Below are 51,496 nucleotides of genomic sequence, written 5' to 3' on the forward strand. Positions count from 1 at the left end.
ATGGTCAGCAACATGGTCTTTGAATTGCCGAAGGACGCCATTCTCCAGAAGGAGACGAATGCGAAAGAGAGCTACCATTTGATGTATTTAGGTTATGGGATTCATGATGTAACGCTGAGAGGCGGTATCTACAAGGGAGATAAAGCTACTCATGATTATTCCAAAAAAGAAAATAAGCATAGCTCAGGCACGCATGAAGGCGGTTATGGCATCATCACGCTGGGTGCTACGAACCTAACCATTGATGGCGTTCAAGCTACTAACTTTACAGGTGACGGCCTCATATTGGGCGGGCACGGAACGATGGTCAAGGACTTATACGAGAACCAATTTATTTCCGGGGCAATTGACGATAAAGGGAAAAATGTTTCCAATTCCAAAACGGTTAGAACGAAGGAACCGCTGAACTTTTCGCATGCGATCTTTAAGACGGAGCGCGAGTTCGAGTTCTCGAATGCGATCAAGCTGCCCGGCGTATTCGATATCTTCTTTTACAAGTCGAACGGCACGTTTATAAAGAAGCTGGCTAATGCTAGAGTGCGGGATATCATTCAAATTCCGGAGGGAGCGACGCAGTTTCATCTTGTATTTAATCAAGCGACGAAGAAGCAGGCTTATATTGAATTTTGGAACCGTAAAGTTACGACAAATGTGCTGGTCCAAAACTCGGAGTTTGCTTATAACCGCAGACAAGGCATCACCGTGGGCGGGGCGGACAATGTGCTCATCACGAATAATAAATTTCATCATATGAAGGGGGCTATGCCTCAGGCCGGCATCGATCTGGAAGGCGGATTCGGCGAAAATGGCAATCGCAATAGTAATATCACCATTAAGAGCAATGAGTTTTACAACAATGCCTCTTATGATGTGATTTTGTATGATGGCAAGGATGCTATCGTTGAGGATAACCATTTTGCTTCGAAAGGGGCCATTGGCCTTGCGATTTCCGAGCCGTTTAAAGGCGCATTGGTCAAAAATAATCATTTTGACGGCTCGCGAATCTTTGCGGCGCATGATGCAACCTTTATCGGGAACCGGATGAATGACTCGTATACGACCTTGGAGGGGCCGAATATTAAAATCGAGGACATGACGTTTACGGATTCCACGTTTGCCCTCAGCGCCAAAACGGCTTTTGGCATTAGCGCCTCCAATATTACGATCAACAACAATAAAAAGAGCGACTCCGGCCTTTCGATTTGGGGCAAGCCGATTCATTTGAAGGACATTACGATTAACGGTGAAGGCACGCTTCGAGTCGTGACGGGCGGTGCGGCTGAAGGCTCTACTTTTGACCGATTAAAGGTCATCGGCTACAGCACGACGTATGGCGTTACGCTGCCGCCTGGCACTTACAACAACTGCGAGTTTGTAGGAGCAGCGGGAACGGGGAAATTCGGCTCAATCAGCGTTGCATCGGCGGGAAAATACGTGTTTGACGGCTGTTCCTTTGAATCTCCGGAACCGCTCAGCACGCTGCTGCTCGGCGAACATCCGAAGCTGGATCTAACGATCAAAAACTCCATCTTCAAGCTGCTTGGCAATACACAGGCGATTAGCGTGCAAGCAGCCAAAAACCTGCTAGTGGAGAATAATACGATTACCGCAGACAAGCTAACATCCGATAAAACCGAATTGATCCGCATTAACGATAACTGGAAGCGGAATGAAGCGCATGATGTGCTGAAAGCCGTGATTAGAGGCAATACGATTACAACGAATATTGCCGCCATTGGAATCGCTACTTTATATGCGGGTACAGGAGCCCCAGCGTATACGATTGAGAACAATACACTTTATACGGCAAAGCTGCTGACCAAAAAAAATGACGTGCTCAAAAACAATTTGTTGAAAAGCTAGCCTTACCGCCTCAGTCAGCCCTGACCATCGCCGGTCAGGGCTTTTTTTATTGTGTACACCGCTGCTGTAAATGACTTACAGAGGAAATGTCTGCTTTTTAACCATTTCAGTCTACTTTTTGGATGGCTTGTTCCGTCTCGTTCCCTAATAATTGGTATGGTATCGCTTACAAGGGTGGGGAGGAGGTTTGTTGATCGAATTACAGATTTTATTGCAAGGCTAGTCTACAATCAGATTTTCCGGGAGGTAAATAACGAAATGCGAAGGTTAGAGAACAGGAAGAAGAAGTTTTATTCGAAGCTTCTAAGTATTGTACTGGTCATGTCACTTGTTTTGCCGTTGAACCTGCCTGCTGCTTATGCGGCGGACACGGTTCTCGTATCCGATGATTTTAGCAGTTACCCGGATGGCAAATTTGAAATTGGCGTTGGAAATAACTGGACGAAGGAAGGGACTGCTCCCACTGTAAACTTGGCTGAAGATACGGTGACGGGCTCAACATATTTAGCAATGAAACATGATGCGACAGGCTCTTCCTATTTCGGGCAACGGTTCGCCGCGCAAAATGGAGGTTTAATCATTGAGTTTGATGTAAATATTCCTTCGAACAAAGGCGGTACCTTATGGGTCATGGACGGAAAGATCAATGCGACGAGCTCGGCAGCTTTGCGCTACCAGTTGGATGCTGGCGTGATCAAGCGTCACAATGCTGCGGCGGGCAACCAAATCAATTACGATACGACGCATTGGTACCGTTTTAAAATGGTATTCAATACCCCGCAGCAAAAATACACGACAACGATCACGGATTTGACGACGGATGAAACGGTCGTTTGGCCGGACGCTTTCTATAGCACGCGCGAGAGAATCAGCAGCTTCGGTTTTTTTGTAAACGCGGGTGGCGGAGCTTTTAATCTGACAAATGTTCGTGTTACATCACTGGATTTGGCTTTAAGCAGCCTAGGCATCCATTCGAATGGCGCATCTCTTCCACTACTCCCTCCATTCGATCCTAAAGTGGACAACTATACGGTGGAAATCCCTTACTCGGTATCAGAGCTTTCGGTTTATTCTGCTGCCAGCAACCCGGACGGCGTAACGCTGAAAGTGGGGGATGCGGCTATTACAAGCGGAGATTCCTTGCCAGTAGCCATAATTGGAAACGAAACTAGCATCCGCGTATCGGCGACCTCCAAGGAATATACGGACATTGCCAAAGCCTATACAGTAAAGGTAAACAGGCTCGCGAAGTCGCCCAACGTGAATTACCCGGCAGCAGAGGGGAGAGACGGAAAGATATTGCTGGGGTGGGAGCAGCCTGCGGACCCCGCCTATCTGGAAACACGCATCTATTTGAAAAGTGAGGATGATTCACTTGTTCTCGTGGATACGGTACCGAAAGGGAAATACATTTCAACCGTTAATGGACTTGTGAATGGCTCTGATTATAGCTTTGTGATCAAAGGAGCCTTCGCATACGAAGGTGAAGAAATATCGGAATCTGAAGGCGTCACGATAAGCGCCTCTCCAATTAAGCTTGCCGCGCGCCAAATGGAAAATCTGGATCGCGGCTTGGTAGCCGTCAAAGAAGCGAATCATGTTTACGTGGGCTGGCGCTTGCTCGGTACCGATCCATCCACGATTGCGTTCAACCTTTACCGTGACGGGGTTAAAATCAATGCAAGTTCGATGACGGGCAGCACGAACTTTGAGGATACAGGAGGTACGACGGATTCCACTTATTTTGTCCGAGCTGTAATGGACGGCGTGGAGCAACGGCAATCGGAAACAGCAACCGTATGGGATATGAATTACTTGAATGTGCCGATTGAGAAACCAGCAGACGGGATAACGCCAAGCGGCGAGTCTTACAGCTATCGTGCCAATGATGCGACTGTTGCCGATTTGGATGGCGATGGGGAATATGAAATTGTATTGAAATGGGATCCGACCAACTCGAAGGATAACTCTCAAAGCGGGTATACGGGAAATGTGTATGTTGATGCTTATAAAATGGACGGCACGCAGCTGTGGCGGATCGATTTAGGCAAAAACATCCGCGCAGGTGCCCATTACCTGGATATTATGGTTTATGACCTAGATGGTGATGGCAAAGCGGAGGTTACCTTCCGCACGGCAGATGGCACCATTGATGGCGAAGGCACAGTCATTGGCGATGCCAATGCGGATTACCGCAATGCCAGCGGCTATATTTTGACCGGCCCAGAGTTTCACACCGTGTTTGAAGGCGCCACAGGCAAAGCACTAGCATCGGAGGCATATGAGCCGGAGCGTGGTAATGTTGGCGATTGGGGCGATACGTACGGCAACCGCGTAGACCGCTTTCTAGCCGCTATCGCTTACCTGGATGGCGAAAGGCCAAGCGTCATTATGCAGCGCGGCTATTATACTCGCATGGTGTTGGTCGCTTACAACTGGAGAGACGGCAAGCTGACGAAGCTGTGGACGTTCGATTCAAAGACCGCGGGCAATGAAAGCTATGCCGGACAAGGCAATCATCAGCTCAGCGTTGCGGATGTTGATGGTGATGGCCGAGATGAGATCATTACCGGCGCGACAGCGATTGACGACAATGGAACCGGACTGTGGAACTCGCGGTTAGGTCATGGCGACGCTATGCACTTAGGCAATTTGAATCCTAACCGTTTAGGATTGGAACTCTTTGCCGTTCAGGAGGATACGGGCGTCAAATATTCATCCAACGTAAAGGATGCCCGCACCGGCCGGGTGCTATGGGGCCAGCTGCAGACGGGAATTGATACAGGGAGAGGCTTGTCGGCCGATATTGATCCGCGTTACGAAGGTGCGGAAGCATGGTCCATCGATGGCGAATGGAACAGTGCAACTGGCAGCTTGTTCACCGCGACGGGAGAGAAAATTTCAAACCGCATCCCTTCCTCTAACTTTGCGATCTGGTGGGACGGGGATCTTAGCCGCGAGCTGCTTGATCATGAATGGCAAGGCGATCCATCACGTGTAGGCATACCGAAAATCGACAAATGGGATTATGAAAACAATCAACTGGTTCCGTTAGTGAAGTTTGAGGGAACGTATTCCAATAATGATACGAAAGGGAATCCGGTCTTGCAGGCGGATATTTTAGGCGACTGGCGTGAAGAGGTCATTTTGCGTACAGAGGATAGCAGCGCACTTCGCATCTATACGACAACAGATGTGACGGAGCACCGCATCCCTACGCTCATGCATGATCCTGTATACCGATTGGGAGTCGCTTGGCAAAATACGGGCTACAATCAACCGCCGCATACGAGCTTCTTCCTAGGAACGGGTATGGAAACGCCTGAGCAGCCGAATATTCGTACCAATACTATTCAAGCCACGGGCTTAAGCCTATTCGTAGATTCGAATGAGGTTGCGGTAGGCCAGCAGCTTCAGTTGATTCCAGCATTTACGCCAGCTGCGGCAACGGATCAGTCGGTGACTTGGTCGGTTTATCATGAAGATGGGACGGCTACGGCGTTAGCCTCGATAAATGCAAACGGATTATTAACGGCAAATGCCGCCGGTAAAGTGAAGGTGACCGCGGAAGCCATGGGTGGCTCTGGCGTCGTAGGTACAGTGATGGTTACGATTAATTCTGCTGGAACGGGGTCACCTAGCACTGGCGGCGGGGGAGCGTCGCAGCCGGATGTTAATGTAGGCAGCGGAAGCGTTAGCCTCGTTGCAGGGATAGATGCTGGCGGCAAGGCAAGTGCAGATTTCAAAGCAGCTGACGTAAAGAAAGCCGCAGAAACGGCAGCAGGATCTAAGCTTGTGCTGGAGGTAAAGCCAAAGAGCGCAGCGAATGCCGTTCAAGCTATACTGCCTGCTCAAGCTTTAAAATCAGCAGTTCATCAAAAGATTAGGCAAGTAGAAATTCGTTTAGGCTTGGCTGTGGTCACGCTTGATCAAGAGCTGATCGGAGCAAGCGTTAGCGATGCTGCTTCTAAGGTAGAGCTTGTCGTCACCCAAGTGGACGCAGCAGCCTTAACGAGCAGCGAAAAAGCAAAGGTTGGAGAAAACAAGGCATACAACTTTACGCTTACGGTAGATGGCAAGCCGGTAAGCAGCTTCGGCGGAGGCGTGAAGGTAGAGCTTGACTACACTCTTGCTGCGGGTGAAAACCCGAATCTAGTTGTCGTTTATTTCCTGGGCGATAATGATGAGCAGCATATCGTGAAGAATGGGGTGTATCAGGCTTCGAATGGCAAGGTTGTGTTCAAGCCGGCTCATTTTAGCAACTATGCAGCCGCTTCGGTGAAAGCCGGATTTACGGACATTGCCAGATTAAGCTGGGCTAAGGACCGGATTGAATCGCTGTCTGCCAGAGGTATTGTGAATGGGGTAGGCAACGACAATTTTAAACCGGATCAAAAGGTAACAAGGGCTGAGTTTCTGAAAATGCTGATATTTGCTTTCGACCTCGCCGATGCCGAGGCGAGCAGCGGACTAAGCGATGTGCAAGCAGGCAGCTGGTATTATGATTCGGTTGCTGCTGCGGAGAAGCTTGGCATTGTGCAAGGCAAAGCGGATGGCAGCTTTGGCGTAAATGATGAGATCACGAGACAGGACATGGCCGTAATGGCTTATCGAGTTGCGAAGCAGCTCGAGCTGAAGCTTGATGGCAAAGTATCAACAGCCGCGTTTACCGATCAAACAGCTATTAGCAGCTATGCCACCCAGGCAGTAGACGCCATGCAGGCAGCAAGCATTATTGAAGGGATCGGAAGCGGAGTGTTTAATCCGAAGGGAGCTGCGACGAGAGCTCAAGCAGCTGTCATCATTCATAAGCTTTTAACTCTATCTATGGACTAAAGAAAAACAGGAAGTTCGGTCTTCTTTTATAAGAAGGGAGTAGAATTAATTAGTTAGCTAAGTGAGCAGTATGTCGTTTATAAAATAAGCCGGAAATTCAACAAACAGCCGAGCAGGGCTTCTATGCCTGTCCGGCTGTTTGCTGCTTTTATGATGCTTTTGTGATCGGGTCGATTTCGGTCATTCATGCGTCACTGTCGTTTCTTTCTTAAAATATAAGGTTGGAAGATGGGCGATACCCATGTAGAATAAGTAGGCTCAGGCAACATGCTGTTTCACCTGAACGATCTATAGGCTACACTGTAACCGAACAAGTCAGTAAAGGGAGGTTAAGAGTTGGGGAAAGTGAAGTTTGCAGATGCAAGCGTGAGTAAATCCATAGCAGAGCTTGTTAGCAAGCAGAATCAGAAAAAGTTGGTACTTTGGGCAGCGGAGTGCGCAGAACATGTGCTACCGTATTTCGAGGAGGCTTGTCCAAATGATCATAGACCTCGAGAGGCAATCGAAGCGGGCCGTGCCTGGGTGCGTGGCGAAATCGTGATGAGCGAAGCTCGGACTGCTGCATTTGCCGCCCATGCCGCTGCCCGCGATGCCGATCAAACAGCTGTCAGCGCAGTCGTTAATCGCTTGCACTCATGCGCAGCAGCTCGCGCTGCTGGCCATGCAGCCGCAACCGCCCATGTCGCTGGTCATGCGGTTCACGCAGCTACCTATGCTGCAAAAGCTGCCGCCTATGCGGCTGAAGCGAAAGACGCCGATGCGAACACGACTAAGGAACGTGAGTGGCAATACCAGCGCTTGCTGGATATAGCCGTAACAACCTGAGAACATAGCTTACCATGAGCGGATATACAGAATCTTATGACTCATAATACTAGTTACAGGCCTCAACCTATTTTTATATAAAATAGGCTGAGGCCTAATTGTTGCGGCTGCTTCGTCCATACCGTCATTCAATCGAATCATATCATAGCTTATATCGATTAATGGGGGGTGAATTAGCTTGAGTAAAATAGCTGCTGTAAAAAAGAAAAAATGTGGAAGAAAACGACTACTTAGAAAGAATGGAGCTGCGGCTTCCGTACTCCAAATAAGATACTCCCATACACCTAGCAGAAAAGGTTGTATTAAAAAAACATATGGTAATGGTTCATTTAGTAGAAAAAAGCGAAATAAAAAGGTTATCTTTTTCAAAGAGCAGCCCAATGCTATGGAACAACATTCTGTACAAGGCTCATTAGGTCCACAAGGAGCCCGAGGAGAACAAGGTCCACAAGGACTCCCAGGGCTTGGACTTCAAGGACTTCAAGGACCTCAAGGCGAACAAGGACTTGAAGGGCTTCAAGGTCTACCTGGCATTCAGGGACCCCAAGGTGAACCAGGAACGGTTATTGTTCCTGACATTATTATTTTGCCGACGTGTAAAAGGTTTTTTTATACTGTCAGCTCGGATGCTCAATCTCTATTGATTATTCAGGCTGCTGAGTTTACAAACGATGAGGGAGACGTCATTACTTCATTTCCTGAAATTGTTCCCAATAGCTATAACAATGTTTACATCAATGGATTATTGCAAGAAAGTAGTTTATATGTTTTAAACGAAAATGACATAAGCTTTAATCTCGGAAATCAAACGATTTTTGCAGGCACACCGATCATTTTCGAAATAGTTACCTTCGCAGTTCAAATCATTCCACCATTTAACTAAATAAGTTCCACGAATGAGTACTTCCTCTTTTCTAACTCTAGCATAAGCTAGTTGAGAGAGTGAGGTGATATAAATGGCTATTTCAAAACCCTTTATGGCTGCTAGAAGGTTCAGTGCTACAGCAGGAGACGGGACAGGTGTAGGCGTCGCTTATAATATTCTTGCGACAGCGACTACAAATGACGCTGGTGTTGCTGCAACTGCTTTCCCAACGGAGCCTGCTTATTACAATCTGTATATTAATGGACTGATTCAAACAGCAGATACTTCAACCGTAACAACGACTGCAATCACGATCCCAGGCGGCGATGCACTTGATGATGGAACTCCAATCATCATTGAATTCGTAGTAAACTAACCGGATTGTCAACGTGATGCCGGCCATTCTTTTTATTGAATGGCCGGCATTGTCGTTTATTAAAATAGAATACCGATGGATGTACCTATCAAATAGGTAAAAATAACAATGAAAAAGTAAAAATAGTAACGTATAATTTCTATATTCATTCATCTAAGCTTAAAGGTGATGAATAAGCAGAATAAGGCAGGAGGAGTTTCATGCGCACCTACATTACGGCTTTGTTTAATAACATGAAGCTCAAAGAGAAGTTTTTGTTTTCTTATTTGATTATTATTGTTTCGATCACGCTGCTTATTAGCTTGGCAAATTATTATATTTCCGAAACATCCCTCAAGCAAATCAGCTACAATTATTCGGAATATTTAATGAGTCAAATTGGGAATAATATGGAAACGCTTACAAGTGATCTGGATCAAACGCTGCTGATGTACGTGAATGCAGAGGATGTGTTTCCGTATTTGCGCGGGGAGGCAGAATCCAACTATTTTTTACAATACAAGGCGATTAATCGGAAAATGATTAAAAACCTAGAAGCTAAGCCCTATTTGATGGGCGCATTCGTTCAGGACAAGCAGGAGCAATGGTATCATTATAATTTTGTGAAAAATACAGTTTCTGAATATAGGCATCAGCTGAATATTGATTTACAGGAGGTCAAGGACTATAAAGGCTCAGCGAAATGGACGCCTGGCGAGGGAGACGAGGAGGGAGCGATTATTGTCAGCCGTGCGCTGTACGATCCCGGCACCTACGAGTATCTTGGCATTATAGGAGCCATAGTTGAGGATGATTATATCCGAAGCATCTACCATAACGTAGATCGGGTCGACGGCGGCGAGTTTTTTATATTTAACGAGAACGGCCAGCTGCTCATTTACGATACGCCAGATAGAAAGCGCTATATTAACCAGGTGCTCGCGAGTCATGACCTGTCGCTGGCGGATGGTCAGACGAGCTTTCGGAACGAAGGCAAGGATTATATTGCAACGACAAAGACGATTACGGATAAAAAATGGAAGCTCGTCAATATTATTTCAGTGAATGAGCTTAGGAAGCATACGGATGCGCTAAAATATTGGATATTTTATACCTGTTTGATCGCCATGATAGGCGCATTGATTTTGGCTTATTTATTTTCACATCAAATTACGGCGAATGTAAGAAAACTGCTGAACAGCATAAAGCATATTTCTCAGGGGAATTTCAAAGTACAAGCGACAATTCCGAAAGGTCGGGATGAAATAGCTATACTAGGCACCAAGTTTAATCAGATGTCTGAGCAAATCGAACAATTAATTGACACGGTAACGAGCGAAAAGCTGCTTAAGCAGGAGGCGGAATATAAATCATTGGCGTTTGAATACAAAGCGCTGCAAGCTCAGATCAACCCTCATTTTTTGTACAATACGCTAGAGTTTATTAATTGCAATGCACTGATGCTGGAAACCGACAAGGTCAGCCAAATGGTATGCTTGCTCGGGGATCTGCTTCGCGATACGTTCCGCAACAAGAAGCATATCATTACATTAGAGGAAGAACTGCACTATATAAAAAAATATTTGGATATCCATCAGACCATTTATACGGACAAAATATTTGCAACGTATGAAATCGATTCAGCCCTCCTTCAAACCAGCGTGCCTAACTTTATTTTGCAGCCTATTGTTGAGAATGCGATTGTGCACGGCATGGAGGGAATCAGCGGTATGGGGCTTATCCAAATCGTCTGCCGTCGTGAGAATGACTTATGCATAATCGAGATTAAGGATAATGGAATTGGCATTGCTCCCGATATACAGGAATCGCTGCTGCGTGTAGAGGATACGGAACGTCGGGAGGACGAGCATTACAAAGAGAGCGAGCCGGCCAAAATTGGCATTCGAAGCGTGAATAAACGCGTAAAACTTATGTTTGGGGCGGCGTATGGACTAAGTATCGTAAGCATGCCGGGGACGGAAACCGTGGTGTCCATTTCAATCCCACTGCAAACGGCGTCTGCACTCTATGACAAAACAGAAGGAGAATGAACATCATGATGCTAAAAGCGGTTGTCATTGACGATCAGCCATCGGTTCGCCAAGCGCTGATTAAGCTGATTCCGTGGGATAGCTATCCTTGCGAGGTCATGGGCGAGGCGGGGGACGGAGAGCAGGCGAAAGCCATTCTCGTCAGCGTTCGGCCAGACATTGTCATTGCGGATATCCGGATGCCAAAAATCGATGGCCTTGCCTTAACCGAGTGGATTAATGCCAACGTCGAGGATTGCTGTGTCATCCTTATTACGGGCTACCAGGAGTTTAAATATGCACAGAAGGCGCTGGAATTAGGCGTTTACGCCATTATTTCCAAGCCGATTCGCTATAACGAGCTTGGCGAGACGATTCGCCTAGCCGCGCAGGAATTACTGGCGAAGCGAGTCAAGCGGAGCGAATGGGACCGCGTGATGAAGGAAAAGCATTTCAGCGCATTGCTGGATGGAAGGATAGATACCGCAGCGGAGCAAGCGGTAAACCTGTCAGCCAAAGCTCCGAGATTTATGCTTGCGCTGGTTAAACCTGTGCAAAGACAGGCTGTGCGAGAGGTGACTTTGGAAAAGGGGCAGCGGAAGCAGGATGTGGAATTGGAAGGCATGCTATCGGATCAGACTCATCCTACCTTCTACCAATGGTACAAGCTGCAAAAAAACGACGATACGCTGTATCTTTTTCTATACGATAATGACGTTCAATCCCGCGAGCATAAAAGCGAAATCTTGAAAGTACTCGCCGCGTGGCAGGAAATTTATAAGCGTGACGGGCAGTCGAGTGCCTCAGTCGTCGTCAGCTCCTTCTACAAATCATTCGAACGGCTCGGCGATGCTTACACCGAATTAATGGAGCTCAAGAACAAAATTTTTTTTCAAACGGACAACGGACAAGCCCATCCGCCGGCACGCAAGCGCGATCAGCCGATTACAGAGCATGGAAAATTGATGATTATAAACGTGCTCGAAACGTTTCAAGATGGCTTTGAAACCAAATCAGAGGAGGAGCTTGCTGACGGAATCAGCCATATGCTTGCGGAAATAACCGCGTTCAGCAAGGACAATGTTCCTTTAGCCAAAAGTCTGATCTCTGAGCTGTGCTTCATGGCGGTGCGCAAATATTATCGGACGACGGGAAATGAGCTAGGCTTGCCCGTCAGCGTGGAGGATATGCTGCGGGCGGTGGAGCGGCTGGATAACATGAACCAGGCAATGGAGTATGTGAGCCGTCTCTTTATAGCTGTCAGGGAAGAACTAACTCGAGATACTAATGACTACGGCTCACTCGTTCGCAGCGTGATGAAGCATATTCATGAGCATTATGCCAAGGAGCTGTCGCTCCAAGGCGTAGCCGAGCAATATTCCGTGAATCCAAGCTACCTCAGCCGTCTGCTCAAGAAGGAAACGGGCAAAAACTTCGTAGATATTATCGCCGGAACACGGATACATGCAGCGAAAAAGCTGCTACGTGATCCGAGCAGTCGGGTCAATGAGGTTGGTGAAAAGGTTGGCTATCAGAATTACACATATTTTTATCAAATATTCAAAAAGTATGAAGGCATCTCACCAAAAGAGTTCAAAAATAACAGTTAGATATATTGATTTTGCTTTAAGTAGAGGGGGATACGGCCAGTGGGCAGTGTCCTTTTTTTATAAATGGAAAAGGTCATAATAACGAATAAAAAGTAAAAATGGGGTCATTTTTTTAGTATCGGACGCAGGTTAGTATTAAAGAGCAAAGAAGAAAGCACTTACATGACAACGATCGATACGGGGGGATTTTGATGAAAACAAGGTCAAAAATGATTATGCTTGTATGTTTGCTAATGGTTATGTCCACCTCGCTGCTTGGCTGCGGGAAAAATGACAACAAGCCAGAAAACGCGAACCCGGATGCAACGAATGCGGGAGGCACGGGTGGGGAGAAGCTGCCGCCGATGGACATATCCTTTCTCACCTATGCAAATTCGCCATTCTCGCAAACGGACAGCGCGGATGCGATTAAGCAGATCGAGGAGTATACAAATACGAAGCTGAATCTCCAAATCGTGCCTTCGACCGGAGGTGAGGAGAAGCTGAATGTAACGATTGCTTCGGGGGATATGCCGACGCTGCTTGCTACCGTCGTGAAAAACTCAACGATCATCAACGCTGCCCGTGCAGGCGCTTTCTGGGAAATTGGCGATTTGATCAAGGACTATCCTTATTTCTCTGAAATCAACAGCGTCGTTTATGACAATATTTCGATTGATGGCAAAGTATACGGACTTCCGCGTACGCGCCCGCTCATTCGGCCGGTGCTTGCTTACCGCACTGATATTTTGAAAGAGCTTGGCATGAAGGAGCCGGAAACGCCGGACGAGCTGTTCGAGGTGCTGACAGCCGTGAAACAGAAATATCCTGACATGACGCCGCTGATGGACATTGACGGCAATGCGGATTGGACGCTGTACCCGTTTCTGTTCCAATCGTTCGGAACGCCTAACAAGTGGGAAGTGAACGCAGCAGGAGAGTTCATTCCTTACTTCGAAAGCCCAGGCTATACGGAAGCAATGAAGTATCATAAGAAGCTGTATGACGCAGGTTTGCTAAACGAGGATTTTGCAGTAGCCAAGCAAAGTGACAAGGACCAGCGTGTTCGCAGCGGCAATGCCTTCGCTTTCATTCAGGCGGCGGACAGCGTAAATGATGAACGGGCTTCGATCCGGAGCGGCTCAAAAAACGAAAATGCCGATCTTGATTTCATCGTCAGCCTCAAGGATGCCAGCGGTAAAATGACAGTGCGTGCTTTACCAGGGCACAATGGCATGTTGTTGTTCCCGAAGAGCAAAATCAAGGACGAGGCGCAGTTGAAGCGAGTGCTGGATTTCGTAAGCGCGCTGCATGATCCGGAAATGGCCAATTTGCTGGAGTACGGCATCGAAGGCAAAAACTATGAGCTGAAAGACGGAGCACCTGTGCTTCTGGACCGCCAAGATTATTTGGACCGTATCACGAATTTGAAAACATTACTCTCCCGGCTGAACTTTAATACAACGGTGGCAGAGAAGACGGAGCTTCAGAAGAAGGGGGACAGCGTAAGCGCAGATTATATTGACTTTGCGATTTCCAATCCCGCAGACCCGTTATACTCCGATACTTTTGCTCAGAAGGGTTCGCAGCTTGAACGCGATCTTATCGATACGATGATCCGGTATTCGATGGGCGTTACGGATGAAGCGGGCCTGAAGAAAGCGCTGCAGGATTGGTACAGCAAGGGCGGCACGCAAATTGCCAAGGAATTTGCTGAGCAGTTGGCTAAGCAGAAGCAATAAATAGCACACAAACCGGTTAGTGAAGGAGAGGGCAACCTCTCTTTCTTCTTTTAACCCCTTATATCAGCAGCTAGAGGACATTATTGCAACGTACAAGGAGGAAGATTATGAAGAAAGCTCCAGCCATGTTAGGCCCGCTGACAGCCGCAATCCATAAATCAGAGCGAGCACGCAAAATAGTGAAGCGGCCGATGCTCTATTTGATGCTGCTGCCCGGCATTGCTTATTTTATTGTGTTTAAATATTTTCCGATGTGGGGCTTATTGATGGCTTTCAAAAACTATCAGCCTTATCTAGGCGTATGGAAAAGTGAATGGGCAGGATTTACCCATTTCCACCGTTTTTTTACCGAGGATACGTTTTGGGTGCTGTTTAAAAACACGTTTCTGCTCGCGGTGTATGACATCATTATCTTCTTCCCGCTAACGATTGTCCTGTCTTTGCTGCTCAATGAAGTAGTGAAGCAGCGAGTGAAAAATACGATTCAGTCGATCATTTATATTCCGCATTTCTTATCCTGGGTCGTCATCGTCGGTGTTTTCCATATTTTCTTTGCCAGCGATGGTTTGGTGACTGATATGATTACGCAGGCAAGCGGCACGAAAATTCCGTTTCTGACTAGTCCCGATTGGTTCAGGCCGCTTATCGTCATTCAAGTCATCTGGAAGGAAATCGGTTGGGGGACGATTATTTTCTTGGCTGCACTCTCCGGCGTTAACCCGCAGCTGTACGAGGCGGGAAGGATGGATGGCGCGAACCGCTGGAAGCTGCTTTGGCATATCACACTCCCATCCATTCGCAGTGTCATCGTCATTTTGTTTATTTTGCGGCTGGGTAATTTTCTGGATACCGGCTTTGAGCAAATTTTCCTCATGGCGAATGCTCTGAATCGCGAGGTAGCGGATGTATTCGATACGTATGTCTACCGGACTGGCTTGACGCAAGGGCAATTCAGCTATAGCGCCGCGGTCGGATTGTTCAAGTCGGCGGTCGGACTCATATTGGTGCTGGGCGCTAACTGGACCGCCAAAAAATTAGGTGAAGAAGGCTTATACTAACGATGTCATTCATCAGGAGGCACTATTATGCAGGATAAAACAATGGCAAGCCGCATCTTCGACATTAGCAATTATACGTTTCTACTTTTGTTTGCGACGGCCACGATTATGCCTTTCTTCTATATAATATCGTCGTCCATTTCCAGCACGGCAGGGTTTATACCGAGGGACCTGACGTTTGAATGGTATGGATTCGTCTTTAGTAATTCGGCTTTTCTTAGAAGCTTATCCGTCTCGGTTCTCGTTACGGTAGCTGGCACGCTTGTTAATCTGGTTCTGACATGCCTGATGGCGTTTCCGCTTGCGAAGAAGGAGCTTGTGTTCCGCAAAACGATTATGATGGGTGTTATCTTTACGATGCTCTTTAACGGCGGCATGATCCCTCTTTATTTTGTCGTGCGAGGAGCGGGGATGCTGGATTCGATATGGTCTCTTATTCTGCCTACAGCAATCAGTGCATTCAACTTGATTATCGTGAAAAACTTTTTCCAGAACCTTCCGGAGGAGCTGGAGGAATCGGCGATGATCGACGGATGCAAGGATCTTGGGATTTTATGGAGGATTATTATTCCGCTCTCCAAGCCGGTACTTGCAACGTTTGGGTTATTTTATGCGGTAACGCACTGGAACCGTTATTTTGACGCGATCTTGTATATCAATAACAGCGCAAAATGGCCCATTCAGGTCATGCTTCGGCAAATCATTATTTTGTCCGAGGGCGGCGATGGCAGCGACCCGGAGCTCGCAAGCCTCATTTTGCATGCACAGAACATTAAGATGGCGGTCATTATTGTAGCGACGATTCCGATTTTGCTGATTTACCCGTTTTTGCAAAAACATTTTGCGAAGGGCGTATTGTTAGGCTCCGTAAAAGGGTAGGGGGAGGAGAAGCGCATGACTACGAAAGCAAGCTTGCCAACGACACTTCAGCCTCTGTTTGATTATCCGATACGGGATATTTCGATTTGCCTTGGTGCAGACGGCTTCTATTATATGACAGGCACGACAGGAGACCCGGATTGGTGGGCGGTCACGGGGGACATTAAGCTTTGGAAATCTGCCGATTTGCAAAGCTGGACGACTGTCATTAGTGAGCCTCGGCGGCAAAGCACCGTGTGGAACATCGACCGGGATGGGACATGGCAGAAGGAGATCCAACTGCGTGACGGCTACCCGTTCCGACCACTGTGGGCGCCGGAAATCCACTTTATTAGGGATAATTTCTGGATCACATACAGCATTCCACGGCTGGGAAACGGTGTGCTGCGGAGTACCAGTGGGCGTGCGGAGGGGCCTTATGTTGACCATATTAGGGCGGGCACGCCGATTAGCGGGCATATCGACGCCTCCCTGTTTCAGGACGATGATGGCGAAGTCTACTTCTTATGCGACAATGGGAAGATTGCGCGTATGAATGAGGATATGAGCGGCCTCGCGGAAGAGCTTCGGCTGCTCTCGCCCTCCAACGCGGAGCATGTCGGGTTTGAAGGTACCTTCCTGTTTAAGGCGGGGGGACGCTATCATCTGGTAGGAGCAGAATTTATGGATGGGGATTACCACTGCTATGCTGCAAGTGCCGAGCATATCTATGGTCCTTATGGTGATCGTTATTTGGCAATTCCCCATGGCGGGCATAATACGCTATTTCAAGACAAATTGGGGCAATGGTGGAGCACGTTTTTTGGCAATGACGAAAACGCTCCTTTTCGAGAAAGACCTGCGGTTGTCAAAGTGGCCTTTAATGAGGAGAACCGGTTTTATCCAGTTGACTGAGCAATTAGTTGAGTCACATGCTGAAGGGGAACATGCAAAGGGGGAAGAACGGATTGGACAGCGGCTTTTATTTGAACAACATACGGTCTCCCATTTTGCTGCAGGGCAGCGAAACGACGGGATACCGCGATCCGACAGCCGTGTATGAAGCTGGCTTGTTCAGGCTCTATTTTACGCTGGTACAAACGGAGCCGGATGGACAAGTTTATATGTATACGGCGATGAGCGAGAGCAAAGATCTGCTCTATTGGAGCAAGCCAGAGCGGCTGACGGCTCGTGATCAGCAATTGAATTTCTCAAGTCCTGGAAATATTATCAAGAATCATGATCGCTGGGTGATGTGCTTGCAAACCTATCCGAGGCCAAAGGGAGAAAAATATGGAAACGATACCTCCCGCTTGTGGACAATGGAGAGTGATGACCTCGTTCACTGGGAGTCTCCCCAGCTATTAAAGGTGAAAGGCGAGCAGGTCGACACTGGGCAGATGGGCCGGATGATTGACCCGTATTTGGTAGAAAGCGCAGAGGAGCCTGGACTTTGGTGGTGCTTCTACAAACAAAACGGAGTCAGCTCCTCCTATTCTCGCGATCTGGTGCACTGGAAGTATGCGGGCAGGGCGAATGCGGGTGAGAATGTCTGTATCATACGCGAGGAACACGAATATGTTATGTTTCACTCGCCCGAGAACGGGATCGGTATGATGCGATCAACGGATCTGCAGATGTGGCGAGAGGAAGAGAAGCTTCTCACACTGGGACAAGAGCATTGGCGCTGGGCGCAGGGGAGATTAACGGCTGGCTTCGTGCTGGATTGCAGAGAGGTAGAGGGCGTTCGCAAGTATCTCCTGTTCTTTCATGGAACGGGCCCCGAGAGCGAAGAGACGATTTTTGATACACATGCATGTATCGGAATGGCGTGGAGTGATGATTTGGTTAACTGGGAATGGCCGCGTATTTAGATGATGAGGAAGAGGCGAGAAGGATGGACAAGCAGCAGTTTTGTTACCAAAATCCACATGAGGGCGGACAGCCGGGCAACATTCGTGATCCATTTATTATAAAAACAGGCGGGCGCTATTATTTAACCGCATCCTCGGCGCCGTTCTGGAACGGGCCATGCCTTGGCATTCGGCTGTGGTCCTCGGATAATCTCATAGACTGGACAGAAGAGGCTATGCTGCTGAGCAGATCGGAGATCCCGGCCGATGCTTGGTATGTGGATCGCCTCTGGGCACCCGAAATCCATGAGACAGGCGGGTTGTTTTATTTGACGTTCAACGCTCGAAATGAGGAAACGGGCCATAAGCATTCCTGCGGCATAGCCGTTGCGGAGCAGGTGACGGGACCTTATCGCTTGTTGACGCCAGAGCGCCCGGTTATTGTGCATGAAGAGCTTTACATGGACGAGCAGTCAACGGCAGATGACCGTTATATCGCCAATGATGCCTCATTGTATACGGATGAGGACGGACGCCACTTCTTGCTTTATAGCAATGCTATGGGCATATTTGGCTGGGAAATAGCGCTGCCAGTCTGCGAGCTGATCGGTGAAAGATTCAATATTGCCTTGCCAAGCACGGATGATTGGGATACAAAAATCGAAGGTCCGGCGATGCTGAGACGCGGCGGCGTCTATTATTGTTTCTATTCGAGCTTTACGCGTTCCTATGAGATCGGTATACTAACGGCAAGCAGCATTAAGGGACCGTGGACGAAGGATGAGAGAAATCCGATTATCGTTCCGACAGGGGACATCTCCCACGCAGGCCACAACTGCGTGTTCACCGGACCGGATGACCGGTATTGGATCGCCTATCATATCCAGCGACTTGAGGACCCTGTGGAGCGTCTTGCCTATGATCCTGTCGATTTCAATAGGGAAGGCCAGATTCTGTCAAACGCTCCGACGACATTGCCGCAGCACATCGTTTGAACTCAAAGCAAGTAATCCGCTGAAATATAATCAGCCGAAAGGATGGTTGGCATGTATCTCTTCAGTTATTTCACAACAGAGGAAGAAAAGCTTTTTTTGGCCGAGAGTCAGAATGGGCTGGATTGGGAATTGTCTAATGAAGGTCAACCCGTGTTTGCTTCGAGCGTAGGCACAGGGCAACTGCGTGATCCACATCTGATTCAGGATCATGAAAGCGCATTCCATCTGGTATGGACAGACGGCTGGTCAAGCCGGAGCATCGGTTATGCAAGGTCTAAGGATTTGCTGACTTGGGAGGATGAGAAGCTCATTCCGGTCATGGAGCATCTGGAGCATACGCAAAACAGTTGGGCGCCGGAGGTGTTTTTTGATTCCACGGTGAGCGCGTATCGCATCATCTGGTCCTCCACCGTTGGCGGAGCAGAACGCAACCATCGGATATGGTCAACGACGACCAAAGATTTTCAAACGTTTACCGAAAGCAAGCTCTTCTTTGATCCAGGATATAATGTCATCGATGCGACGGTTACGGATATGGGTGATTCCTTCTTTATGCTGTTTAAAGATGAACGGGGATCGAACGAGCAGGGGACAGCCCATAAGGCGATGCGCTCCTGCTGGATTTCGAAGGCAGGCGCAGACCGGGATTTACCGGAGGTTGGCGAAATATCGGGGCTGCTGACGCCGCCGCTAACAGAGGGCCCTTCGCTTTATGCGATTGATGCAGGCGGCTCGAAGCAGTGGCAGATGATTTTTGACGGGTTTCATGAGCATTTTTACAGTGCGGTCTCCTCTAGGGATCTGAAGACGTGGACGCAGGCTGATCAGCAGCTTAAGCTGCCTGAAGGTGCACGACACGGTTCGGTTCTCAAGGTGAAATAGAAAATGAAGCACGCGTTTTCTCCTAAAAGGAGAACGTGTGCTTTTTTGTTTTGGATACCGATTAGACGTAGGGGTGGGGTCATACGTTATAATAGAAAGAGGAGCATGGGAGGATATGGCTTGCTTCGTAATTTCTTCATTACATAAGGAACAGGATGAATAACCATGCTTCAACTATTTGGAAGAAGTATCCGTGATTTTCGCGATACCTATAAGAAACATTTGCTGTTTGAATATTTGTTTATGCTCCTGACAAGCTTCGTTATTGTTCCGATTATTTCGTTTATTTTCAACAGGATCCTTAGGGTGGTTGGCTCTGGATCGGTATTAAATGGCGATGTATTCAAAATCGGGCTTAGCTATACCGGAGTAGCTGGCTTGCTTGCCATTTGCCTGGTCGCCATGTTTGTTTTATTTATTGAATTCGGCGTCGTCATTACGATTGCGCAGCAGCATTATTTTGGCAAGGATATATTGATTGCTGATGCGCTTGTGACGACGCTCCGCCATACGCCGAAGCTGTTCGGATTCGGTATTATCCAGCTGTTGTTCTTCCTGCTATTTCTGGTGCCGTTTATCGATTCGCCGTTGTCGACCTCGTTATATGCTCAGTTTAATGCGCCGATTTTCTTCAATAGCCGAGTACTCAGCTCTTCTTACACGATGCTGGCCTTGTATGCGCTGCTGTTTCTGCTTGGCGTGTATCTGTTCCTGCGCTGGATATTCGTCTTGCATTTCATTATGATCGAGGGCAAGTCGATCCGGATGGCGATTCGAAGCAGCCTTGTGCTGACGAAGGGCAAGCGCTTGTCGATTCTAATTAACTTGTTTTTGGTAAACGCAGTCATCTTCTCGCTTGGTTTCATGGTTATTTCCTCGGTTGCCTATTTGCCGTCATGGTTGAATATCAATGTGCTAAAAGCGATAACTGACCATTATTCTTTAACCTTGTCTACGGTGCTAACCTACATGTTCACCTTGATGCTCGTCCCTGTGAACATTATTTTTCTGACGCGCCAATTTTATCATTACAGACGCCGTAAAGGGGAAAAGCCACAAAATCAATTGCGTATTTATAAGAGCTGGATTCTGGGAGCGATGGAGAGCCGGTTTTACGCTTTTATTGGGCGAAGAACCCGGAAGCGGGTCTTGTACGTATCCATTATTGCGGCATATTTGGCGCTGGCGCTGACGGTCAGCTATGCAGCGAACGATAACCTTGTGTATGCCAAATGGAGCGTTCTGATTGCTGCACACCGTGGTGATACGCAGGATGCTCCGGAAAACTCGATGCGTGCGGTCCGCAGTTCTATGGAGCAAGGAGCCAATGCCGTAGAAATCGATGTCCAGTTGACGAAAGACGGCGTTGTTGTGCTGCATCATGATTATAATTTGAAGCGATTGACCGGTAATGCCAAGCGGGTAAACGAGTTGAATTATGCCGAGGTTGCAAGGCTTAGCATAGGCAGATACGTGAACGAAGAGGATGAAACGGAACAATTCGACCGTATTCCAATGCTGGCCGAGGTTCTGGCAGAAGCTCAGGGGAAGACGAAGCTGATTATTGATCTGAAGCCGTATGGTCCCGGCGAGGACCTAGCCAAAGCGGTCGTGGCGCTTATCGAGCAGTTCGATATGGTCAAGGATTGTTATATTCAGTCGTTTGACCGCGAGACGCTTCAACAAATTAGGCTGCTTAACCCGGATATTCAGATCGGGCAAATTCTTTATTTTGCAGTAGGCGACCTTTCGCTCCTTGACGTTGATTTCTATACGATCGAGCAGGTGATGCTGACGAAGCAGCTGGTTGACCGCGCGCATAAGCTGGGCCGTGAGGTATGGGTGTGGACGGTCAATAGTGACCGTAATTTGAAAGAGGTGCTGAAATTCGAGATCGATGGCATCATTACCGATTACCCTTCACGGGTGCACAACATGGTTGAACTAAATGTGTAGCGGCCAAATGGAAGGGGCAAGCAGCGTGACGCAAATTGAAAAATACGAACCCTTTATCCGGTCGCTTCCTTCTGGGCGCTTGTCCAAGGAACAGTTGTTTGTAAAGGAGCTGCTTCTTGAAGAGGCCGGAGCGATGTCCATTTATTATGTACCGTATGAATATGTGAATGTGAAGGCGAAACTGATGATTATCGGCATTACGCCGGGTTTTACGCAAATGGAAGTCGCTATTCGGAGCGCACGGGACGATCTGCGGGAGGACGTGCCAGCGGAGCAGATTGACCAGCGCGCCAAAGCGCTTGCCAGCTTCGCAGGCTCGATGAGAACCCATTTAATCGAAATGCTGAATCAGTTGGAGCTGCCTTTATGGCTTGGACTTGGCAGCAGCCAGTCGCTATTCGAGGAGCGCCGGGATTTGCTGCACACGACCTCTGCGATCAGGTACCCGGTGTTTATCCATGGCAAAAACTATACCGGCCACAGCCCGCCCATTTTAAAGTCGGAGATATTATACAGCTACGCGGAAAGCATTTTCCTGCCGGAGCTGTTTGCTGTTGAGGATGCGCTGGTTATCCCCCTTGGCAAGTCGGTAGCTGAGGTGGTGCAGCGTTTTGCAGATGAAGGTTGGATAGATTCGCAGAGATGCTTGTTCCAAATGCCTCATCCTTCAGGAGCAAATGGTCACCGGCAAAAGCAATTTGAGCAGCACAAAGCGGACATGAAGCAGCAAATCAGGGATTGGTTCCAGAAGTAACAGCAGCATGAGAACAGGGAGTGAGATGGGATGCATAGTAAAAAGGTTCGTTGGATCACCAGTTTTGCCGCATTTACCTGTCTTCTATGGGTATTCGGTCTTGGCTGGGCGGTGAAGGATTATTTGATCGGAACGACGAGTACAGCCACCGCTCCGTCCGCATCAGAGCAGCCAATTGCTTCTGAAGAGCAGCTGAGAATCGTTGCTTTGGGAGATTCCTTAACCAGAGGCACGGGGGATATTGAAGGCAAGGGTTACGTAGGTTATATCGGCGATATGCTTAAGCAAAAAGGTACGGATATTTCCTTAATTAATTTGGGCATTAAAGGATTAACCTCCCCAGAGCTTGCCGAGCAGCTGAAAGAAAAGGAAATCGGACGTCAAATCGGACAAGCCAATGTCATTCTGATGACAATTGGAGGCAATGATCTTTTCCTCGGCGGACAGACCTTGTCGGATGTATCGGAAGCGAGCATTACAGGGCTTGAGGATGCTTTTCTGATTAACCTCAAAGCCATCATGACAAGCATACGCTCGGTAAATAAAGAGGCCACTGTCTATTTGTTAGGCTTGTACAATCCATTTAGCGAGTTTGAGAATGGGGCGCTCTTGTCTGAAGTGGTTAGAGGCTGGAACTATAAAGCAGCTGAGCAGCTTGCGGAGGACCCGGGGACGGTGTTCGTGCCGACCTATGATCTATTCCAGAAAAATGTGAACGACTACTTGTTTACGGACCATTTTCACCCGAATGAAAAAGGATACCAGTTAATGGCGGAGCGGGTAGCGGCGCTTATTACCGGAGTGGGAGGGCAATCATGAGCGACATCACCTTATCGGTTCAAGGGCTCCGCAAGGTCATCGGCAAGCGGACCATTATAAAGGATTTGAGCTTTGAGCTGAAACGCGGCGAGGTATTTGGCTTTCTCGGTCCTAACGGTGCAGGCAAGACGACTACCATTCGGATGCTGGTGGGCTTGATTAAGCCTACCTCAGGAACGATTCAAATTTGCGGGCTGGATATAGCGAAAAACTTCACGCGTGCGATGCGGCATTTGGGGTGTATCGTCGAAAATCCGGAGCTCTATCCATTCTTGACCGGCATGGAAAATTTGCGCCATTTTGCCGTCATGATCAGCGGCATTACGCAGGCGCGCATAGATGAAGTCGTCCAGCTGGTTGGGATGCAGGAGCGGATGAATGATAAGGTTAGCACGTATTCGCTTGGCATGCGGCAGCGGCTGGGAATTGCACAAGCGCTGCTCGGCAAGCCGGATGTGCTGATCTTGGACGAGCCTACGAATGGACTTGACCCGTCAGGCATTCGGGAGATGCGTGCGTTTATTCGGTTTTTGGCAGAGGAAGAAGGGCTCACTGTGCTCGTATCCAGCCATTTGCTGCATGAGATTCAATTGATGTGCGATCGTGTAGCCATCATTTCGAAGGGTGAAATTATTAGGGTGGACTCGGTGCAGCAGCTGTTATCGAGCGAAGAGCGGCTGGTATGGCGCTTGCTGCCGCATGAGCTGGGCAGGGCTGTGCTTTGCGAGCTGACGACCTTGCTGGATGAGACCGAGGAAACGGTCACGACAACGTATACAGAGCGGCTGGTTGGGGAATGGAACCGGAAGCTGGTAGATGCGGGAGTCAGCGTGCTGGAGATGAACCGCAAGCTTCCAGCGCTTGAAGACTTGTTCCTTGAGCTGACAGGAGGCGAATCGATTGGTTAATCTCGTTCAGAATGAAATGACGAAGCTGGTAGGCAAACGCCGGTTTGTCATTATTTCGATCATTATTATTGCTTTGCTCTCGATGTTCTCCTATGCGCAGGTGAAGCAGGCCGAATCCATTAAGGAACGCCTTGGCACCGTCGATTGGCGTACCGAGCTGCAGCAGCAAATCGTCGATATGCAGAATAGGCTGAGCAGTGCCGGGCAATGGCGCGAGCAAATTCAGATCCAAATCAAGCAATCGCAATATTATTTGGATCATGACGTCAATCCTGCGGAGCCGGGCGCTCCTACCTTTATGAGAGGGTTTGTGCAAAATTCGGCGGAGCTGTTCCTGCCGCTGCTCATTATGATCATCGCGGTGGATCTGGTCTCCTCGGAGCGGAGCATGGGGACGATCAAGCTGCTGCTGACCCGGCCGGTAAGCCGATTCCGGATTTTGCTGAGCAAATATATCGCTTTGATTTTGTCCGTTTCCTTGGTCATTTTCCTGTTCGGGATCTTGTCCTATATCATCTCGGTCATTATGTTTGGGAATCAAGGCTGGTCGGCGCCGGTACTAACCGGCTTCTCCACGCAAGGGGATACGCTGGACATCTCGGCGGTTCGCCTCGTTTCGCAGTGGCAGTATATTATTCAGCAGTTCGGTCTTGCCTGGTTTATCTCTATCGTGGTTGGAACGCTGTCGTTTATGCTGTCTATTCTCATGCGGAGCAGCGCAGCGGGCATGGGCACCATGCTGGCCTGCTTGATCGCGGGTGCGATCCTTAGCAACATGGTCTCTTCATGGGACTCCGCCAAATATTTGTTCATGGTTAATCTTGGCCTTATGGACTATGTCAGCGGCTCTGCGCCACCGATCGAAGGCATGACGCTGGGCTTCTCGCTTGCCGTGCTTGCAGCGTGGATGCTGGCTTCCCTTATGGTTTCCTTTACCGTGTTCACGCGAAAGGATGTATATTAGTCGCATCATCCATGTGGACATGTCCTAAAACCAGGCTCCTTCTCATATGTATGTAGTAGAAGAGGAGCGTGATGAGGATGGACAAAACGGTGCGAAGATATTATCAGCAAAAACAAAAGCAAAAAGAAATAGAGCAGGAGCTGTCAGAGCTGAGGAGCGACATTTTGGCTTATCTAGCTGCGCAGGAAGCGAGCGAGCTTGAAATCGGCAGCCACAAGGTAAAGATCGTCTTGCAGGAGCGCAAGGAATATGACGATAACAAGCTGTTCGAGGCGCTCCCTGATCCAGAGCTGTGGCGGCTGCTTTCCAAGCCCGACACGTCCAAAATCGCAAGCCTGCTTAAGCTGAACGTCATCACGGAGGACAGGCTGAAGGATACTTTTGCTACGAAAACAGTGCGGCTGCTTCAAGTAGATAAGAAATAGCGGAACCATTTCCGCTTACAGGCGTAAAGGAAACAAGGTGCTTTTGCCATCGGATGGCGAAGGTAGCTTGTTTTTTTTGAATAAAGGAAAGCATTCCTTAGGGTATACATTCTCTGCATTTATTAGAATGAAAAGCGCTGCGCCGCCAAAGGACGGCGACAGCCGTATCGCCTTGAAATATAAGACTTTATCTTTTCTACACGATAAAAATGTTCACAAGAGGGGGGACGGGATGGATCAGAAATTACACCCAAACGTGATCAAGTATTGGCAGTTTTACCAAATGCTCTTTATGGCCCGGAAAATAGGGATAAGCGCGATACCGCTAGTCGCTTATCTTCTCTGGCTAAAGACATGGGATGTACTGCTATTTTGCTCTATTGCTGCTATTGCCTATTATTTTGTTCGTGGCATGCTGTTTATTCTTATCGGCGTCAATTACAAATATGAGAGGCGAAGCTACCGGTTAACGGAGGATGAGCTCGTCATTAACTGGGGAAATTTTTGGCGGGAGAGCTCCACCGTTATTCCGATCAGCCGGGTGCAATATGTGGACAAGGAGCAGGATCGAATCGGTAAAAGACTGGGCATTTCAGAGCTATGTATAACGACAGCTGGAGATGACAGCATTATTGTGGGTCTGCCTGAGGAGGATGCAGAAAAGCTAAGAAGGCAAATTATTCAGTTAGCGAAACGAGAGGACACGCATGTCTACTATGATTAATCGCCATCATCCGATTACGATTCTGAATCAGATGTACACCAGAATTCGCTATACGATTATTCCTTTGGCTATTTTTGCATATCGGGAGATTAAAGCCGAAAGTGGAGGACAACCCTATTGGGTTTACTTGCTGGCTGTGCTGATTGCAGCACTGTTTTGCGGTTGGGCGGTTATGGGGTGGTACAAGAATACATATCGCATGGGTCATGAAACGCTGCACTTGAAGGATGGCGTGTTAACGGAAGTGCAGAGGACGATCCCTTTGGCCAATATCAATAATGTAACGTTGGAGCAAAATGGGCTGTATCGCTTATTGGGCATTGTGAAAATGAAGCTATTTACGGCAGACAGCAATGCAAGCGCGGACGCTGAGCTTGTGTTGGCGATGAAGAAGGCTAATGCAATGGCTTCGCGTTTAAACAGAGATAGCCTTGTAAAGAAGCGTACGAATAAACTTAGCCGGAAAATATCGTCCATGGAGATCTGGATGTTATCCATTAGCACGAACACCTTTTGGCTCGGGATTCCATTCGTTTCGACGATTATGCAATATGTATGGGCAAAGCTGTATCCTGATTCCAGTGAGCCGCAAGCGGGCTTAATGGATCTGTTCGAGCGAAGCTTATGGAGTGAGCTGAATTATGGCAAATTGCCTTTTGTTCTCCTGTACGTCCTCGGATTTTTGGTTGGAAGCGCCGTTTTGTCGTGGTTAATTTCATTGTTCCTTATGCAAATCCGTTACTATGGCTGGGAAATTTCTCGAGCGGACTCTTTCCTTCATATTCATTACGGCTGGTTTAATAAAAACGCAGCGCATATTAAAGTAGATAAAATCCAAGCCATTCGGGTTAAAAAGCTGATGCTTGGGCGGTTGTTTGGTTATTCATCCGTTTGGCTCGACTGTATCGGCTATGAAAGCGGACAAAGGCAGAAAATGTTGCTTCCAGCGATCAAGGAAAGTGAATTAACGGAAGCTGTTGGCGAGCTGCTGCCTGAATTCAACCTAACGAGCCCAGAGCAGCCGTTGCGTAAGGGAGCTATGCTTCATGGCATGATTACTCCTGCATTATTACTTTTTATTGCGGTATTGATCGGAAGTTATTTTTCATTGTGGATGATTGCTGCTATGCCGCTCTTCTTGATGATTTACCGCTACCAAAGATATGCTCATCTCCACACGAAATGGAGCTTAAAGGGGAATTTATTTATTTTACGGCGCGCAGGGTTTAATGAAACGACGGTTTATCTAAAACGGCAGGCGACGGAGTCCATTCATTTATCCCATACGAGGCTGCAAGGCCGGCTTGGCATCAAAAGGCTGCGGATGGTCATCGATTCCCCAGCTCGCTCGAAGGAGTATCGAATTATCGGTATTTCGCAATCCGACTTTAATGAGATTCTGCGCTGGTACAAGAACGAGAAATGACTCGGTTATTTTACAAGGATTCTTAGACGCAAAACTTTTCACTGTTTAGGATATAGATAAACGTAAAAAGGCGAGGATTGCTCCTCGCCTTTCATAAACCTTGAGTATACCGCAGTTTATTTCGTTTTTGTTAAGCTGTCTACGACAAATGTAAGCTGGGCTTCCAACGAAATCGGGTCACTAAACACGAAGCCACGGCTGTCCTCGCGATAAACGTGATTATTTTGGACAGCGGGGAGCTTGTCCCAGATACTGCCTTCAAAAACCGGGGCCGCATTCTCATCGCCTGTCCAACCGCTAATAAAGATATAATCTCCTGCGTATTCCGGCAGCAGCTCAAGCGATAGCTTGGCCCAGCCCTGGCCGCTGTCGATGGCTTCCTTCTGAATAATCGGCGGTGCTTTCAGCCCGAACTCCTCATAAATAATGTCTCCACCCCTGCCAAAGCTGCCGTAGGCATAAAATTCCTTGGCACTTCCCGAATCGAAGATCGAAACGGTGCGATCACCTACCGCGCGCTTCACGATCGGTTTGTATTCGGCGATTTTAGCGTCCCACTCTGCAATCCAGGCTTTCGCCTGCTCTTCTCTGCCTGTCATCTTGCCAAAATCCATTAATTGCTCCCGTAGAGGTATTCCGTATTCAACAGCGACGGTCGGCGCGATTTTGGACAGCTTCTCGATCGTTTCAGCGTCGTTCCAGACTACAATTAAATCCGGCTGCAGCTCCATTATTTTCTCGTAGGGTACATCGTTTCCGATGTTGGCAACATCGTCCAGCTTTCCTTCTGTATAACTAGTAAAGGACTCATCACCGGTTCCGACAGGCTTAAGGCCAAGTGCTAGCAGATGTCCCGTGAAGGCTCCAGCCACCATAACGATTCTTTGTGGGTTTTTGGGGATTTGCACGTCGCCGTTAACAGCGGAATAGGTTACCATCTCCGAGCTGCCGGTTGTATTTCCAATTGCTGCGTTGCTGGAATTATTCTCTGCGCCTACACTTGGACTTTGCGTAGTGCTGGTGCCAGTCCCACCTTTCGTGTTCGCTGGTCCGGAGCATGCGCTAAGCAATAGGGTTAGGCACAGCAGCAACGTAATTCCTACAGGCAATTTGCTTCTATACATCAGTAAATCTCCTTTGTCGCTATATTGATAATGGTTATCATCTCTGATAACACTATAGCGACGAATTCTGCGCGGAACAATAGATGATCCAAGCCTAATGATAGGACGATAAGATCCTTTTGCTACTTGTACGGACTCATCCTTGAATTGCTTTGGCGTTACTCCGGTATGCTTTTTGAACATTCTGATGAAATAGGATACATCTGCATAGCCTACGCTTGCTGAGATCTCTTGCAGAGATAAATCGGTTTGTTGCAGCAGCGCCCCTGCTTTGTTCATCCTGATGCGGATTAAGTAATCGATGATACTTGCGCCGGTTTCGCGTCGGAAATGCTTGGACAGATAAGGGACGCTATAGTGGAAGGTGTGCGCGAGTGTTTCCCGTGTCAGCGGCTCGGCATAGTGCTCCTGCATATACCGAATAAGCTGAGAGGTAAGGTTTGGCCTTAATACGCTGACCTGCTGCTGATCCATCTGTCGAAGCAGCTCATATACAAATTGATAAAATAGGGTTTTGACATGGAACCGCTCCAAACGTCCCTGTTCAAGCCATTCACCCAGCATGCGCTCAGCCAGTTCGTAGAGGATGGCAGGGTGGAGCGGAATAAAACCATACTGGAGGCGGAATGGCAATTGTCTGTCCGTATGTCCAAGTGTATGCTGCACGCCAGATAGCGGTAAGGAGGCTTTATAGAAAATCAGGTAATAATGAAAGGATTCATCCGTAAGGATGATGTCTAGGCGGGTACCCTTGCCCCCATGAAGCATATAGAAACGCTTAGCAGCATGCTCATTTCCGTCCAAAATCAGGGTTGCACTGCCATGCGTTACGTACAGAAAGGCGCTGGCAGGGAAGAGGTAAGGGCGCACGCCTTCGCCGGCCTGCATGACGATATGCCGTACATCCATGATTTTGAGCGCTGCATCATTCCAGACCAGTATGTGCTCTTGTACATTCACCGTTGCTTTCAATGGAGAGTTGTCTTCCTTTCGGGGGCGCGAAGCCAGCCTTTGATGTGGTGAGGTAATTATAATCTCTCGCGAAAAAATATGCGACGGAGAACCATGGGTTAAGTTTATTTTGTCGCTTTGTTTAGAGTTTAACAAGCCTCAGATTCGTTTCTTATCTCGAAGCAACAAGTAAATAATATAGCTTTCAACGTACATGCACATCTGGGCATCTACCCACATACATTAAAGAACAGACTTCAATGTTCGCCACAAACGGAGGGCCTACCCAGGCATCCGGGCAGTGGTAATACAACGTGGGGGTGTACGGTTCAATGCCTGGATTGTTCTCAGCGATAGCGCTATTCATTAAACAGCTTACCCTGCTCGTCTCTTATGTCAAAAACAATGCGTTTCCCCAGCCTCTTCAAGAGGAGGAAGAAGCCAAGCATCTGCAGCTCATGGCCGAAGGCAATCAGCGTTCCCGTAACTTGCTCATTGAGCATAATCTCCGCTTAGTCGCTCACATAGTGAAAAAATTCGACAATACCGGTGAGGATCTCGAGGATCTAATCTCCATCGGTACGATTGGATTGATCAAAGCGATCGAGAGCTTCCAGACCGGGAAAGGCACGAAGCTCGCGACGTTCGCGGCTCGCTGTATTGAGAACGAAATACTTATGCATCTGCGGTCGCTTAAGAAAACCCGGAAGGACGTTTCTTTGCATGACCCGATTGGCACGGATAAGGAAGGTAATGAGATTACACTGATTGATATCCTCGGTACTGAGGCTGATGATATCGTGGATAAGGTGCAGCTGAAGATTGAGAAGAGCAAGATTTATAAAAATCTTGATATATTGGATGACCGGGAGAAGGAAGTTGTTATTGGTCGGTTTGGTTTGGAGCATGGCGGGGATGAACGGACGCAGCGGGAGATTGCGAAGGAATTGGGGATCTCACGGAGTTATGTGTCGCGAATTGAGAAGAGGGCGCTTATGAAGCTTTATCATGAGTTTTATAAGGCGAAGCGTTAGATTGTAATGTAGTTAAATTTAACAGTCACAAGGGTCTGATTTTTGGAGATAGTATATGGAAACTAAGAAGTCGAATGGGTCTAGTTCACCTATTCGGCTTTTTAATTTGTAAAGTTCCTGTAAATCTTGTTTGAGTTTGTAGGTTCACATTGAACTTCTATAAGCAGTATTCTATAAATGACTTTAATAGCTTTTTTATTATAGGAATGATTGCAATGCAAAATTCCTGGAAAATCATTTAAAAACGACATATTACGACAGTTTTTTTGGATGAAAAACATTAGAATATGAAGAACATCTAAAAGGGGATAGGTAAATTGAATCAAATTGAAGAGATTGTAACTTCTTTCTTAAAAGGAAGCACTGTGATTGCTGGTGTGGTTTCCTTATTGTTTATGTTATTTAGAAGTCAACCAATTACATTATTTACAGCAACAAGTGTAGAAAAAATCTTTTTTTCTAAAGAGAAGAAGTTATCTATTTTAACCATAAGATATTTATTTCAAGTGTTTATAGTTTCTATTTTAATGTTCTCTATATTTGTTTATTCATATGAGAATGTTATTCCTTATCATGAAGTAATGCTTTGGACGATGGTGATTTATCTCGTGATTGGTATTATATTTTTCATGTGGAAACTCTTTAGTTTTAAGAGTTTTAAGAACTATATTAAATCTAAAGGTTTTAAAACAAAGCTCACTATTTTGCTATCTGCTTTATTATATTGTTGTGTTCTTATAATTCTTCCTGCTTTTTCTTTAGGGCATACCTTAGACAAGCAAACATTTGATTTTGAATTAACCAATGATAATTTTTTTGTGGAAGTTATTATCGTCTATGTTTCGTTCTTGTTAATATCTTGTGTTGTATTATTTTACATTAAATTAGTTTTTAAGATCTGCATCGAGTACGATTTGTTTTCTGATAAATCAATCTATATATTGTTAAACGAGGACGGAGTTGAAGAGAAATGGTTTGTATTTCATCCAGTCGATAAAGATACATTTTTACTAGGTAATGAACCTCATCATGATGAGTCTTTAGAGTTCAGGTATATGGAACGTACAGAGTTATTGAAAAATAAAATGTATGTTTCTAAAAGGGAAGAGACTTATTAATATAAAAGATTCTCTCAATGAAAAGGCAGCAAGAGTTCTAACTATATAAAAAAACTCCTTATTGGTGAATACAGCGAATCCTTTGCATTGATGTATGCTTGATTTGTGACTATCAGGCGGTAGTATAATTGGATTTCCAAAGGGAAGCAGATAATCGTCCCAAGCTAACGGCTGGCACCTCGGAGCCAAGTGCTAGGCTTGCAGGGTTATAAGACAGGGGATGTAAATTGAAAGGAGACAAAAAATATGAAAAATAGAGAAGCTGTCGATACAATAAAAGGATATTTTTATCAATTTGATTATGCAATTACTAAGTTGTTAGAACTGAGCGATGATAAAGATAAAATTGTAGTTGAAGGAATTGAAGATGTGGATGTGAAAACTACAACAGACGAGGACGCTGTTCAATGTAAGTATTATGCTAAAACAGAATATAATCATTCGGTGATTGCAAAACCACTTAGATTAATGTTAAGTCATTTTAAAGAAGTAAAAACTGGTCTTAAACCAAAAGTGAATTATACCTTGTATGGTCATTTCAAAGAGGGACAAGAGAAATTAACACATCCAATTGACAAGACTTTTTTAAAAGATAATTTTCTAACTTATACCAAAGATAATATAAAGCATTTTCATCACACGTACCTCGGTCTTACAGATATTGATTTAGAAGAATTTTTAACGAGACTTACAATAAACAATAATGCCATTAATTATGAATCTCAAATGACTAATATTATTAGTCAACTGTGCGAACAGTTTAACTGTTCACCTTTTGAATCAGAATACTATTATTACAATAATGCACTGAAAGTAATCAAAGATATTGCAGTTAAAGCTAGTATTGCAGAAAGGGAAATATCTAGAGGGGACTTTTTAAAAAAGATTGATAATCAAACAATACTTTTTAATGAATGGTTCATTAGATTAAAAGGCAAAAAACAGTTATTAGCAGAATTAAGGAATACATATTTTACAAATCTAAACACATCGCCTTTTGAAAGATTCTTTTTTGTGGAAGTATCAAGTTCTAATTATGTTCGCTCAGAACTAAAAGAATTGCTTTTTATAATTTCAAAAAAGTGGTCAAAAATATCTAAAAGAGAAAGCGAACCATTCTGTCCATATGTATATATTCACAATATCCCTGAGCAAGAATTAATTGAATTGAAAAGCGAATTATATAGTGAAGGTTTTATTGTAATTGATGGATTTGATTTCAAAGGTGCTACTTTTAATTCACATTCCATTTCTAGAGTGCCTAATTTTGAAAATCAAATAAAACTAAAAATAATTAACGAAATTGAATACGTCACAATAATTTTAAAAGAACTTAGACGAACAAAAGAAATCTATCAATTTTATAAAACAGCTCCGTTTTTTGAATATGATCAACCTAATTTTAAAGATGTTAGGATTCAATTTGAAGAATTAAGAGACATTAAGGAGGTAATCTAATTTGAATGAAATTGATAAGATAAACGCTGAGGTAATCTCTGTGTTTCCAAACAAAATTAAAATATCAGTTGATAATTTAGAAGATTTCAAAATTGCAGATGAGTCGTTAAAAGTAGGTTCATATTTGAGAATATTAGATAATGAAAATGCGATTTTAATCGCAATTATTGAGAATTTTTCAATTGAGGTAACTGAAAAAGGTGGGAAAAAGTATATTATTGAAGCCAATCCTTTGGGGATTATTAGAAATAATGAATTTATCAGAGGCGGCGACTCGTTAACAATTCCACCGAAAAAAGTAGAACCTGCTACAGAAGAAGACATTAAGAAGATATATGAACAATCAATTTCGGAAGATGAAAAGTTTACTTTTTCATCTTTATCATCGAATAATAATGTTAAAGTTCCGGTTAATGGTAATAAATTTTTTAATAAGCATATTGCTGTGGTAGGCTCCACTGGTTCAGGGAAATCTCATACAGTTTCTACATTGATTCAAAAAGCTGTTTCTGAAAAGAGTGGAGATTTCACTTTAAATAATTCACATGTAATAGTATTTGATATTCATTCTGAATACGATTCTGCATTTCCTGATGCTAATTTTATTAACATTAATAATCTAATCTTGCCTTATTGGTTACTTAATAGTGAAGAACTTGAAGAAATACTTCTTGATACAGGTGAAAGAGATAATTATAATCAATCTTCAGTTTTTAGAACGTTAGTTACTGAAAATAAGAAAAAGTACAATTCAGAAAACACAAAAATATTCTATGACACTCCAGTATTCTTTGATATACACGAAATAATGTATGCGTTAAATAATTTAAAAAATGAGACAAAAAACTCAAAAAATTCAGATCGTTACATGATTGTTGATAGTTCCTATGACATAGTGGATAGTAGTACAAAACCGGAGTCAGGAATTTTATTAAGTGAGGCAGAACGTTTAAGTAAATATTTTGAACAGGAATATAAATTTTATCCTACTAAAGCTTCTAATATTACTAAAGGTGATTATGCAGACGGGAAAACTCTTGATAAATTTGTCGTAAGGTTTCAGGCGAAAATATTGGAAAATAGATTAGACTTTCTGTTTGGTAAAAAATCTAAAATAACTACTTTTGAAGAGACATTGCAACAATTACTTGGGTATTCAAAGGATAACGAAACTAATGTTACTGTTATTGATCTTAGTGGTATCCCTTTTGAGGTGTTAAGTATTACTGTTTCTTTAATTTCAAGAATGATATTTGAATATGGCTACTTTTACAAAAGATTGAGAAATAAGAAAGATCCAAACGAAAAAATTAATAATGATATTCCAATTCTATTAGTGTATGAAGAAGCACATAAGTATGTACCTAATAGCGAATTAGCAAAATATCGCTCCTCAAAAAAATCTATAGAAAGAATAGCAAAAGAAGGCAGAAAGTATGGAATAACTTTACTTCTTGCAAGTCAAAGACCTTCTGAAATTTCCGAAACAATTTTTTCTCAGTGTAATAATTTCATTGCTATGAGGTTGACAAACCCGAATGATCAAAATTATGTAAAAAAACTTCTACCTGATACACTAGGTACTCTTATTGATAAGATGCCATCGTTAAAGGCGGGCGAGGCATTGTTATTAGGGGAATCTATCATTCTACCTTCTATCGTCCAAATAGATCCTTGTGCTATGCCCCCTTCTTCAAACGACATTCCTTATTGGGAACTATGGAAAAGTGAATGGAAAGAAATGAATATCGATGATATTAAAGAAGAATGGTACAAATAGTTTATTTAGAAAATTTGACCAAATATTCATTTAAAGGTTTGATTGCTTTGGCTAGAGTATGTCGAGGATGAGGAACTCGTGGTATTATCTGAGTCACATCGAGACTAGGGTGCTTATGAGGTTGTAACATTTGTTTTATAAAGTGAAAAATCTTTAAGAAGCCTACGATGCTCCTTTTTAGTCTGCATACATAAATTTTGCTGTTGTATACTGCTAGTATATGATTTGTATTATCACAGGCGATGCTTTTTGGTTGAAGAAGTTAGGTTGATATCTGGACGTAGCGTGCCGAGGGCAACTTAAACAGTTGCCGATGTAATTGGTTCCATTCAAGGTAAGGATAGTTTTCACGGTGGTTTTATATAGACTTTTTCTAAGATTATTTTATTCCTACTAATATAATGCATTTCGTATCAGCAAATTTCCCATATTTATATTATAACTTATTTGTAATACTAGAAAATTATATGTTTAATAATGCTAATTACGATGGCATATGTTTAAGAAGGTATCTGGTTTTCGTATTTCTAAATAAAGGAGACCTAATGGAGGGGAATTGTTGAGAGAAGATCAGTTTAAAGAAAAAATACTGAATACAATAATTAGCTGGGAAAAACATGTGACTAGTGGGAAAGATATACTAAGAAACTATGATCAGATGAACCCAAACCAGATTTTAACCGAACTCAATCAGCTGTTTATTAAAGAAGAAGCTGCTATTGAAAGAGAGAAGAGAAAAAGTTTCGTGACGGATACTTATGAAGATAACGTTAGGTTCTTTGCACGACAACTTATTGTTTCAATAATTCCAAGTCATAACGACCTAAAAGATAATAAGGAATATAGAAAACTGCTCAAGAAAAGACATATTGCCTATGGTTTTTATAGTGCATTCGATCGAATATTGGATTACAGTCCAAAAGTACTTGAAGACTCGGAGTTGAAAAAAGCCCTTTACTTAGGATTGGTTGATTTCTATGAGAAGTTTTTTGGAAAGTTCTCAGATAATGAGGAAGCAATCAAGCTACTTTGTGGTTATTATCCAAAAGATATCGATCTAACAGAACAGTATGATTCAATCGTTAAAGCACTTTATAAACATATATTTTATGCGGGATCAACAAGCGATTCTGGGTTTGCATACAACGGAATTGACCAAATTAGAAAACATATAGGTAATTTACCCCTTGAGATTATAGACAAATTGCTTAGAAAGTATGAATTATTTAGAATTATTAACGAAAAAGTTTATAGGCATCAAATATTTGCAATCATTGACAATATTAACATAACTAAGAGTGAGAAATTCAAGTATAAATTTAGTTACATAGATAGCTTGGTTATAGCTAATGAGATGAATCGCAACCTTTATGATAAATATAGTAAAAATGACTCAGGATCTTATACTAGGTATTATACGCAACCACATAGCAATTTATCCGAAAAAAAATTGGGACTTATTATTGATACTAGAACAGATAATATTTCTGGTTACTGGACAAATGAATGTTCAGCAGAACGTCAATTTATTTTAAATGAAAAAGTTCTTTTAGACATGAAACTTGATATGGATAAAGAACTGATCCATATTAAGTATATAGATAAGCCAACGATTAACACAGAATTTAGTTTTGATTACACAGATTGGATGTTAGATGTTTATCATTCAAAAGAAACTTATCAAGTTCTTCATGATTTTGTATTTGAATTGAAGAATGGCGAAGTAGACATTGTTTATCGTCATTTAACTTTTTCTTTACTTTATCTAAATGAGTTTAGAGGATTAAGTGAGCAATTAATTAATTTTGATCATAAATTCACTTTTGATTCAAGTTCAAAAGAACTAGGGGCATCAGCACAATCATCAGTTGTACTACATTTCTATGGGAGTAAAGTATATTCACTATCATGTATAGTGGGTAAAAATGGTACTGGTAAAACAAGTACGGTGGACTTTTTAAGAGATACTTTTTTTAGACTCCTTCGTCTAATTGGTGAAAATCAAATTTCAAGTGAAGATGGTTACGTAAACGAAATAAATTATAAAGAGTATCGGTTATTAGATGAAAGTTGTAAATTTTTTGTGGCGTTCCATCTAGATAATGAGCCGTATTATTTAACGAATATAGCAGATGTAACTGTCACATCAGCAAAACCTTTTGATCATAGTACCTATAAAACTGTGAATGAACTTAGCAAAATCGTCTATTTTTCTAATAAGTTAAGCATTATTCAAGATACGCTTTATATTGATGAAATATCATCCAGGCAGGTGAAAAAAGAAAAAGAGGATCTAGCCAATTCTCTAAAGAGCTTTAGGCAGGCAGACTATTCAGAAGAAGCAAGCTTTATACAAAAACGGAAAGCATTAGATTTAGCGAAAAATCATGATATGAAAACTATGGTTGTGAATAGGGACTTGTGTTACCAATTATCCTTTTTACATAACTTCAATAAGGAAGAACTGGAAAGTTTTTTTGATATGCCACAAGATAAAGTGTTCGTTGTTAATAGTATATCAATCGGCTATGAAGAAGTTACTACTTTAGATCTTAGAGATATGTTTAACGGGAAGCATACAAGATATAATCAGTTTCTCACAGTACCAGATGCCAAGCTAGACTATTTTTCATCTGGACAATATGCCAAATTTTCATTTCTTGCAAAACTCTACTGGTTTTTAGAAGGTTATCAAAAGTACAATCAAGTTTTTGAATTTTTGGTTGGAAAAAATGAATTTAGTCATGAAGAGGCTCTATTGGAGGGAGGAACTGCTCTTTTATTTATTGATGAAGGCGAACTTTATTACCATCCTGAGTGGCAACGAAGATATATAAAAACGCTCATTGATATTATTGAAAATGCTGCTAGTAAAGACTCGAAACTCCAAGTGGTTATTACTACCAATTCACCATTTATTATTTCTGATATCTTGAAGGAAGATATCACTTACCTTTCCGCAGAGAAAAAAGAATTTGATCGCACCTTTGGTCAAAATATTCATAAACTTCTTAAGGACAATTTCTTTATGGAATATACCATAGGTGAGTATAGTCGAAAAGTGATAGAAGAGATAATGAAATGGCTCTACAGTGATGAAATAGAGGCTGATATCAGTAAAGAACTAAGTCGTTACTTCGGAAATTCTGTTGACTCGAAGGAATATTATGAGAGAATCCGTTACCTTATTGATAAGATTGGTGAACCCGTATATAGAGAGAAATTATTTGACATACTCAGTAACTCCAAATTTGGTATTCCATCTAAAAGAGAGGAATTATTGCGACAAAAGGCTGAAATAGAACGAACCCTGCAGGAGTTAGGAGAAAGTTAGATGATTCCACTTGAATTGTATTCCGACAATTTCGAAAAAGAATATTTGAAAACAGTTAGTAAAATAATTGACATTCCAACTCAGAAAAAAATTGTAAATAGCTGCAAGAAATTTTTTCCGAACGATTTTTTTACAGGGAGTGATGATGAATTCTTTAAATTATTAATTACTGCTTCGTTTGAAAAGCTTAAAGAAGCTGAACAGTATATTAATACTTATTCCTTTATTGAAATGAAAAAAGAATGCTTTTACAAAACGAGTAAAAAGAAAAGATCCAATATTAGAAGCTTGTTCAAGATAATTCATGACTCCTATGCAACACTTGCAAATTCAATGGAAAAAGGCATGTCCATGAGAGTCAGAATTGTAAACAGCGCAGGTCTTACCGTGTGTCCATACTGTAATAGAGACTACATTAACAACAGAGGAGGGAGCGTTTCAGGTGCGCAGTTAGATCATTTTTTTAGTAAATCAGAGTTTCCAGTATTTTCAGTCTGTTTGTATAATTTAGTCCCTGTTTGTGGTAATTGCAACAGGATTAAAAGTGCAAAAAAACTAGCTTTCGCATCACCTTTTGATAATAGTATTAATTGGGATGAAGATGTTAGATTCTCATACACAGGCAACTCCTTAAAGGACGTACAGATTGTTTTGAACTCTAAGCGGAACTGTGATAATAATATTAAGGCAATGAGAATTAATAATGCATATCAGATGCATAGTATCGAGGTGCTAGAATTAATCGAAAAGAAAAAAATGTATAATAGCTCGCAAAATGAAGAATTTAAAAAGGTGCTAAAACAAACTAATTTGACTGATCTCGAAATAAAAGGGATTATTTTCGGTCCAGAGATTACGAATAAGTCTATGAAAACTAGACCTCTAAGTAAGATGATGAAAGATTTGCACAAAGAATTAAAAATTTATTGAATAAGATGGTTACACTTTTCCTGGGTGGAAAGAACATATAAGCTCAAATCCGACATTTCTCGAAGTCCTCAAAAAAAATTCTGAGTGTCCAACTCGTGTTTCTTAATAATGGTAAAAAATGATAATATAGGTTAAATTGTTGTTACTCTAATTATATAAGAATAAACCATCGGTTACATCAGATTATGTACACATAGTCAAAAAATTCGATAATACAGGTGAAGATTTAGAGGATTTAATCTCCATCGGCACGATTGGATTGATTAAAGCCATCGAGAGCTTCCAGACTGGAAAAGGCACAAAGCTTGCGACGTTCGCGGCTCGTTGTATTGAGAATGAAATACTTATGCATCTGCGGTCATTGAAGAAGACACGCAAGGACGTATCGCTGCACGATCCGATTGGCACGGATAAGGAAGGCAATGAGATAACATTGATCGATATCCTCGGCACGGAGGCTGATGATATTGTGGATAAGGTGCAGCTCAAGATTGAGAAGAGCAAGATATATAAGAATTTGGATATACTGGATGATCGGGAGAAGGAAGTTGTCATTGGACGGTTTGGGCTGGAGCATGGCGGGGATGAGCGGACGCAGCGGGAGATTGCTAAGGAGCTGGGGATCTCGCGGAGCTATGTTTCAAGGATAGAGAAAGGGCGTTGATGAAGCTTTATCATGAGTTTTATAAGGCGAAGCGTTAGAGTAGTTAATTTAGAATCATTTTATGAAGGTTTATATTAAATTAATTGCCACGGGTATGAGACGTGGCTTTTTTTGTATTGACGCTTTGTCAAGCTAAGTGCGGCATCTCATCCATGAAAGCTTTGTGAGCCGACCTCCACCCGAGATGTTGTCGCTGTATAACAGGTATTCTGTGGGTATTGGCTGACCATGACACCGAAGGCGACCTCCATCGAGTGAGCTGTTCGATCTGGCATCTTTATCTCAATGTATAAACGCGTCTTCCGTTCAATGAAGGTAGCGGCAAAGGTCTTGCTTTTGCTACGACTGGAGACCACTGCATCAGGCTCCCAATGTCTGAACGTCTTATGCTTTTGGACTTTTTTTGAGCGCTTGTTAATCGGCGTACCCACGAGGAAGCGATCACGTGTTTCGATCGGTTTCTGACGTTTCCCTTTAAGTCAAAGTACCTTGACTTCTCCCGCTGCGATGCGTCCTGCATACAGCCATCTATAGATGGTATTGAAACATAGAAAGGGTTTTCCTTCGGTCAGGTGCCTCTCAGCAATTTGCTCAGGCGACCAGTTTCTTTGTATTTAGCTGTGCACTAAAGAGGCTTTGGTGAATATACTCGTGAAACTTTTGATACATCACGAAGTTTGCATGGAGCTCTTAATGTCGGGAACCCTTAATACGTTGCAGAATAAATAATATTATAATTGAAAAACCTTGGATTAACGAGATTTTTGTATCACGTTTATAATATCAGTACATTGCCTCAAAGCTATCTTCTGCGGACAATCGAGTTATTCAGCACAAAAGTAGTTCCAATTGTAAAAAAGGAGCTTCGGACATACAAGTATATTTGGACAATGCTGAAGGAGTGAATGCGACCATCGTTTTTCTCTATCTTAGAAATTCAAAGATAAAAGTAAGTTTGTCAGGTACTCCATATACGGCCTTCTTAATTATAATAAGTGCAAGAGTGCATACATAGGGGGAAGGAGATGTTCATTTGAGTTATCATCCGATGAGAAAATCCCGATTGCCAGGTGAAAGGAAAGCGAGCTTTTGAAGCAAGAAAAAGCGAATTTTCGCTCCGAAATTGAAAGCGCTTGCCGAACTGAGTAACTTCAGTGCGCACTAAAATCATGCACTCAATGAGTCTGACCGCATTATTCCAGTTTCATCGCTAAAGCATAACTAAAGAGAGGGGCACGATCATGAAAAGGAATAAAAGAGTACTGTCCATTGTTATTATTATGGCAATGCTCGTGCAGGGACTGGCCCTGATGCCTGTCCAAGCCTTAGGAAACGCAAACGTGAACGGAAATAATCTCGATTTTGAGTCGGGCTTGACGGGATGGACCCCATCAGGAAACGTTCAATTGGCTACGGAGGGGTCAAAGCAAGGAACTGGCAGTGTTTTATTGCCGGCAGGCAGCTCTATAAGCAGAACGATTACCGATATCCCACAGGGTAGCTACACCTTGAAATTATGGGCAAAAGGAACGGCGGGCAATAACTCTGCTGCATTCACCATTAAGGATACCGGCGGTCCGGACTCTGTAGCCTTAGTAGACCCGCATTTGGTTACCCCAAATACGTGGGTTCAGATCGGACATCGCAACGTGCTCGTCTATAACGGGCAAATGACTCTTCAAATCAACGCGGGCAACCAGAGCTTGTATATCGACCATATTGAAATCCAACTGGATGCCGAGGATGACAACACGATTTTGAACTGGGGTTTTGAGGATGATTTGAATGAATGGACCAGTCAGGGTACCGTAGATGTGATTACTGAGGGCATCGACACGGGAGCTAAGGCGGTCAGACTATCGGCGGGCAGTGAAATTGTCCAGAAGGTAGCGGTTCAGCCCAACACCAAGTATGGACTGACTGTGCGCGCTAAGGTGGACAAGGAGGACAAGTTCCGCACCGAATCCGTCTATAGCGCAAGCGGCAAGATGGGAGAGCTAGTCCATCGCACCGAGCTAGGGAACAGGGTTAACCTTGGTGCCAGAACGGCAGCGGGGCAAGATATTAAGGTCCTGCGCCAGGCACCTTCAGGTACGGAGGATTACTCACTAGTAACCATTACATTTATTACGGGTGAAAACGATACAGAGATCGAGGTCTATGCCAATACGGTCTTTGATCAGGCATATAGGGATTCCATTACGGTTTACAAGAACGATGACGAAACCTCTCTTGCCGATAATTGGAACGGCAACGGGGCGGACAAAGCGTATGTCGACAATTTCAACTTGTTTGCGATTCAGGATGAAAACCAGATCAAGGGAGCGGACGTGTCCTTTCTCCCGGCAATCGAAGATAACGACGGCAAATATTTCGCCAATGGCGTGCAGCAGGATTCGTTGCGGATCTTCTCCAATCATGGGGTAAACTCGATTACTAGCATGATCATGGTTCATGCGGGTAATGTAATGCACGGTTGGGAAACCGCGCCGCTGCCAATCGTGACGGGCAAGAACGAAGACGGCAGCGACTTCTATTATCGCATGATCGATGGCTATTTCAGCAAAGAGGATTCTCTTATATTGGCTCGTCGGGCAACGGCCCTGAATATGAGCTTTTCGCCCAGCTTCCATTTCAGCGACGGGTGGATGAGCCAGGCCAAAGCGCATATGCCGCTCGAATGGATTGAGTCCAGCTATGATGGCAAATTAAGCAATCCGGATCTGGAGCATATGAAGACGGTAGTCTACAACTATGTTTATGATTTTTTAAAGCCGTTTGCCGATGAAGGCTTGGATGTCGTTTCGGTTAAACAGGGCAATGAGCAAAACAGCGGTATTTTGTGGCCTGTCGGGCGGGGAGGAAGCGCAGCCGGGCACAAAGAGCTGGTTACCGCCGCCATTGAGGCGACTAACGATGTCATGTCTGGGGTTCCGTCCTCTATTCACTCCAATAAAGGGAGCGACACTGGCATTGCAAATTCGCTCTTTGGTCCAATGGTAAATGACGGCATACCTCTTCAAGGAACGTCACATTCGTTATATGGGGGTCATTCCAGTGCCAGAACATTGATTATGGCGGATTTTTTGCGGAATGACAGCCGGTACAGGTACCTGGACTTTATTAATGTAGAAACCGGTTTTTCATTTACGAATTATTTGGCCACCTTTGAAACCGAATCATCTGGTATGGGACAGGTTTATTATAAAAGAAGCCCTAATGGACAATATAACTGGCTGCTTGACTATATGCAGGCGCCGCTTGACGCCACCAATCCGCACGGACAGACCAGAGGTTTCTATTACTGGGCAGCGGAATGGATTCCAACGCCGGGCGCCGGAGGTGCACAAGGGGGAACGGGCGGGGTAAACGTCCGAATTATGTTTAACAACGGCGATGTCAACATTAAAGAGATGGGCAGCAGCAAACCGGGCAAGGCAGGCGACATGATGGACAGCATGTACGCATACCTCATGCGCAGCGTGCCGAAAGCCAAAAATGCCGAGCTGCAGACGCCTATTCGCGATTATGGCGCTTCCTTTGCCATTACGCCGGCAGAGCCTACGGGCATCACGTTGCTTGAAAGCACGATGAATCTGACGGTCGGCGCGACTCCGAAACGCGTAAAGCCGACGGTTCAGCCTTACGATAGCGTATTGACGGACAGCGTGGTGACCTATGCTTCCAGCAATCCGCAAGTAGCTGTAGTATCTCATAATGGCATCGTGACGGCAAAAAGCGCGGGCACGGCAACCGTTACGGCAACGGTAAAAGGTGGACATTCCGCTTCGGTAGCCGTAACCGTAAGCAATCCTATTTTGCCGAGTAGTTTAAATGTGACCGATATAACGGGCGGAAACAGAGCGATTAACGAGGGAGATATCGTAACGTTAAAAATATTCGATAATAAGTCGGTTGCTGCAAGCCTGGGAGGACTTCCAACGGATCCTTCCGTCACTTTCCGCTCCGATAATCCCGATATCGTTTCCTTCTTCGGGGATACGTGGGAAACCGAAGACGGCGTAATGAGGCAGATGACCGGAACGAATAGCCGGGTGAAGCTGATTGCAAACAAAGGCGGCACGGCAAACATTACGGCAACTTCTTCCGCGAATCCTAGCCAAGAGCTGCGTTTTGCCGTTAACGTTACTAGCGTGCCAGTAACGGGCTTGACGCTGGACAAGCAGGAATTGGCGCTTAGCTACGGGCGTACGGCAAAGCTCACGGCAACGGTGGCGCCAAGCAATTCCAGCAGATACAAAGTGCTGTGGACGTCCAGCGACGAAACGGTTGCCAAGGTGGATGAAACGGGTCGCGTCACGGCAATTGGAGTGGGCGAAGCGCAAATCCGGGCAACCTCGGATGACAGCAGCGCTATTTTTGCCGAAATAACGGCGACTGTTCTGCCCGTCCAGGTAGAAGGAATACGCATGCTTTATGACGAAGTGGTTGTACAACGAGGCTCTACCAAAAAAGTGCTGGCCGAAGTATTGCCTGCCGACGCAAACAACAAGACGGTAACCTGGACCTCCGGCGACGAAACTATCGTTACGGTGGATCAGGACGGCAATGTAATGGGAATAAACGATGGAACAGCCGTCATTACGGCAACGACGGTTCCTGGCATCAACGGCATTCCGTATACGGCTAGCACGACGGTCATCGTGCAGCAGGAGCCTATACCCGTTACCGGCGTTGAATTAGGCATAAAGGAATATTACTTTAAGTCTGATTATTTCTCTGAAGCGGCTTCGGAGGATTTGGCACCCGCAGTCAGGCTGACGGCAAAGCCGGTTCCCGCATTGGCGACGAATGATCGACTGATCTGGACATCCGATACGCCGGAGGTCGCCACTGTCGACCAATTCGGCAATGTGGCTGCAGTAAGCAGCGGCACCGCAAAAATAAGCGTTAGGACGGATGACGGCGGTTATACGGATACGGCGGTTATCTATGTTCCTTCGGTCAGCGAAAGCTTTGAAAACAGAGCGGCCGGCCTCGCTTGGGGGACAGTCAATGGCGCAAGTACGGCCATGGGTGCAACCATAGCAGGGACGGAGAACGATCAATATGTGGCTCTGGGCGCCAGCGGCACAGGCGGGCGGGGAACTCGTAAACTCCTTGCGAAGCCTCTTGTGAATGATGAGATAGTCGTTGATGTTGATTTTAATTTCGGCGCGCCGACCAATTCAAACGGTGTTTATTTTACGCTGATGGACAGCTCGCTCAATCGATATCTGAGCGTGCAAAAGGCGAGTGGCGGCGAAATCGTGTTTAACACGGGCGGTCAGCCGATCGCTAATGCAGCTCTTGCTAGCGCTACGCCGGTTGGAAGCGGCTTTACTGAAAATAATGCGTGGTACCATATTAGGGCTATTTTGAATATGAAGGCTCAAGAAATTACGCTTACCGTAACCAGCAAGCAGAATCCAACGCTTACGGCTACTCATAAGGTGCCATTTCATTCCGGCACGGCGTATAAGAAGGATTTGGCAGGAATTGAATTCCAGGCGACTAGAAGCGGCGGTACGTTGAACTGGAACGGCATGCTGGATAATTTGAATCTGTATGCAGCAGGCCCAGTGCCGCTTCGTATTAATGCCAACGTGAATGGAATCAAACTGATTCCGGTTGCCGGGACATTGGGCACCAGCGCTCAGCTAACGGCTGCGATTTATCCGGAGAGCGCTTCGCAAGAGGTCGTTTGGGCCGCCCAGGGAGAGGGAGCATCGGCTATTTCGGTGAGTCCTTCGGGCTTGGTGCAAGCGAAGCAGACGTATGGAACTTTGGCAGAGGTCCCATATACACAAACCGTGGTTAGGGTAAGCTCCAAGCAAAACCCGAACCTGTACAAGGAAATACCGGTTACAATTACGAATGAAATTTCTGCCGATGAGCATTTCTTTATCTTGGATGAAGGAGGCGCTATCCTTTATAGAGCCGGTGAGAACCCTGAACCAATTGAGCTTGCGACCAGCGATGTCAAAAAGCTTACGGCGAGAGTGACGGGCGGCGACGGGGATACGGATTTGGCGGGCGTGCAATGGAGCTCCGATAATTCGGACGTGTTGACGGTTACACCGAATGCGGCCAATCCGCGAATTGTCGATTTGCAGGCGCTGCAACCGGGAGAAGCCAGTGTTACGCTTACGATTACGCTGTATGGCACTCCTCTCTACCAAAAAAGCGCAAGGCTTTCCTTTGAAGTCAAAGGCGAGGAGAAGCTAGTACCCAAGCTGAACCAGGCGATTATGGAGGCAGAGAGCGCCAAAGCGTATCCGGACGACTACTATACGGCGGCCAGCCTGCAAAACTTCAACGCCAAGCTTCAGGCGGCGAAGCAGTATTCGGAGGCGGGCGAACCGGCCGCAGACAAGCGCCAGGAGGTTCTTGACAGTATCGCGGCACTGGAAGCAGCCGTTGATGGACTGGCAAAAAGCAGTCATATCCCGGCGACAAACATTGCAGTCGAACAGCTATCTTATCCAGTGCCTGTAGGAAACAAAATCAGGCTTACGGCAAGCCTGACGCCTTCTTACGCTAATGACATCATTCGCTGGAGCTCCAGTGATGAAAGCATTGCGACGGTTGACGCCAATGGGCGGCTAACTGCTCTGGGTAAAGGCGTAGTTCAAGTTACAGCCACAACCGGCAGCGGAGCGACGACTTCGGCCAATATCGTCATTGGGAATGATTTGACGTCTTGGTACGACAAAACGGGCGTTACGATTACCGGTGAAGGCAATGGCGCGAACTATCCGGCAATTAACCCGTTCGTGAATGCCCGGACCAATGATACGGCCGGCCCTGCCTGGTCGACGGGAAGCAATACGAAGATGGGCTCTATCACGATCGCATTAGGAAAGCCGGCGAGCCTTAAAAGCATTGATTTGGCGTTCTGGCAAACGATGAAGTACAAGGTCGAGGTATCGGAGGACGGATCGACCTGGACAACGGCGATCGACAAATCCGAGCAGTTTAGCAGCGCAGCCAGTTTCTCGGAAAGCTTCTCGGAGGGAACGACCGCATCCTACATCAAGCTTACGACTATTGGCGTTTCAACGGCAAGAGACTGGGTCGGCGTTACATTGGTGCGCGTAAACGGCCAATATCTTGTCGAGCAGGACTATGGGGTATCAGTAGCCCAGGGGATAGAGAATGGAACGGTATCCGCTACGCCGACAAGGGCGGTTGCCGGAGAAACGGTTTCCGTTAGCGCGGTGCCCGATGCGGGATACGAGCTTCAGCAAATTAGCGTTTTCATCAATAACGCTGATTTAACACCTGTTGTTGTGGTTACGGAAGGCAGATTCGTTATGCCAAACAGTAATGTAATTGTATCGGCGGTATTTTCGAAGATTGCCGTGGAACCGACCGAGGATACAGAAGCGCCAACATGGCCGGAATCCAGCACGTTGACTTCATCCAATGTGGACACGTCGAGCGTAACATTGGCATGGGGCGTTGCTACAGACAATGTTGCGGTAACGGGCTACAAGATGACTTGGAGCGCAGGAGGCCAGGAACAGCTTCTGGAAGTCGAAAAGGATGTCACGAGCACCATGATCAGCGGTCTTCAAGCTGGTACGGCCTATACGTTTAAGCTTACCGCAATTGACGCGGCTGGGAACCGGAGCGTCGAGCGGGAGATTACCGTAACTCTTGCCGAGCAGGACTACGCCATAACAATAGCCCAGGAGATCGAGAATGGAACGGTTTCCTCCACGCCAACAAGGGCGGTTGCCGGAGAAACGGTATCCGTAGGCGCAGTGCCTGCTACAGGGTACGAGCTTCAGCAAATTAGGGTTGTCATGGATAACGCTGATTTAACGCCTATTGATGTGGATACGGAAGGCAGGTTTGTTATGCCTAACGGGAATGTAATTGTATCGGCAGTATTTTCGAAGATTGCCGTGGAACCGGAGCCGGAACCGACCGAGGATACAGAAGCGCCAACATGGCCGGCATCCAGTACCTTGACTTCATCCAATGTAGGCACGTCGAGCGTAACATTGGCATGGGGCGCTGCCACGGACAATGTTGCGGTTACAGGTTACAAGGTGACTTGGAGCACTGGAGGCCAGGATCAGCTTCTTGAAGTCGGAAAGGATGTCAGGAGTACCACGATTAGCGGTCTTCAATCTGAAACCAGCTATACGTTCAAGATTGCCGCAGTTGACGAGGCTGGAAACCGGAGCGCGGAGCGGGAGCTTACGGTCATAACAAGCTCAAGCTACTCGCCGCCATATGTACCGCCTGTAGATCCTGTAAAGCCAACGGAGCCGGAGCTTCCGAATACTCCAGAGGAGCCAAGCGAGCCTGTTGGACCGGAAGTGCCGAATGGGCCAGAGCAACCCGTCGCCCAGTTTAAGGACGTTTCGGAAGAGCATTGGGCTGGGGCAGCGATTAAGCGGGCAGCAACGCTGGGAATCGTAAACGGATATTCCGACAATACGTTCAAGCCTAACGCGGCAACAACCCGCGCCCAGTTTATGACGATGCTGGCGAAAGCGTTCAAGTGGCAGGGAGAACAGCCGGAGCTTGCCTTTAGCGACAATGGCGAAATCGGAGCATGGGCGAAGGACGCAATTGGACAAGGCATGGAGCGAGGTATTATTACGGGCTACAGCGACGGAAGCTTCCGACCGAATCAGGAAATTACGCGGACGGAAATGATCGTTATGTTAGCTAGAGCGATGAATGTTGCTCAATCCGGCAATGAAATGACCGAGTTTGCCGATGATACAGATATCCCGGCCTGGGGGAAAGGCGCAATCGAAGCATTGCGCGGTCTTGGCATTGTTACTGGACGCGGCAACAACAGCTTTGCGCCAAACAATGCGGCAACGCGAGCCGAAGCGCTTGTCCTTATTTTGCGGGTTTTGGATCTAAATGAGCAAGATGCAGCGTTGTAGTAGGTTAACCTAACCCAATAGCTGCCGCCCACTTTCTGTCAGAGGACGGTCGGCAGCCTGCAACAACCCCCAGCACCGTAATGTACGCCCCTAGAATACACATTGGAACCCCCGGTTCCGATGAATGCTAGGGGCGTCTTTTTTAACTAACGGATTGTCAAGCTAAGTGCGACAGTTCGTCCATGAAGGATTCGGATGCAGACTTCCAGCCCAGACATTTACGAGGGCGATGGTTGATGAGGCGGACGGCTTCTGCCAGTTCCTCGTCAGAAACCGTTGCAAGGTCATGACCCTTGGGGAAAAACTCCCGTAGGAGACCATTTCCGTTTTCATTGGAACCTCTTTGCCATGAGGAATAGGGATCTGCAAAATAAACCTTGATGTCGTGAACGTTCTCTAAAGCAGCATAACAGGCGAACTCTTTTCCGCGATCGGTTGTCGCTGTCTGAAAGGTCCCTTGCGGGTACTGGCTAGCGGCAACACCAAAGGCAACTTCCATAGAATGTGCGGTGCGATCCGGCATCTTTACGGTTAAATAGAGACGTGTTTTACGATCGATGAAGATGGCCGCGCAAGCCTTGCTATTTCCTCGAAGGAATTGGGGATCTCGCGGAGTTATGTGAGCCGGATTGAGAAGCGGGCGCTCATGAAACTTTATCATGAGTTTTATAAGGCGAAGCGTTGAGACTGATTTGAGCTCATTCAGAACATCCGATTTTATTGACTGTTTGTAATAGGGAAACCCGATGTTATTTCAACAAATGAAACCAAATGGCAGAGATGTCGTTTGGTTTTTTTACTGTTTACATACTCGACACATCGTATTGCAATAGACATGGATTTGGATAAGTTCTTCAACCGTATCCATCATGACCACTTAATGGCTAAGCTTGCAGAACAAATAACAGATAAAACGGTGCTGGAACTTATTCGCAAATACTTGCAGGTGGGAGTCATGGAAGGTGGTCTTGTCCGAGCATCAACGGAAGGAGCTACGCAAGGAGGTCCCCCCAGTCCATTATTATCGAACATCGTCCTTGACGAATTAGATAAGGAACTGGAAAAGAGGAACCTTCGCTTCGTGAGATATGCCGATGACTGTAACAACTACGTGAAAATGTGAAGAGCAGGGCAACGCGTGGTGAAATCTGTAACGGCATTTATCGAAGGAAAACTGAAACTGAGGGTCCATCGCGAGAAAAGTGCGGTAGACCGCCCATGGAAACGAGAGTTTCAAGAAGCCATTTATTGTGCAACTGATCTTTATTTAGAAATCTGTTCGGGAAGGAAACCAAGCGATTTGTGATTTGCAGATCAGTAGTCATCATAACTTTATAGTTCGTTGCCATTAGGGGCTTGATTTGCCCCTATTTTTTTTCAATATTATATACTCCAAACATGTGGAGTGCGGAAACATGAATAATATTTTATGGGGACGAACTGGGATGTGTTGTGGTTACATCGGGTTGTGTTCACATTGTCAAAAAATTCGACAATACCGGTGAGGATCTCGAGGATCTAATCTCCATCGGTACGATTGGATTGATCAAAGCGATCGAGAGCTTTCAGACCGGTAAAGGTACGAAGCTCGCGACGTTCGCGGCTCGCTGTATTGAGAACGAAATACTTATGCATCTGCGGTCGCTGAAGAAGACACGCAAGGACGTATCGCTGCACGATCCGATCGGCACGGATAAGGAAGGCAATGAGATTACGTTGATCGATATCCTCGGTACAGAGGCTGATGATATCGTGGATAAGGTGCAGCTGAAGATTGAGAAGAGCAAGATTTATAAAAATCTTGATATATTGGATGACCGCGAGAAGGAAGTTGTCATAGGTCGGTTTGGTTTGGAGCATGGCGGGGATGAGCGGACGCAGCGGGAGATTGCGAAGGAGCTGGGGATCTCGCGGAGCTATGTGTCGCGGATTGAGAAGAGGGCGCTTATGAAGCTTTATCATGAGTTTTATAAGGCGAAGAGATGAGACTGATTTAAGCTCATACAGAACATCCGATTTTATTGGCTGTTTGTTGTAGGGAAACCAGATGTTACTTCAATTAATGAAACCAAATGGCAGAGATGTCGTTTGGTTTTTTACTGTTTATATACTCCACACATGTGGAGTGCTCAATATTGATGGTACGAAGATGAAAAAATGAGATGTGACAGTTTCGCTCAAATGTTCAACTATAGTAAGTACCACATAAGTGAAAGGAATATCTGTTTGAAATTGTAAAAATGTGTAGAAGAATAGGAATCCCAATATTTACCTTGAATATATAAATAGGGCTATCAGCCTATTTAAACTATTCGAGGGGGATAAAGGTATGAACCTGAATTACGAAAGTGCGACCTCATAAAAACATAAAAAAGTGCCCTAATCTTTGGTAGAATGGTGTTTACGAAGACAACATCACCCAAAGAGAGGAGCACCCATAAAGTGAAGTTTACCACAAAAA

At 45.4% G+C, this 51,496-nt stretch carries 31 protein-coding genes and 5 pseudogenes (1 of these 36 cut by a window edge); 33 read left to right on the plus strand and 3 right to left on the minus strand.

Translation table 11 applies throughout. From position 1 onward, the window contains the following. The 22 genes from E0496_RS24165 to E0496_RS24270 all read left to right on the plus strand — a co-directional run. Positions 1-1,863, plus strand: the 3' portion of a protein-coding gene (locus tag E0496_RS24165; protein ID WP_141504312.1) for a right-handed parallel beta-helix repeat-containing protein. 279 nt of this gene lie to the left of the window's left edge; the window shows 1,863 of its 2,142 coding nt (coding positions 280-2,142); its start codon lies off the left edge, out of view; it ends in the stop codon at positions 1,861-1,863. A 258-nt stretch (positions 1,864-2,121) separates the two neighbouring features. Then, on the plus strand, positions 2,122-6,699 hold the full coding sequence (locus E0496_RS24170) for a rhamnogalacturonan lyase family protein (RefSeq protein WP_141504313.1): 4,578 nt from the start codon (positions 2,122-2,124) through the stop codon (positions 6,697-6,699). 345 nt (positions 6,700-7,044) lie between these two features. After that, the gene (locus tag E0496_RS24175) at positions 7,045-7,524 is read left to right on the plus strand and encodes a putative immunity protein (protein ID WP_141504374.1); all 480 of its coding nucleotides are present in this window, start codon (positions 7,045-7,047) and stop codon (positions 7,522-7,524) included. 178 nt (positions 7,525-7,702) lie between these two features. Next, entirely contained in the window at positions 7,703-8,407 is a 705-nt protein-coding gene (locus E0496_RS24180) for a DUF4183 domain-containing protein (protein WP_141504314.1), read from the plus strand. A 73-nt stretch (positions 8,408-8,480) separates the two neighbouring features. Beyond that, positions 8,481-8,765: a DUF4183 domain-containing protein gene (locus tag E0496_RS24185; RefSeq protein WP_141504315.1), complete on the plus strand. Its 285-nt coding sequence runs from the start codon at positions 8,481-8,483 to the stop codon at positions 8,763-8,765. 200 nt (positions 8,766-8,965) lie between these two features. Then, positions 8,966-10,795 carry a cache domain-containing sensor histidine kinase gene (locus tag E0496_RS24190; RefSeq protein ID WP_141504316.1) on the plus strand — a complete coding sequence of 610 codons (1,830 nt, stop codon included), beginning with the start codon at positions 8,966-8,968 and terminating at the stop codon, positions 10,793-10,795. A gap of 5 nt (positions 10,796-10,800) precedes the next feature. After that, on the plus strand, positions 10,801-12,384 hold the full coding sequence (locus E0496_RS24195) for a response regulator transcription factor (protein WP_161601547.1): 1,584 nt from the start codon (positions 10,801-10,803) through the stop codon (positions 12,382-12,384). 191 nt (positions 12,385-12,575) lie between these two features. Next, positions 12,576-14,105 (plus strand): extracellular solute-binding protein, encoded by a 1,530-nt coding sequence (locus E0496_RS24200; RefSeq protein ID WP_141504318.1) that lies wholly within the window; start codon positions 12,576-12,578, stop codon positions 14,103-14,105. A 107-nt stretch (positions 14,106-14,212) separates the two neighbouring features. Next, positions 14,213-15,163: an ABC transporter permease gene (locus E0496_RS24205; RefSeq protein WP_141504319.1), complete on the plus strand. Its 951-nt coding sequence runs from the start codon at positions 14,213-14,215 to the stop codon at positions 15,161-15,163. A 27-nt stretch (positions 15,164-15,190) separates the two neighbouring features. Beyond that, the gene (locus E0496_RS24210) at positions 15,191-16,042 is read left to right on the plus strand and encodes a carbohydrate ABC transporter permease (RefSeq protein WP_141504320.1); all 852 of its coding nucleotides are present in this window, start codon (positions 15,191-15,193) and stop codon (positions 16,040-16,042) included. A 15-nt stretch (positions 16,043-16,057) separates the two neighbouring features. Then, positions 16,058-16,936, plus strand: coding sequence for a family 43 glycosylhydrolase (locus E0496_RS24215; RefSeq protein ID WP_141504321.1), 879 nt, complete (start codon positions 16,058-16,060; stop codon positions 16,934-16,936). Positions 16,937-16,989: 53 nt separating this feature from the next. Continuing rightward, complete coding sequence (locus tag E0496_RS24220) at positions 16,990-17,895, plus strand: glycoside hydrolase family protein (protein WP_141504322.1); 906 nt, start codon at positions 16,990-16,992, stop codon at positions 17,893-17,895. Next, positions 17,880-18,869 carry a family 43 glycosylhydrolase gene (locus tag E0496_RS24225; protein WP_141504323.1) on the plus strand — a complete coding sequence of 330 codons (990 nt, stop codon included), beginning with the start codon at positions 17,880-17,882 and terminating at the stop codon, positions 18,867-18,869. The genes E0496_RS24220 and E0496_RS24225 overlap by 16 nt, the downstream gene beginning before the upstream one ends. Before the next feature lie 51 nt (positions 18,870-18,920). Then, positions 18,921-19,751: a glycoside hydrolase family 43 protein gene (locus E0496_RS24230; RefSeq protein WP_141504324.1), complete on the plus strand. Its 831-nt coding sequence runs from the start codon at positions 18,921-18,923 to the stop codon at positions 19,749-19,751. Between the two features lie 165 nt (positions 19,752-19,916). Then, positions 19,917-21,707: a glycerophosphodiester phosphodiesterase gene (locus E0496_RS24235; protein WP_141504325.1), complete on the plus strand. Its 1,791-nt coding sequence runs from the start codon at positions 19,917-19,919 to the stop codon at positions 21,705-21,707. Between the two features lie 25 nt (positions 21,708-21,732). Further along, positions 21,733-22,461: a hypothetical protein gene (locus E0496_RS24240; RefSeq protein ID WP_141504326.1), complete on the plus strand. Its 729-nt coding sequence runs from the start codon at positions 21,733-21,735 to the stop codon at positions 22,459-22,461. 30 nt (positions 22,462-22,491) lie between these two features. After that, positions 22,492-23,280, plus strand: coding sequence for an SGNH/GDSL hydrolase family protein (locus tag E0496_RS24245; RefSeq protein WP_141504327.1), 789 nt, complete (start codon positions 22,492-22,494; stop codon positions 23,278-23,280). Beyond that, complete coding sequence (locus E0496_RS24250) at positions 23,277-24,188, plus strand: ABC transporter ATP-binding protein (protein WP_141504328.1); 912 nt, start codon at positions 23,277-23,279, stop codon at positions 24,186-24,188. The genes E0496_RS24245 and E0496_RS24250 overlap by 4 nt, the downstream gene beginning before the upstream one ends. Next, positions 24,181-25,152, plus strand: coding sequence for an ABC transporter permease (locus tag E0496_RS24255; RefSeq protein WP_141504329.1), 972 nt, complete (start codon positions 24,181-24,183; stop codon positions 25,150-25,152). The genes E0496_RS24250 and E0496_RS24255 overlap by 8 nt, the downstream gene beginning before the upstream one ends. A 77-nt stretch (positions 25,153-25,229) precedes the next feature. Next, positions 25,230-25,577 carry a hypothetical protein gene (locus E0496_RS24260; RefSeq protein WP_421924574.1) on the plus strand — a complete coding sequence of 116 codons (348 nt, stop codon included), beginning with the start codon at positions 25,230-25,232 and terminating at the stop codon, positions 25,575-25,577. A gap of 232 nt (positions 25,578-25,809) precedes the next feature. Further along, positions 25,810-26,301: a PH domain-containing protein gene (locus tag E0496_RS24265; RefSeq protein WP_161601549.1), complete on the plus strand. Its 492-nt coding sequence runs from the start codon at positions 25,810-25,812 to the stop codon at positions 26,299-26,301. Continuing rightward, entirely contained in the window at positions 26,285-27,727 is a 1,443-nt protein-coding gene (locus E0496_RS24270; RefSeq protein ID WP_141504332.1) for a PH domain-containing protein, read from the plus strand. The genes E0496_RS24265 and E0496_RS24270 overlap by 17 nt, the downstream gene beginning before the upstream one ends. Before the next feature lie 116 nt (positions 27,728-27,843). On the opposite strand, the gene E0496_RS24275 is transcribed toward E0496_RS24270, so the two are convergent. Next, positions 27,844-29,823 (minus strand): AraC family transcriptional regulator, encoded by a 1,980-nt coding sequence (locus tag E0496_RS24275; RefSeq protein ID WP_141504333.1) that lies wholly within the window; start codon positions 29,821-29,823, stop codon positions 27,844-27,846. A 311-nt stretch (positions 29,824-30,134) separates the two neighbouring features. Here E0496_RS24275 and sigK (E0496_RS24280) point away from each other — a divergent pair, with 311 nt between their 5' ends. From sigK (E0496_RS24280) to sigK (E0496_RS24310), 7 genes and pseudogenes are all read left to right on the plus strand, one after another. Then, entirely contained in the window at positions 30,135-30,836 is a 702-nt protein-coding gene (gene sigK, locus E0496_RS24280; protein ID WP_141504334.1) for an RNA polymerase sporulation sigma factor SigK, read from the plus strand. 317 nt (positions 30,837-31,153) lie between these two features. Beyond that, entirely contained in the window at positions 31,154-31,954 is an 801-nt protein-coding gene (locus E0496_RS24285; RefSeq protein WP_141504335.1) for a hypothetical protein, read from the plus strand. Between the two features lie 246 nt (positions 31,955-32,200). Next, positions 32,201-33,412 carry a DUF4297 family anti-phage-associated protein gene (locus E0496_RS24290; RefSeq protein ID WP_141504336.1) on the plus strand — a complete coding sequence of 404 codons (1,212 nt, stop codon included), beginning with the start codon at positions 32,201-32,203 and terminating at the stop codon, positions 33,410-33,412. Between the two features lies 1 nt (position 33,413). Continuing rightward, on the plus strand, positions 33,414-35,192 hold the full coding sequence (gene herA / locus E0496_RS24295) for an anti-phage-associated helicase HerA (RefSeq protein WP_141504337.1): 1,779 nt from the start codon (positions 33,414-33,416) through the stop codon (positions 35,190-35,192). Between the two features lie 559 nt (positions 35,193-35,751). After that, the gene (locus E0496_RS24300; RefSeq protein WP_141504338.1) at positions 35,752-38,526 is read left to right on the plus strand and encodes an AAA family ATPase; all 2,775 of its coding nucleotides are present in this window, start codon (positions 35,752-35,754) and stop codon (positions 38,524-38,526) included. Further along, the gene (locus E0496_RS24305) at positions 38,527-39,456 is read left to right on the plus strand and encodes an HNH endonuclease family protein (protein ID WP_141504339.1); all 930 of its coding nucleotides are present in this window, start codon (positions 38,527-38,529) and stop codon (positions 39,454-39,456) included. A gap of 190 nt (positions 39,457-39,646) precedes the next feature. Continuing rightward, positions 39,647-40,158 (plus strand): annotated as a pseudogene (sigK, locus tag E0496_RS24310) (RNA polymerase sporulation sigma factor SigK); the annotation flags it as partial. A 141-nt stretch (positions 40,159-40,299) separates the two neighbouring features. On the opposite strand, the pseudogene E0496_RS37245 reads toward sigK (E0496_RS24310), so the two are convergent. Continuing rightward, positions 40,300-40,734 (minus strand): annotated as a pseudogene (locus E0496_RS37245) (IS30 family transposase); the annotation flags it as partial. Between the two features lie 627 nt (positions 40,735-41,361). Here E0496_RS37245 and E0496_RS24315 point away from each other — a divergent pair. Continuing rightward, positions 41,362-49,035 (plus strand): Ig-like domain-containing protein, encoded by a 7,674-nt coding sequence (locus E0496_RS24315; RefSeq protein ID WP_141504340.1) that lies wholly within the window; start codon positions 41,362-41,364, stop codon positions 49,033-49,035. A gap of 157 nt (positions 49,036-49,192) precedes the next feature. Here E0496_RS24315 and E0496_RS24320 read toward each other — a convergent pair. Then, a pseudogene (locus E0496_RS24320) lies at positions 49,193-49,627 on the minus strand (IS30 family transposase); the annotation flags it as partial. Between E0496_RS24320 and E0496_RS24325 the strand changes: the two are divergent. From E0496_RS24325 to sigK (E0496_RS24335), 3 genes and pseudogenes are all read left to right on the plus strand, one after another. Next, positions 49,625-49,720 (plus strand): annotated as a pseudogene (locus E0496_RS24325) (sigma factor-like helix-turn-helix DNA-binding protein); the annotation flags it as partial. The pseudogenes E0496_RS24320 and E0496_RS24325 sit on opposite strands and share 3 nt — an antisense overlap. Positions 49,721-49,852: 132 nt before the next feature. Further along, a pseudogene (locus E0496_RS24330) lies at positions 49,853-50,269 on the plus strand (reverse transcriptase domain-containing protein); the annotation flags it as partial. Positions 50,270-50,454: 185 nt separating this feature from the next. Then, the gene (gene sigK / locus E0496_RS24335) at positions 50,455-51,021 is read left to right on the plus strand and encodes an RNA polymerase sporulation sigma factor SigK (RefSeq protein WP_338325873.1); all 567 of its coding nucleotides are present in this window, start codon (positions 50,455-50,457) and stop codon (positions 51,019-51,021) included. Positions 51,022-51,496: the final 475 nt, after the last annotated feature.

Origin of the sequence: Paenibacillus luteus, from assembly GCF_006542765.1 — a bacterium.
Taxonomy (GTDB): Bacteria; Bacillota; Bacilli; order Paenibacillales; family Paenibacillaceae; genus Pristimantibacillus; species Pristimantibacillus luteus.

Bases quoted from the DNA above. Each gene is read 5' to 3' on its own strand.
- E0496_RS24260 (WP_421924574.1), top strand. From the start codon at position 25,230: ATGGACAAAACGGTGCGAAGATATTATCAGCAAAAACAAAAGCAAAAA.
- E0496_RS24315 (WP_141504340.1), top strand. From the start codon at position 41,362: ATGAAAAGGAATAAAAGAGTACTGTCCATTGTTATTATTATGGCAATG.
- E0496_RS24200 (WP_141504318.1), top strand. From the start codon at position 12,576: ATGAAAACAAGGTCAAAAATGATTATGCTTGTATGTTTGCTAATGGTT.
- sigK (WP_141504334.1), top strand. From the start codon at position 30,135: ATGCCTGGATTGTTCTCAGCGATAGCGCTATTCATTAAACAGCTTACC.
- E0496_RS24250 (WP_141504328.1), top strand. From the start codon at position 23,277: ATGAGCGACATCACCTTATCGGTTCAAGGGCTCCGCAAGGTCATCGGC.
- E0496_RS24195 (WP_161601547.1), top strand. From the start codon at position 10,801: ATGATGCTAAAAGCGGTTGTCATTGACGATCAGCCATCGGTTCGCCAA.
- E0496_RS24265 (WP_161601549.1), top strand. From the start codon at position 25,810: ATGGATCAGAAATTACACCCAAACGTGATCAAGTATTGGCAGTTTTAC.
- E0496_RS24290 (WP_141504336.1), top strand. From the start codon at position 32,201: ATGAAAAATAGAGAAGCTGTCGATACAATAAAAGGATATTTTTATCAA.
- E0496_RS24215 (WP_141504321.1), top strand. From the start codon at position 16,058: ATGACTACGAAAGCAAGCTTGCCAACGACACTTCAGCCTCTGTTTGAT.
- E0496_RS24185 (WP_141504315.1), top strand. From the start codon at position 8,481: ATGGCTATTTCAAAACCCTTTATGGCTGCTAGAAGGTTCAGTGCTACA.
- E0496_RS24230 (WP_141504324.1), top strand. From the start codon at position 18,921: ATGTATCTCTTCAGTTATTTCACAACAGAGGAAGAAAAGCTTTTTTTG.
- E0496_RS24190 (WP_141504316.1), top strand. From the start codon at position 8,966: ATGCGCACCTACATTACGGCTTTGTTTAATAACATGAAGCTCAAAGAG.
- E0496_RS24225 (WP_141504323.1), top strand. From the start codon at position 17,880: ATGGCCGCGTATTTAGATGATGAGGAAGAGGCGAGAAGGATGGACAAG.
- E0496_RS24245 (WP_141504327.1), top strand. From the start codon at position 22,492: ATGCATAGTAAAAAGGTTCGTTGGATCACCAGTTTTGCCGCATTTACC.
- E0496_RS24235 (WP_141504325.1), top strand. From the start codon at position 19,917: ATGCTTCAACTATTTGGAAGAAGTATCCGTGATTTTCGCGATACCTAT.
- E0496_RS24270 (WP_141504332.1), top strand. From the start codon at position 26,285: ATGTCTACTATGATTAATCGCCATCATCCGATTACGATTCTGAATCAG.
- E0496_RS24305 (WP_141504339.1), top strand. From the start codon at position 38,527: ATGATTCCACTTGAATTGTATTCCGACAATTTCGAAAAAGAATATTTG.
- E0496_RS24210 (WP_141504320.1), top strand. From the start codon at position 15,191: ATGCAGGATAAAACAATGGCAAGCCGCATCTTCGACATTAGCAATTAT.
- E0496_RS24170 (WP_141504313.1), top strand. From the start codon at position 2,122: ATGCGAAGGTTAGAGAACAGGAAGAAGAAGTTTTATTCGAAGCTTCTA.
- E0496_RS24205 (WP_141504319.1), top strand. From the start codon at position 14,213: ATGAAGAAAGCTCCAGCCATGTTAGGCCCGCTGACAGCCGCAATCCAT.